The organism is Corynebacterium tuberculostearicum (assembly GCF_022347235.1).
Classification (GTDB): domain Bacteria; phylum Actinomycetota; class Actinomycetes; order Mycobacteriales; family Mycobacteriaceae; genus Corynebacterium; species Corynebacterium tuberculostearicum_F.
Genome location: NZ_JAKRDX010000012.1, coordinates 1 through 55,445, shown reverse-complemented (window position 1 = coordinate 55,445; position 55,445 = coordinate 1). Strand labels below are relative to the sequence as shown.

At 62.6% G+C, this 55,445-nt stretch carries 55 protein-coding genes, 5 tRNA genes, 1 other RNA gene and 1 pseudogene (1 of these 62 running past the window's edge); 36 read left to right on the top strand and 26 right to left on the bottom strand.

The genetic code is table 11. The annotated features are described in order from the left end of the window. The 5 genes from MHK09_RS07915 to MHK09_RS07895 form a co-directional block, all read right to left on the bottom strand. A protein-coding gene (locus tag MHK09_RS07915; protein WP_250413172.1) for an arabinosyltransferase domain-containing protein crosses the window boundary here: on the bottom strand, positions 1-1,527 show its 5' portion. Its footprint begins 1,932 nt before the window's first position; the window shows 1,527 of its 3,459 coding nt (coding positions 1-1,527); it begins with the start codon at positions 1,525-1,527; its stop codon lies beyond the left edge, outside the window. Positions 1,528-1,601: 74 nt separating this feature from the next. Next, positions 1,602-3,578 (bottom strand): galactan 5-O-arabinofuranosyltransferase, encoded by a 1,977-nt coding sequence (locus MHK09_RS07910; protein WP_250413171.1) that lies wholly within the window; start codon positions 3,576-3,578, stop codon positions 1,602-1,604. A gap of 183 nt (positions 3,579-3,761) precedes the next feature. Beyond that, a complete protein-coding gene (dprE2, locus tag MHK09_RS07905) occupies positions 3,762-4,520 on the bottom strand; it encodes a decaprenylphospho-beta-D-erythro-pentofuranosid-2-ulose 2-reductase (RefSeq protein WP_250413170.1) in 759 nt (252 codons plus the stop codon). Between the two features lie 37 nt (positions 4,521-4,557). Then, a complete protein-coding gene (dprE1, locus tag MHK09_RS07900) occupies positions 4,558-5,973 on the bottom strand; it encodes a decaprenylphosphoryl-beta-D-ribose oxidase (RefSeq protein ID WP_250413169.1) in 1,416 nt (471 codons plus the stop codon). Positions 5,974-6,099: 126 nt separating this feature from the next. Further along, on the bottom strand, positions 6,100-6,375 hold the full coding sequence (locus MHK09_RS07895) for a hypothetical protein (RefSeq protein ID WP_150850297.1): 276 nt from the start codon (positions 6,373-6,375) through the stop codon (positions 6,100-6,102). 34 nt (positions 6,376-6,409) lie between these two features. Between MHK09_RS07895 and MHK09_RS07890 the strand changes: the two genes are divergently transcribed. The 4 genes from MHK09_RS07890 to MHK09_RS07875 are packed head-to-tail and all read left to right on the top strand — an operon-like array spanning position 6,410 to position 8,739. Further along, positions 6,410-6,874 (top strand): hypothetical protein, encoded by a 465-nt coding sequence (locus MHK09_RS07890; RefSeq protein WP_005329751.1) that lies wholly within the window; start codon positions 6,410-6,412, stop codon positions 6,872-6,874. Positions 6,875-6,883: 9 nt separating this feature from the next. Next, positions 6,884-7,792, top strand: a complete 909-nt coding sequence (locus MHK09_RS07885; RefSeq protein ID WP_366511713.1) for a plasmid pRiA4b ORF-3 family protein — start codon at positions 6,884-6,886, stop codon at positions 7,790-7,792. Positions 7,793-7,803: 11 nt separating this feature from the next. Beyond that, positions 7,804-8,244 carry a GtrA family protein gene (locus MHK09_RS07880; protein WP_005323207.1) on the top strand — a complete coding sequence of 147 codons (441 nt, stop codon included), beginning with the start codon at positions 7,804-7,806 and terminating at the stop codon, positions 8,242-8,244. Next, complete coding sequence (locus tag MHK09_RS07875) at positions 8,245-8,739, top strand: GtrA family protein (RefSeq protein WP_250413167.1); 495 nt, start codon at positions 8,245-8,247, stop codon at positions 8,737-8,739. Here the strand turns inward: MHK09_RS07875 and glfT1 are convergent. Further along, entirely contained in the window at positions 8,736-9,659 is a 924-nt protein-coding gene (gene glfT1, locus MHK09_RS07870) for a galactofuranosyltransferase GlfT1 (RefSeq protein ID WP_250413166.1), read from the bottom strand. The two genes, MHK09_RS07875 and glfT1, sit on opposite strands and share 4 nt — an antisense overlap. A gap of 95 nt (positions 9,660-9,754) precedes the next feature. Here glfT1 and MHK09_RS07865 point away from each other — a divergent pair, with 95 nt between their 5' ends. Continuing rightward, complete coding sequence (locus MHK09_RS07865) at positions 9,755-10,423, top strand: GNAT family N-acetyltransferase (protein WP_179387259.1); 669 nt, start codon at positions 9,755-9,757, stop codon at positions 10,421-10,423. Here the strand turns inward: MHK09_RS07865 and wzt are convergent. Together wzt and wzm are read right to left on the bottom strand one after the other, a co-directional pair. Further along, on the bottom strand, positions 10,420-11,223 hold the full coding sequence (gene wzt, locus MHK09_RS07860) for a galactan export ABC transporter ATP-binding subunit Wzt/RfbE (protein WP_005323203.1): 804 nt from the start codon (positions 11,221-11,223) through the stop codon (positions 10,420-10,422). The genes MHK09_RS07865 and wzt overlap by 4 nt on opposite strands. A 46-nt stretch (positions 11,224-11,269) precedes the next feature. Next, a complete protein-coding gene (gene wzm / locus MHK09_RS07855) occupies positions 11,270-12,121 on the bottom strand; it encodes a galactan export ABC transporter permease subunit Wzm/RfbD (protein WP_050776609.1) in 852 nt (283 codons plus the stop codon). A gap of 213 nt (positions 12,122-12,334) precedes the next feature. Between wzm and MHK09_RS07850 the strand changes: the two genes are divergently transcribed. Further along, positions 12,335-13,591, top strand: coding sequence for an aminotransferase class V-fold PLP-dependent enzyme (locus MHK09_RS07850; protein ID WP_250413165.1), 1,257 nt, complete (start codon positions 12,335-12,337; stop codon positions 13,589-13,591). Here the strand turns inward: MHK09_RS07850 and MHK09_RS07845 are convergent. Next, the gene (locus MHK09_RS07845) at positions 13,588-14,544 is read right to left on the bottom strand and encodes an NAD(P)H-quinone oxidoreductase (protein ID WP_179387610.1); all 957 of its coding nucleotides are present in this window, start codon (positions 14,542-14,544) and stop codon (positions 13,588-13,590) included. The two genes, MHK09_RS07850 and MHK09_RS07845, sit on opposite strands and share 4 nt — an antisense overlap. Before the next feature lie 177 nt (positions 14,545-14,721). On the opposite strand from MHK09_RS07845, the gene MHK09_RS07840 reads away from it, so the two are divergent. Then, a tRNA-Ser gene (locus MHK09_RS07840) sits at positions 14,722-14,805 on the top strand. Between the two features lie 258 nt (positions 14,806-15,063). Beyond that, a complete protein-coding gene (locus tag MHK09_RS07835) occupies positions 15,064-16,146 on the top strand; it encodes a type I restriction enzyme HsdR N-terminal domain-containing protein (RefSeq protein WP_005323199.1) in 1,083 nt (360 codons plus the stop codon). A 157-nt stretch (positions 16,147-16,303) separates the two neighbouring features. On the opposite strand, the gene MHK09_RS07830 is transcribed toward MHK09_RS07835, so the two are convergent. Genes MHK09_RS07830 through MHK09_RS07815 form a run of 4 tightly spaced genes read right to left on the bottom strand, consistent with a single transcriptional unit; the run spans position 16,304 to position 19,362 of the window. After that, the gene (locus tag MHK09_RS07830) at positions 16,304-17,302 is read right to left on the bottom strand and encodes a ThiF family adenylyltransferase (protein ID WP_005323198.1); all 999 of its coding nucleotides are present in this window, start codon (positions 17,300-17,302) and stop codon (positions 16,304-16,306) included. After that, complete coding sequence (locus tag MHK09_RS07825; protein WP_005323197.1) at positions 17,299-17,760, bottom strand: molybdenum cofactor biosynthesis protein MoaE; 462 nt, start codon at positions 17,758-17,760, stop codon at positions 17,299-17,301. Before MHK09_RS07825 ends, MHK09_RS07830 begins: the two co-directional genes overlap by 4 nt. Beyond that, positions 17,750-18,229, bottom strand: a complete 480-nt coding sequence (locus MHK09_RS07820; protein ID WP_005323196.1) for a MogA/MoaB family molybdenum cofactor biosynthesis protein — start codon at positions 18,227-18,229, stop codon at positions 17,750-17,752. Before MHK09_RS07820 ends, MHK09_RS07825 begins: the two co-directional genes overlap by 11 nt. After that, the gene (locus tag MHK09_RS07815) at positions 18,226-19,362 is read right to left on the bottom strand and encodes a molybdopterin molybdotransferase MoeA (protein WP_250413164.1); all 1,137 of its coding nucleotides are present in this window, start codon (positions 19,360-19,362) and stop codon (positions 18,226-18,228) included. The genes MHK09_RS07820 and MHK09_RS07815 overlap by 4 nt, the downstream gene beginning before the upstream one ends. Positions 19,363-19,421: 59 nt before the next feature. Here MHK09_RS07815 and MHK09_RS07810 point away from each other — a divergent pair, with 59 nt between their 5' ends. Beyond that, positions 19,422-19,682 (top strand): MoaD/ThiS family protein, encoded by a 261-nt coding sequence (locus MHK09_RS07810; protein WP_250413163.1) that lies wholly within the window; start codon positions 19,422-19,424, stop codon positions 19,680-19,682. On the opposite strand, the gene MHK09_RS07805 is transcribed toward MHK09_RS07810, so the two are convergent. Both MHK09_RS07805 and hisC read right to left on the bottom strand, forming a co-directional pair. Then, positions 19,679-20,071, bottom strand: coding sequence for a phage holin family protein (locus tag MHK09_RS07805; protein WP_250413162.1), 393 nt, complete (start codon positions 20,069-20,071; stop codon positions 19,679-19,681). The two genes, MHK09_RS07810 and MHK09_RS07805, sit on opposite strands and share 4 nt — an antisense overlap. Beyond that, positions 20,072-21,124, bottom strand: a complete 1,053-nt coding sequence (gene hisC / locus MHK09_RS07800; RefSeq protein WP_005329730.1) for a histidinol-phosphate transaminase — start codon at positions 21,122-21,124, stop codon at positions 20,072-20,074. It lies immediately after the preceding gene. A 108-nt stretch (positions 21,125-21,232) separates the two neighbouring features. On the opposite strand from hisC, the gene MHK09_RS07795 reads away from it, so the two are divergent. After that, positions 21,233-21,321 (top strand) — tRNA-Ser (locus tag MHK09_RS07795). An 80-nt stretch (positions 21,322-21,401) separates the two neighbouring features. Here the strand turns inward: MHK09_RS07795 and MHK09_RS07790 are convergent. The 3 genes from MHK09_RS07790 to MHK09_RS07780 form a co-directional block, all read right to left on the bottom strand. Beyond that, complete coding sequence (locus MHK09_RS07790; RefSeq protein WP_034668758.1) at positions 21,402-21,626, bottom strand: hypothetical protein; 225 nt, start codon at positions 21,624-21,626, stop codon at positions 21,402-21,404. 80 nt (positions 21,627-21,706) lie between these two features. Further along, on the bottom strand, positions 21,707-22,090 hold the full coding sequence (locus tag MHK09_RS07785) for an NUDIX hydrolase (RefSeq protein ID WP_250413161.1): 384 nt from the start codon (positions 22,088-22,090) through the stop codon (positions 21,707-21,709). A gap of 64 nt (positions 22,091-22,154) precedes the next feature. Beyond that, complete coding sequence (locus tag MHK09_RS07780; RefSeq protein ID WP_250413160.1) at positions 22,155-22,892, bottom strand: hypothetical protein; 738 nt, start codon at positions 22,890-22,892, stop codon at positions 22,155-22,157. 113 nt (positions 22,893-23,005) lie between these two features. On the opposite strand from MHK09_RS07780, the gene MHK09_RS07775 reads away from it, so the two are divergent. The 10 genes from MHK09_RS07775 to MHK09_RS07730 all read left to right on the top strand — a co-directional run bounded on the left by MHK09_RS07775 (position 23,006) and on the right by MHK09_RS07730 (position 31,495). Further along, positions 23,006-23,368 (top strand): YidH family protein, encoded by a 363-nt coding sequence (locus tag MHK09_RS07775; protein WP_236882844.1) that lies wholly within the window; start codon positions 23,006-23,008, stop codon positions 23,366-23,368. Next, positions 23,361-23,669 (top strand): DUF202 domain-containing protein, encoded by a 309-nt coding sequence (locus MHK09_RS07770; protein WP_150851118.1) that lies wholly within the window; start codon positions 23,361-23,363, stop codon positions 23,667-23,669. The genes MHK09_RS07775 and MHK09_RS07770 overlap by 8 nt, the downstream gene beginning before the upstream one ends. 44 nt (positions 23,670-23,713) lie before the next feature. Continuing rightward, complete coding sequence (locus MHK09_RS07765) at positions 23,714-24,493, top strand: LppP/LprE family lipoprotein (RefSeq protein WP_250413159.1); 780 nt, start codon at positions 23,714-23,716, stop codon at positions 24,491-24,493. A 92-nt stretch (positions 24,494-24,585) separates the two neighbouring features. After that, positions 24,586-25,950, top strand: a complete 1,365-nt coding sequence (gene mgtE, locus MHK09_RS07760; RefSeq protein ID WP_250413158.1) for a magnesium transporter — start codon at positions 24,586-24,588, stop codon at positions 25,948-25,950. Positions 25,951-26,210: 260 nt separating this feature from the next. After that, complete coding sequence (locus tag MHK09_RS07755) at positions 26,211-27,785, top strand: SLC13 family permease (protein ID WP_250413157.1); 1,575 nt, start codon at positions 26,211-26,213, stop codon at positions 27,783-27,785. Positions 27,786-27,835: 50 nt separating this feature from the next. Then, complete coding sequence (locus MHK09_RS07750) at positions 27,836-28,909, top strand: GTP-binding protein (RefSeq protein ID WP_250413156.1); 1,074 nt, start codon at positions 27,836-27,838, stop codon at positions 28,907-28,909. A gap of 119 nt (positions 28,910-29,028) precedes the next feature. Continuing rightward, positions 29,029-29,101: transfer RNA gene (locus MHK09_RS07745), tRNA-Arg, on the top strand. A 64-nt stretch (positions 29,102-29,165) separates the two neighbouring features. After that, positions 29,166-29,357, top strand: a complete 192-nt coding sequence (locus MHK09_RS07740) for a hypothetical protein (protein WP_250413155.1) — start codon at positions 29,166-29,168, stop codon at positions 29,355-29,357. Positions 29,358-29,594: 237 nt separating this feature from the next. Then, a complete protein-coding gene (locus tag MHK09_RS07735; RefSeq protein WP_251068720.1) occupies positions 29,595-30,458 on the top strand; it encodes a DUF418 domain-containing protein in 864 nt (287 codons plus the stop codon). Between the two features lie 2 nt (positions 30,459-30,460). Then, positions 30,461-31,495 (top strand): trypsin-like serine protease, encoded by a 1,035-nt coding sequence (locus MHK09_RS07730; protein ID WP_250413153.1) that lies wholly within the window; start codon positions 30,461-30,463, stop codon positions 31,493-31,495. On the opposite strand, the gene MHK09_RS07725 is transcribed toward MHK09_RS07730, so the two are convergent. Next, positions 31,492-32,520, bottom strand: a complete 1,029-nt coding sequence (locus MHK09_RS07725) for a prephenate dehydrogenase (RefSeq protein ID WP_250413152.1) — start codon at positions 32,518-32,520, stop codon at positions 31,492-31,494. The genes MHK09_RS07730 and MHK09_RS07725 overlap by 4 nt on opposite strands. Positions 32,521-32,559: 39 nt before the next feature. On the opposite strand from MHK09_RS07725, the gene MHK09_RS07720 reads away from it, so the two are divergent. The 6 genes from MHK09_RS07720 (at position 32,560) to tgt (ending at position 37,978) form a co-directional block, all read left to right on the top strand. After that, the gene (locus MHK09_RS07720; RefSeq protein WP_005323176.1) at positions 32,560-33,039 is read left to right on the top strand and encodes a tRNA adenosine deaminase-associated protein; all 480 of its coding nucleotides are present in this window, start codon (positions 32,560-32,562) and stop codon (positions 33,037-33,039) included. A gap of 25 nt (positions 33,040-33,064) precedes the next feature. Then, on the top strand, positions 33,065-33,496 hold the full coding sequence (locus MHK09_RS07715; protein WP_250413151.1) for a nucleoside deaminase: 432 nt from the start codon (positions 33,065-33,067) through the stop codon (positions 33,494-33,496). 51 nt (positions 33,497-33,547) lie between these two features. Beyond that, positions 33,548-33,748 (top strand): CsbD family protein, encoded by a 201-nt coding sequence (locus MHK09_RS07710; protein ID WP_250413150.1) that lies wholly within the window; start codon positions 33,548-33,550, stop codon positions 33,746-33,748. An 89-nt stretch (positions 33,749-33,837) separates the two neighbouring features. Then, positions 33,838-33,925: transfer RNA gene (locus MHK09_RS07705), tRNA-Ser, on the top strand. 202 nt (positions 33,926-34,127) lie between these two features. Then, positions 34,128-36,731 (top strand): MMPL family transporter, encoded by a 2,604-nt coding sequence (locus tag MHK09_RS07700; RefSeq protein WP_250413149.1) that lies wholly within the window; start codon positions 34,128-34,130, stop codon positions 36,729-36,731. 2 nt (positions 36,732-36,733) lie between these two features. Beyond that, a complete protein-coding gene (tgt, locus tag MHK09_RS07695) occupies positions 36,734-37,978 on the top strand; it encodes a tRNA guanosine(34) transglycosylase Tgt (RefSeq protein ID WP_250413148.1) in 1,245 nt (414 codons plus the stop codon). On the opposite strand, the gene MHK09_RS07690 is transcribed toward tgt, so the two are convergent. Beyond that, entirely contained in the window at positions 37,963-38,637 is a 675-nt protein-coding gene (locus tag MHK09_RS07690) for a queuosine precursor transporter (protein WP_436232107.1), read from the bottom strand. The two genes, tgt and MHK09_RS07690, sit on opposite strands and share 16 nt — an antisense overlap. Before the next feature lie 33 nt (positions 38,638-38,670). On the opposite strand from MHK09_RS07690, the gene gluQRS reads away from it, so the two are divergent. Genes gluQRS through MHK09_RS07675 form a run of 3 tightly spaced genes read left to right on the top strand, consistent with a single transcriptional unit; the run spans position 38,671 to position 41,502 of the window. Next, positions 38,671-39,564 carry a tRNA glutamyl-Q(34) synthetase GluQRS gene (gene gluQRS, locus MHK09_RS07685; RefSeq protein ID WP_250413146.1) on the top strand — a complete coding sequence of 298 codons (894 nt, stop codon included), beginning with the start codon at positions 38,671-38,673 and terminating at the stop codon, positions 39,562-39,564. Positions 39,565-39,575: 11 nt separating this feature from the next. Next, on the top strand, positions 39,576-41,156 hold the full coding sequence (locus tag MHK09_RS07680; RefSeq protein WP_250413145.1) for a cation:proton antiporter: 1,581 nt from the start codon (positions 39,576-39,578) through the stop codon (positions 41,154-41,156). Positions 41,157-41,166: 10 nt separating this feature from the next. Continuing rightward, positions 41,167-41,502 carry a hypothetical protein gene (locus MHK09_RS07675; protein ID WP_250413144.1) on the top strand — a complete coding sequence of 112 codons (336 nt, stop codon included), beginning with the start codon at positions 41,167-41,169 and terminating at the stop codon, positions 41,500-41,502. Between the two features lie 332 nt (positions 41,503-41,834). On the opposite strand, the gene MHK09_RS07670 is transcribed toward MHK09_RS07675, so the two are convergent. Then, positions 41,835-43,814: an acyltransferase family protein gene (locus MHK09_RS07670; protein ID WP_005327383.1), complete on the bottom strand. Its 1,980-nt coding sequence runs from the start codon at positions 43,812-43,814 to the stop codon at positions 41,835-41,837. A 207-nt stretch (positions 43,815-44,021) separates the two neighbouring features. Further along, a tRNA-Ser gene (locus MHK09_RS07665) sits at positions 44,022-44,110 on the bottom strand. A 179-nt stretch (positions 44,111-44,289) separates the two neighbouring features. Between MHK09_RS07665 and ffs the strand changes: the two genes are divergently transcribed. The 6 genes from ffs (at position 44,290) to recR (ending at position 49,800) form a co-directional block, all read left to right on the top strand. Next, an RNA gene (gene ffs / locus MHK09_RS07660) (signal recognition particle sRNA small type) lies at positions 44,290-44,388 on the top strand. Between the two features lie 60 nt (positions 44,389-44,448). Continuing rightward, on the top strand, positions 44,449-45,720 hold the full coding sequence (locus MHK09_RS07655) for an aspartate aminotransferase type Ic (protein ID WP_250413143.1): 1,272 nt from the start codon (positions 44,449-44,451) through the stop codon (positions 45,718-45,720). After that, entirely contained in the window at positions 45,674-46,264 is a 591-nt protein-coding gene (locus MHK09_RS07650) for a suppressor of fused domain protein (protein WP_250413142.1), read from the top strand. Before MHK09_RS07655 ends, MHK09_RS07650 begins: the two co-directional genes overlap by 47 nt. An 18-nt stretch (positions 46,265-46,282) precedes the next feature. Further along, positions 46,283-48,640: a DNA polymerase III subunit gamma and tau gene (locus MHK09_RS07645; RefSeq protein ID WP_250413141.1), complete on the top strand. Its 2,358-nt coding sequence runs from the start codon at positions 46,283-46,285 to the stop codon at positions 48,638-48,640. A gap of 62 nt (positions 48,641-48,702) precedes the next feature. Then, positions 48,703-49,071 (top strand): YbaB/EbfC family nucleoid-associated protein, encoded by a 369-nt coding sequence (locus MHK09_RS07640; RefSeq protein WP_005327377.1) that lies wholly within the window; start codon positions 48,703-48,705, stop codon positions 49,069-49,071. 72 nt (positions 49,072-49,143) lie between these two features. Beyond that, entirely contained in the window at positions 49,144-49,800 is a 657-nt protein-coding gene (gene recR, locus MHK09_RS07635) for a recombination mediator RecR (protein ID WP_005323161.1), read from the top strand. Between the two features lie 24 nt (positions 49,801-49,824). On the opposite strand, the gene MHK09_RS07630 is transcribed toward recR, so the two are convergent. The 4 genes from MHK09_RS07630 to MHK09_RS07615 form a co-directional block, all read right to left on the bottom strand. Then, positions 49,825-50,916, bottom strand: a complete 1,092-nt coding sequence (locus MHK09_RS07630; RefSeq protein WP_250413140.1) for an HNH endonuclease signature motif containing protein — start codon at positions 50,914-50,916, stop codon at positions 49,825-49,827. Between the two features lie 109 nt (positions 50,917-51,025). Further along, positions 51,026-51,799, bottom strand: coding sequence for a type 1 glutamine amidotransferase (locus MHK09_RS07625; protein ID WP_250409768.1), 774 nt, complete (start codon positions 51,797-51,799; stop codon positions 51,026-51,028). Beyond that, a complete protein-coding gene (locus tag MHK09_RS07620; RefSeq protein ID WP_005323158.1) occupies positions 51,792-53,069 on the bottom strand; it encodes a Mur ligase family protein in 1,278 nt (425 codons plus the stop codon). Before MHK09_RS07620 ends, MHK09_RS07625 begins: the two co-directional genes overlap by 8 nt. A gap of 27 nt (positions 53,070-53,096) precedes the next feature. Further along, positions 53,097-54,389 carry a DNA polymerase III subunit epsilon gene (locus MHK09_RS07615; protein WP_366511714.1) on the bottom strand — a complete coding sequence of 431 codons (1,293 nt, stop codon included), beginning with the start codon at positions 54,387-54,389 and terminating at the stop codon, positions 53,097-53,099. 214 nt (positions 54,390-54,603) lie between these two features. On the opposite strand from MHK09_RS07615, the pseudogene MHK09_RS07610 reads away from it, so the two are divergent. Further along, positions 54,604-55,445: pseudogene (locus MHK09_RS07610) on the top strand (hypothetical protein); the annotation flags it as partial.

The window sequence follows — 55,445 nt, the reverse complement described above, 5'->3', positions numbered from 1 at the left end:
GTACTCGGCGTGCCACGGCAGGGAGGGGCCGACCTCGGAGCGCACGCGGGTGGATTCCAGCACGGTGGAGAGCGTTTGGTCACCAAAGGCGGCGACCATGATGGCGGTGCCAGCGCTCAGGAACGGAGCAATGAGCGAAAGCCAGCCGAGGGCGCCACCACCCATGGATGGCACGCGCTCGGCCATGGCGCGGAAAAGGTGCGGCAGGCTGACCAGGAAGACGCCCACGGCAAAAAGGCCGGTGGGGCCGGCGGCTAGAGTGATGGTTGCGGCGATGGTGCCCACGGCCGCCGGAAGCAGGCGGCGGGTGGCAATGGCGCGCTCGAAGGAGGCCCAGGTAAACATCACTCCGAGCGCCACGATGGGCTCCGGGCGGGTGCCGTTGTTATACGGCAGCCAGAAGGCCAGGAACATCAGCGCGGCGGTCCAGTGGGCGACCCGGCGGCCGTCGACAAGCTGGCCAAAGCGCGGCAGCATCTCGCGGGAGAGGATAAACCAGATAATGAGCCCGGAAATCAGGCCCGGCAGGCGCACGAAGACCGAGGCGGTAGAAATCTGGGAGAGTACGGCAACCAAGTCATAGTAAGGAGCGCCAAAGGGCGCCTCCGGCACGCCGTACCAGCGGTAGTAATTGGCCATGTAGGTCGCGTGATCGAAGACGCGGCTCATGGAGAAGATGAAGCCATCATCGGAGGTATTGGCGCCGAGGATGTACCAGAATCCCAAAATGGCGGCGACCACGCCATCGAGCGGGCGTACCTTCTTCCACGTCTCGGGCATGAAGCCGAAGCGGCGGCCATCGAGGCGGTCGATACGCCATAGGCAGAACAGGGACACGACCACCATGGCGATGCCCAGCCACATGGCAATGGTCTTGAGCAACGTCGGGGACGAGGTAAAGCGGGAGTTGATATCGACGTGGACATTGAGGCCGTCGTCAAGCAAGGCTTGCACGTCAGCCTTCTCGTCGATTTCGGTATAAACGCCGGTGACCTGCGGGCGCAGATCCTCCTCGGTGGTCTTTTCATGCTCGCCCACGCTCACGGAGGTGCCATCGCCCGTAGCGGAAATTTCAATCTTGGCGTCCTTGGGGAGCTTGGCTACCTCTTTGGCGTTGAGGGTAAGCAGCACCTCATCCAAGGACACAACGGACAGGCCCTCGTCATTCACGCGGACGAAAAGGCCGCGGTTGGAGGCCTTCTTGGACTCCGGTGGGACGGTGCCGTAAACCATGGACTGGCCTTCGCGCAGTTCATCGACTGCGGAGATGGGGATGGTGGCCTTCAGGTCCTCTGGGGCGACGGAAATGAGCGGCGCGTTGATGGACTGCACGGAATCATGCTGCGGCCAATCATAAGAGGACTGGGTTTGGGTCACCGGCAGTAGCGGGGTCGCTACAAAACACAGGAAACCAATCAGCCCGGCAATGATTGCGGTCCACCGCAGGCCCGCGGGGGCGGCGGTGAAGCGGGAGCCGGCAGCGGCAGGTCGCGCTTGGGTGGTATTCGTAGTGAGGCTATCTGACACGGCGATTAGTCTACGTCAGATAACCCCCTCGGCCCGCGGGCACACCCTGCCGCGGGCGGGAAGTGTGGGTGAACTTACTTGGTGCGAACTGCTGTTACAAAGGGGCCGGTTTGCTGCAACTTCCAGCCCTTATCAAAAACGTCGGCATTGAAGAAGACCGCGCGGTAGCGAATATTCGGCTGGTTGGGATAGATATCTTCTGCTAGGTGGAGCTTGAAGCCATCGTCCTTATTTTCCAGGTCGCCGCGGAACATCATGACATCCGGGCTGCGCCAGGGAGCAGAATCCAAGGCCTTGCGGAACTCCTCCGGCTGCATGTCCCAGGAGTCATTGGCCCAAGTTTCAATCTGCTCGTTGCGGGTGCTGAACTCGCCCAAGGGATTGGCGTAGTGGCTGGTAAAGGCGTTAAAGCCCCAGTAGGGGTAATAAGACATGAAGGTCTTTTCATCCGTGAGCACCACCGTCTCATCCGGCGTATAGCCCTGGTCCTGAATGAAGTTGTGGATATCTAGGTAGTAGTGGGCGGAATCGCTGGTGAAGCGGTCCGCGCGTTCGCCGTAGCCATCGGTATCGCTATAGGCGTGATCGATGGCGTCCTCGTTAGCCTCTGGGATCTGCTGCGCATAGAAGACGCCGGCCAAGGCCAAGATGATGCCAAAGACCGCGGTGATCTGCTTATTGGTGGTGTGGGAGAAACGCGCCGGGTAGAGGCGGTGCACGCCGAGTAGGCGAATCTCTGCCAGGGCCAGGATGCCGGCGGTGGCAAAGAGGAGCACCACGATGACCTCGAGGCGGAAGCTGAGCAGCGTGGTGCCGGCCAGCGTTGCCACCATAGACACCACGGTCCACAGGTAGGTGCCAAGGAGGGAGATGCCCAGCGCACGCACCTCTGCGTCATTGAGGCGGATGACGATGTAAATAAGCCCCATGAGGCAGAGGAAGCCCACAATGCTCAAGGACAAGAAAGGCACTGGAATTTGCGTGCCTTCCTCCGGCAGATAGTGCTGCGCGGTGGTTTGCAGCGGCACCGGTGAGTGCATGACCGACCATACGTAGGGTCCCCAGGCGATGAGCGCGATGGCAATGGAGCCTACCGCTATGATCACCAGGCGCAGGATGGGGCGCCACGTATGCTCATAGAGCGCGGTAAACAGCGCGATGAGGCTGACCACGGTGAGCGCAGCCGCACCGGTGAAAAGGGTATAGAACGTAGCGGAAATGCCAAGGTAAAGCGTCACTCCAAGGGTGGCCAGCCAGGAGCCGCGGAACGCGCGGGCGCTGAGCACCGCAACGGTGGGCAGCCCCATGGCGATGACCGCGGAATAGGGCTCCTCGGCCGCGATGGTGAGCGTAATTGCGGTGGTCACCAGGGCGATGGCGGTGGCGACCGGCAGGGAACTGGTCAGGCGCTGCCAGATGGGCACCAAAATACAGCCGGCCACGGCAATGGAGATGAGCGCCCAGGGCTGGTAGACCTCCCAGCCCGGAATTCCCATGAGCGCACCCAAGCGGCCGCCCAACCAGAACCAGCCAATCGGATAGAAGGACGGCATGTCCTGGTAGTTCATGTCCGCATAGCCCATCTCATCCACTGAACGGGTGAGGAACTGGGTGCGGAAGGCCTGGTCCACCTGCACGCCATCGAGCCACAAGCGGGAGGCGGATAGCGGCAGGCCCACGGCGGCCAGGGTCAACAGGGCCGGGGAGAGGTAGGTGACCGCGTAGGTCAGCCAGGCCCGCCAGCGCGGCCGGGTAAAGGAATCCTTGTAGTGGTCATAGAGCCACCACACGCACAGCCCGCCGGCCAGGGCCAGCGTGAGCACCACCCCCACCGTGGTCAGCGCGCGGGTGACCATGGAGGTATTAAAGGACGGCAGCGAGACCGTCTTGAAGGCAAACCAGCCCAGCAGCGTTACCACGCCACCGGCCAGGGCGGCCAGCACAAAACCCAGTAGGGTCGCGCGAGGAGTCAGCGCATCGGCGCGGTAGGCCTCGGTGCGGTTATCCTCGCTCACGGGCGTTGACTGGGCGGGTACAGCGGTGCTTGTCATGCCTTTTAGTTTCGCATACCCAAGCTCCACAGCCCAGATTTGGCGCGGGCAGGTGAGCACTTGCTTGGCGGCATCCCCCTGATACACCACTGCCCCCGTCACCTCCCTCGCCGCGGGCGTGCGGCGAAGTGGAAGAGCGGGGGCGGGGCAGCCAGCAGGCGGCTGCGCGGATAGCCGCGGCGTTTAGAACGGCAGCTTGCGGAAGATGGCCTGCGGGATGAACTTGAATGCCAAAGAAACGTACTCAAAAAGTGGGTGTACGAAGATGGACTGCTTGCCCTCGAGCACGGCCTTGACGGTGGCCTCGGCAACGTCGGAAACGTTGACGGTCAGTGGGGCGTCGCCAGCCTCGGCGGACATCTTGGTGCGCACCTGGCCCGGGCGCACAACCAGCACGTTGGCTCCGGTGCCGCGCAGGGCCTCGCCCAAGTTGATGTAGAAGCCGTCCACGCCGGCCTTGGAGGCGCCATAGACAAAGTTGGAACGGCGCACGCGCATGCCTGCCACGGAGGACATAGCGATGATGGTGCCGTGGCCCTGGTGCTTGAACTTCTCGCCCAAGAGCACGCCTACGGACACCGGTGCGGTGTAGTTGGTCTGCGCGGAGGCGACGGCCTTGTCATGGTTTTGCCACAGCTCTTCCTGGTCACCCAGGGTGCCGAAGGCAACGATGGCTACGTCGACGTCGCCGCGGGCCCAGGCCTTATTAATAACGTCCGGGTGGGAATCGAAGTCGGTGGCATCGAAGTCCAGGACCTCTACGTCAGCGCCACGGGATTCCAGGTCATCCTTGGCCTGGGCGATGCGTGGGGACTCCGGGCGGGCGGCCAGGGTGACCTTGGCCGGGCCGCGCTGCAGGAACTCGGAGACGACGCCGAGGCCGATCTCGGAGGTGCCGCCCAGAAGCAGGATGTGTTGTGCTTGGCCTACTGCATTAAGCATGGTCAGTAAATCTCCTTCAAGGTGTTATTTCCAGTGATTAGTGCAGCTCGAGGCGGCGGGACATATCGGAGGCAAAGACGCCGGTCGGGTCGATCTCGTTGCGGGTCTTCAGCCAGCCTTCCATGCCCGGGTACATCTTGTGGAAGTTCTCCGCGGAGGTGCGGGATTCCTTGGCCAGGTAGAGGCGGCCGCCGAATTCCATCACGCGGCGGTCCAGGTCATCCAGGAACTTGCCCAGGCCCGGACGGATGGGGAAGTCCACGCAGACGTTCCAGCCCGGCATCGGGTAGGACAGCGGCGCGCGGTTGCCTTCACCGAAGAGCTTGAACACGTTGAGGGCGGAGTAGTGGCCGGAGCGCTGCATATCGCGGATGATCTCCTTGAACGGCTCCACGGCCTCGGTCGGTACCACGAACTGGTACTGCAGGAAGCCCTTGGAACCGTAGCCGCGGTTCCACTCGCCGATGAGATCCAGCGGCTGGTAGAACTGCGTCAGGTTCTTGACCTGGTTCTTCGCCGGTGCGCCCATGGTGTAGTACGCCAAGCCCACGGCGGAGAGGGAGAGCTTATTCATGGTCCAGGACGGGAAGATATCCGGTACCGTCATCAGCTGCGGCGCATTGAACTTCAGTGGGTCCTTGGCCAGCTTCGGGGCGAGTTCTTCCAGCTGTGCCAGGGTGGCCAGCGAGCCGCGAGAAATGGTGGAGCGGCCCAGCTTTGGTTCGGGCGAAATGACATCGAACCAGGCGGAAGAATAGGTGTAGTTGTGCTCGGAGCCATCGGAGTGGAAAGCGATGGTCTCATCCAAGTTATCGGTGCGGTCCGTATCCGCGATGAAGTAGGCGGTTTCCGTCTTGGTCATGCGGATGGTGGCGCGCAAGATGATGCCGGTCAGGCCCATGCCGCCAACGGTGGCCCAGAAGAGGTCGCCGCTCGGGTCATCCTCGGAGCCTTCCGGGGTCAGGTGCAGCACGTGGCCATCGGCCACGAGCAGCTCCATGGAGACCACGTGGTCACCAAAGGAACCGGCGGAGTGGTGGTTCTTGCCGTGAATATCCGGGCCGATTGCGCCGCCGATGGTGACCTGGCGGGTACCCGGCAGAACCGGAACCCACAGGCCATACGGCAGGGCGGCCTTCATCAGCTGGTCCAAGGTGACGCCGCCATCGACGTCCACCAGAGCGGACTCTGGGTCGATGGAGTGGATTTTATTGAGTTTTTGCATGTCGATGACCAAGCCGCCGCCATTTTGGGCGGGGTCACCGTAGGAGCGGCCCATACCGCGGGCGATGACGCCGCGGCGCAGGTGGGCGGGCTTATCCGAGTTATCTTCTGCAACCTGGGCCACGGCCTTCTTGATGACGTCCACGTCTTCGGTGGCGAGCACGTGGGCGGTCGTCGGGGCGGTGCGGCCCCAGCCGTGCAGGGACTTTTCAGTAGTATGTAATTCCATCTCTTACTCTTTGCTCGACGGATTTATGTCGCTTCTCTAGCCTACCTAGCTCACAGGAGGGTGGCTGGAGTGGCGCGAGTGATATTCGGAACAAAACGGACGCTTGTACTGCCCGAATGTGACCGTTTACAGATCCATGAGCGCGCGGATCTCCTCCGGCAGTTCCTCCTGGGATTCAATAATCGGGCCGTCGTACTCCCGCAAAAGCTCATAGACGCGAGCCCGTGAAGAGGAATCCAGCATGGGCAATTCCTCTGCCATAAGCCGCGTCATGAAAGGGCTCAACGGCACATCGGTATGCTCCGTGGCCTCGAAGTGGCCGTTGCGCTTATCATCCTCTGCGCGCCCGTCCTGCGCCGCCTGCTGCGCCGGCGTCATATGCTCTGTCTTTTCCGAGTACATGCGCATTAGCTTACCGCCGCTTAAAGTAGTCGCTATGACCAACAACCGTGAGACGCACGATCAGCGCCAAGACAACTACGCCCTCGATGACACGCTGGCTGGCCGCATCACCCAGGCCGCCGCCGTGGGCATTGCGACCTCCTATCCGGATTGGATTAAATCCAAAGGCGGTTTGATTACTGCCTATACCTTGTCTTTCTTTGGCTTTAGCGCCCTAGTGGCCTATACCAACGCGCACGCCGAGCAAGACGGCGATGAGCCGCGCTCCCCGCAGGATAGTGACGACCAAGGCCTCAAGCCGTGGGCTATTTTTGCCGCAGTGGTGCTGCTGCTCATCCTGGGCGGCTGGATGAACGTTGCCCTTTCCCGCAGAATGGTAAAGTTCCTGCGCAAGCGCGGTGCCAAGCGGCCGTGGACCCTGCTGGGCGCCATTGGCGCGGCACTGACGTTCCTGATTAGTGAGCTGGAAGCGCGCGATATTGCAAAACTAGCTTCCTAAAACTTGCGTATGGTGGGGCTCATGAATGCAGGGGTCACCGATATCGCACAGGCGCGGGCCAAACGCGCCGATGGCGTGGTATCCCTCAAGCGCGAGCCCCTCACCATCATTTGCCAAGCCGCGAATATTCGCGCCGATGGCGAGGTGCACCGCCAGATTGGTTTTAGCGATGCCCTGACCTTCACCGAGCTGCACCGCGTACTGCGCATCTGCTTTGGCCTGCCGGAGGAGGAATCTCCCTGGCACTGTTATGAACACACCGAGGCCCGTGGCCCGCGCATCGATCCGGAGCGCCAGGCCTCCGAATTCCTGTGGCGCGAAGGCGATCAAGTCGACTTCGCTTGGGGGCTGTGGGACTTCGAGCTGGTAGTAGCCGAGATTTATCCCCGCGATAATGGCACCCCAGAGGCATTGTGCGTGGGCGGCTCGGGCTCGCTCTTCCAGCCCTTTGAGCTGACCAGCGTGAACCGTGAATTGACCGGCCAAAAGGTTACCGATGAAGTCTTTTCCGCGGTATCGTCCCCCGTGTGCGATTTGATTGAGCGCACCAAACTCTATGACTTCGTCCCGCTGCTGCAAGCGATGGACCTAGGCAGGGAAACCGACCTCACACCGCATGCTTCCCGCGTGCTCGCCAGCCTGCCGCGCGAGGTGACCCATGAAGGAAAAGACGCCTTTTGGTCCATGGCGCTCGCCCTATCCTGCATGGGTGGCGCGGAGCTCACCGATTCCGTCGTGGAAACCACCATGGATGCGCTTGGCTGGGTCAATGATGATGGCACGGCGCTCTCCGGCGCCGACGTGCGCGAGCTGTGTGCGGCGTCGTTGCAGCAATTGGCCGGGATAGGCGCCTATGGCGCCGAATCCGCCGCGCCGGTGGATCGGTTGGACATGTACCGAGCGCTCTTGCGCGGGTAGGCTACTCACTCGTGACTAATTCCGCTGACGACGCCGTAGAAGTAAAGCCCTCGTCCACCTCGCTGCACACCCAGCTAGTGCGTTTTATTTCCGTGGGCGTATTTACCGCCGCCATTGACTATGGTCTCACGCTTTTATTGACCTACCTGGGGCTGCACCGTTCCGCAGCCAAGGCCATCGGTTGGGTCTTTGGCACCATCGCCGCCTACCTGGCCAATGCGCGGTGGACCTTTGGGGCCAAGGTGTCTGGCCGCACAGCCGCGACCGTGGGCATTTTGTACGCCTCTACCTTTGCGGTCCAAAACTTCCTGTACTGGGTGCTCAATGAGCCGCTTATGGCTCTCGGCTTTGAGGGCGCGGTAAAAGACACCATCGCCTTCGTCATCGCTCAAGGCGTGGCCACGGTGACCAACTTTGCCATTCAAAGGGCCTTTATCTTTAAGGAAAAATAGATGGCAGCAGCCTCCTCACGGACGTGGCGCGGCGCGGCCCAGCGGGCTTCGCGCTCGACCAGCCTGCGCGCGCAAAGCGCCAAGTTCGCGGTGACGGGGGCGCTTGCCGCGCTTATCGACGTCTCCTTAACCTGGCTCCTGCAGATCGGCTTCGGCCTGCTTAGCGCCGACCCCGCCCGTGCGGTGGGCTTTATCGTCGGTACCTGGGCGGCCTATCTACTCAATCGCCGCTGGACCTTCCAGGCCGAAGCCACCGCGGTGCGCTTCGCCGGCGTCCTTGCCACCTACGGCGTGACCTTCGTGGTCAATATGGTGGCCTATAAGTTCCTTTTTGAGCTTTTCGACGTCCACTGGGAGTGGAACCCGACCCTTTCCCTCGTCGTGGCCTTTGCTATCTCGCAGGGCACCGCGACCGTGGTGAACTTTGCGGTGCAACGCTGGATTATTTTTAGGAAGGCGGGGGTCAGGGTCGTCGCCAAGCAGGATCCGTCCTAGCCCTGGTTAGGGCGGCGGAAATCTTCTTGGCGCCCGCGGTTGTGGAGCCTTAGCCATTCGATAAAGCCGGCCGGGTCGTGGCGCTGGACCAAGAAGAACCAGCCAAAGCGGGCAAATTCCTGCGGCAGTAGCTTGCGCATGCCGCGCTGCCACAGCAGGTAACCGCGATTGCGGTAGGTGAAAAAGCGCTTGAACTCACCTTCTGGGTACTGGGTATGCATCTTGCCGCCCAGGATGGGTTTGAACTCATCCGATCCGTCCGGATGCAGATAGCTGGTGGTCAGCGCCGTGCCGAAGGAGAGTCCGGAGTTGGCCAGCCGACGGTGGTATTCCACCTCATCGCCACGGATAAACAAGCGGTAGTCCGGCACGCCAATGATCTCCATGGCCGCGGCGGAAATCAGCGCACCGTTAAAAAGCGAGGCGATGCCGGGCAGGAAATCGCCCTCCAGCTCGTCCATCCGGCGGCGCCATACCAGCCCCTGGCGCAGGGGGAAGGCGAGGCGGCCGGGATCGTCAATATTGCATACCGCCGGGGAGACCTCATGCAGGCGGTTGGCCTCTGCCACCCGATATAGCTCCGCTAGTACCGCGTGATCGGCAGGGCGGCCGTCATCATCGGCGCACCACACGGCATCGGCGCCCAAAGACAGCGCGGTGAGAAAGCCCAGCGCAAAGCCACCGGCGCCGCCCAAGTTGGTTTCCGAAGGCACGTAGACGCCCCGGTCACCCGCCATGGATTCGACGAGTTCGCGCACCGCATCTTCCGCGCCATTATCCACCACGACTACCCACTGCACGGGGTGGGTTTGGTGGACTACCTGTTCAAGCGAGGCCCGCAGTAGTTCGGCGCGCTGATGGGTAACAATGACGGCGGCGGTGGAACCGGTGGAAGTCAGGGTGGCAGTCATGGGTTCCATCTTGCCACCGGGGTAGGGGGACCAGCGCAGAAACACTCCGCGTGGGTGAAACGAAAAGTAGATATGTCAGCAGCTTTGTGGATACTGTAAAGCGCATGGAAAATATCTGGCCGCCTTTTGCGGTGACCATACGGGCCAGCGATGATACTGGCCGTGGAGTCGACCTGCGCGTCATGCGCGATGAAGACATCGCGTGCGTGGCCACGGTAGGTGCGGCAGATATCTATGGCACCGACATTCCCGAGCACGCCTTTCCCTGGCTCTTTGATGAAAAGCGGAATACTCCCGCTGCCATGGCGCAGCACCGGTGGGAGCACCGAGCGCAGCTGCGCGCCAATAATTGGACCCTGGATTTCATTGCCCGCGACGCAAAGACCCAAGAATTGGTGGGGGTGGTGGACCTATCGGCCGAAAACTTTGCGGCCGCGCGGGAAGTGCAGACCGCATCATGGGTACTGCGCCGCTTCCAAGGCCAAGGCTATGGCACGCTTATCCGCCAAGCGGTGGTCGAGTTTTCCTTTACCCACCTCGATGCGCATTCGCTGCGTACTTGTTGGATAGAGACCAATCTTGCCTCGGCCCGGGTGAGTGAGAAGATGGGCTACCGCATAAGCACCGAGAAAAAGGAAGAGCCTGCCGGCCCAGAAAAAATTAACCGGCCGGTGGTCAGCGCGCGCCTTAGCGCCGCGGAGTATCACCGGCCGGATGGCTTGCAGCTGGAGGTAACCGGAGTGGGCGAGCAGCTGCTGCATATGCTCAGCTAGTTGCCGCTGGTGTCCTCATTTTCAAAACGCTCGCGCAGGTCGCGCACATACTCGCCCACCTCAGGGCCTTCGTATTCGCCGACGACCTCGGAAACCTCGCCCACCGAGCGGATCTCGCCATGGTCGATCCATAGCGCGGTATTACACAGCTGCGCCAAAAAGTCATTGGAGTGGGAAGCAAAGACCAGGATGCCGGAGCGCTTCACCAGCTCTTGTAGGCGTACACGGGCCTTGGCCATGAAAGCGGCGTCGACGGCGCCGATGCCCTCATCCAACAGCAGGATTTCCGGCTCAATGGACGTCACTACGCCGAGCGCCAAGCGCACGCGCATACCGGTGGAATAGGTGCGCAGCGGCATGGAGAGATAATCGCCGAGTTCAGAAAACTCCGCAATCTCATCCATCTTTTTCTTCATCTGCTTGATGGACTGGCCCAAAAAGAGGCCACGGATAATGATGTTGTCGTAGCCAGAGACCTCCGGGTCCATGCCTACGCCCAAATCAAAGACGGGGGCCACGCGGCCGCGCACATCGGCAGAACCACGGGTGGGTTCATAAATGCCAGACAAAAGGCGCAGCAAGGTGGACTTGCCGGCGCCGTTATGGCCCACCAAACCCACGCGGTCGCCCTCGCGCAGGTGCAGGTTAATATCCTTCAGCGCCTCCACCACGACGGTGTTCTGGGCATTTTTGCCAATGGCGCCGCCGGCGGAAGAAAGCATGGCCTTCTTGAGCGAGCGGGATTTGGCATCAAAGATGGGAAAGTCCACGCACGCGTTATACGTATCAATCGAGACCATCAGTCTGTATCCTTTCGAGGAATCTCAGGAAGTGCAGGGCGTGGGCTTAAACCCAGTAGCTGACGCGGAAGCGCCACTTGCGCATGACCAAGCCGGCGATGAGCAGGCCAAGAACGGTGCAGCCAATAACGATCCACCAGTGGTAGGCGGCCACCGGCTCACCGATCATGGGCGCACGGACGATTTCCAGGTAGTGGTAGAGCGGGTTGATTTCCGCAATGCGGGCGCGGCCGGCCACCGCACCGCCCTGGTCCTTCAAGGTATTGGTCATCCACACAATCGGGGTGACGTAGAACAGCAGCTGGGTCAGTGCTTCAAGCAGCGGAGCGACGTCACGGAAGCGGGTAGCGATGATGCCAAAGAACATCGTGACCCACACGCCGTTGACCAACAACAACGCCAGACCTGGGAGGAAGAGGAAGAACTCCCATCCCAAGTTGCGCGGGAAGATAAGGATGAGCAGCAACCAGATGATGAGGTTATGGCCCAAAAACAACGTCTGGCGCCACACCAAGCGGTAAACGTGCACCGACAGCGGGGCGGGGAGCTGTTTAATCAAGCCCTCGTTGTCAATGAAGACCGTGGAGCCTTCTTTGATGCAGCCCGAAATGAAGGTCCACATAATAAGGCCCACGGTGACGTGGGGGAGGAACTCCGCGACGGGAATCTGGAAGAGCATGGAATACAACAGGCCCAAGGCGAGGGCCATCACGCCGGTGGCGATGGTGATCCAAAACGGGCCCAGGACAGAGCGGCGGTAGCGCTGCTTAATATCTTGAATGCCCAGTTTGAACCACAGCTCGCGCTGCTGTGCACCCTGCACCAGGTCCGCGAAGGCGGCCTTGAGGGTCTCGGACTGGGACGCTGGGGTGGCCTCGCCGTCTGGCTGGGAGGTCATGCGGGCGATATCAGCGCGCAGTTGATTGTTATCTTGCACGCTCAACACCCTAGCGCGCGGGCTGGGCAAACGGGAACTACACGCCGCCAGCCTGCGAAAACAGCGATATCCAGCGAAAATTCAAATTTGGGAAACTTGGGCCAAACGCGTATACAGTAGGGAACCGACCGCCACTGTGTGGCGATGCCTAGCGCGATAAAGAAGGGGACCGTAATGCCAGCAGGAGCTTCGGCACACTACGACGTATTCAGTGTGCGCGGTTTATACACCGGGCTATCTGATGGTTGGACCTACCTCAACGCGCACGCGGTGCCCCAAATTTCTGAGCGCGTCGCCTCCGGCGTGGCGCGCTCCTTCCGGATGTCCACTGCGGTGGCCACCCAGGAGGGGCCAGGCGGTGCCCACTCTGCCACGCCCGCGCCGGGCCGTTTGGAAGGCGATGGTAATTACACCGCCGCACGCATGGCTGTAGCGGATCTGACCGGGTCCAAGGCAGACCGCGTGGTGCTTGGCCCGTCCTTGCCCGTGTTGTACCAGTCCTTGGCGCACGCGGCCCGTCCGCTGTTGGGCAGCAATTCCTCGGTGGTGCTTTCCAAGCTGGATCCGCCGTCTTTGTACTCGGCATTCTCTGAAGTCAAGGCCGAGACCCGCTGGGCCCAGCCAGACTTGGGCACGGGTGAGCTGCCAGGTTTCCAATTTGCCGAGCTTGTCGACGGCTCCACGCGCCTCGTCGCCTTTTCCGCCGCGCACGAGCTTTTGGGCACGGTCTCCCCAGCCGCCGAGATCATTGACACCGTCCATGAGCGCTCCCGCGCTTGGACGCTTCTCGACGTCTCTGCGATCGCCCCCTACCGTCCCATCAACTTTGATGATCTCGGCGCCGATATCTTGGGCCTCGATCTGGGACTGCTGGGCGGACCGCAGCTAGCAGCTTTGGTCTTCCGCGATACCCGCATGTTCCGCCGCCTCGACGCCCTCGACCCGGTGCATACCGGCAAGGGCGCCCGCAAGCTGGAAACACCCATTTCCTCTGGCTTGGCCGGCGGTGTCGGACCGCTTGTGGACCATCTTGCCGGCCTAGCCGGTGGGGAGAGCGGCTCGCGCCGCAAGCGCCTGCGCACCTCCATGGATGCGCTCAGCGTCTACTTGGAGGATCTGCGCGCTGACCTCTATTCCTTCTTGAGCACCCTGCCCGCCGTGCATATTCTTGGCGTGACCGGGGAGGCTGCCGCAGGCGCCTCCGACGATCGCCTGCCGCGCCTCACCTTCGCAGTAAAGGGTGTTCCGGCCGAGACCGTGCACAAGCGCCTCTTTGATAACGGCCTTGTTACCACGCTTGCCCCGCAGACCCCGTTGCTCACGGAGATGGGCGTGGAAGAAATTGGCGGTGCCGTTACTGTTGCGCTCGGCCCCTTCAACACCTATCACGACGTTGAGCATCTCATCCGCGTCGTAGCCTCGCTGGCTTAAACGGTAAGAACCAAGGTGCCGGTGACCTCGCCGCTGTCTAGGGCGGTGTGGGCCTGGGCGGCGTCGGCAAGCGGGTAAGTGGCGTGCAGCGCGTGCTTTACGCGGCCGTCTTCCAACATGGGCCACACATTTTCTACCGTGCCCGCCACAATCTGTGCCTTGTCTTCTAAGTCGCGGGCGCGCAGCGTCGTGCCCTGGACGGTCAGGCGCTTGGGCAGCATGGCGCCCAAGTTGATTTCCGCCTTGGTGCCACCCTGCATGCCAATGATGATGAGCTTGCCGTCCTTGGCCAGGCACTTCATATTCTTTTCCAGATATTTCGCGCCGATGATGTCCAAAATGACATCGCAGCTTCCCTTCAACTCTTCTACGAAGTCGTGCTCCTTATAGTTGATGAGAATATCGGCGCCTAGCTCGCGGCAACGCTCCAACTTTTCCTTCGAGCCAGCCGTCACCGCCACCTCTGCGCCGAGGGCCTTGGCTACCTGGATGGCAAAAGTGCCAATGCCGCCGCCTCCGCCATGGATGAGGACGCGCTGGCCCTCGTGAAGGCCTGCCTCAATGCCTAGGTTGGACCACACGGTGCATCCGACCTCAACCACCGCTGCAGTTTCCTCGACGCTCAACCCCTTGGGCACGGGAAGCAGCTGGCCCTGCGGAACCGCGACGTATTCGGCGTAGCCACCACCGGCAAGCAGGCAGCCCACCTCGGTGCCTACCTCCCAGTTCGTATCTCCGGCATCGGCAATGGTGCCTGCTGCTTCTAAGCCCAAGATTTCCGACGCCCCCGGTGGCGGCGGATAGGCACCCATCGTCTGCAGGATATCGCCGCGGTTAACGCCGGCCGCCTGCACCTTCACAAGCACTTCGCCTGGACGCAGCTGTGGGAGAGCGACTTCGCGGAGCTCTAAGGACCGACGATCCTGTGGATCGGTCTGAACGATGGCCTTCATGTGTGTTGTAGTCATGGGCCCAATTTAACGAACCTGGTGTGTCCTGTGCCACGAAATTCGGAGTATCCAGCGACGACATCTAGTGCTGCAGGTGGCTTTTTGGGAAACCGGGCTATCTATTTAGTACACTGACCAAGTTGCTTCGTAGGCACGATGGGTGTTTTCGAAGAACATCATGGAGACGTGGCAGAGCGGCCGAATGCACCGGTCTTGAAAACCGGCGAGGTAATACCTCCGCGGGTTCAAATCCCGCCGTCTCCGCAATATATGAAGTCGTGTGGCATCGTTGCTTTCGGTGTCGCGCGACTTTTTGCTTTCGAGGTTACATTCTGATGACTTTAGTCTGCGCGTTTTGTAAATTTGGCGCCAAAATAGGGGATAGCGCACCGTTTGCATTGTGTTCTACTACGGTAAAAAGAGAACAGAGCTGGAATCGTGGAAACTAATCCACTTATGGATTCCCTGCTTACTTAGAGTGATTGTCTATGTCCGCGAATTTTCCTAGAAGGGGACCTAAGAATGAGTATCAATCAAGCAGTGCAGAGCCTCTCGGCGCGAGTTCAAGAGCTGAAGCCCATAATTGAAACTGAAGAGGCAACGAAAACTGCATTCATCATTCCTTTTATCAGCACTGTTCTAGGCTATGACGTCACAGATCCACGCGAAGTAATACCGGAATATACGGCCGACGTAGGCGTGAAAAAGGGTGAGAAAGTCGACTTTGCGATCAAATCGGGAGATGATTTTCGGTTTCTTATTGAGTGCAAGAAAATCGGTGAGCCTCTAAACATAAGTCACGCAAATCAGCTCGTTCGCTACTTTAACGTCACGGATACTGAATTTGCGATTTTGACTAATGGCGAGGTCTATGAGTTTTATGCGCAACTCGATGCTGCCAACCGAATGGATGAGAAGCCATTCATGACTTTAGATTTGAGTAACGTAGATGCACGTATCTTTCCCCATCTTGAAATGTGCACGAAATCAAAATTTGATTTTGAAACAATTGTAGCAAGTGCGGAACAGCTGAAATACATTTCGGAAATCCGTAAAGTTTTATCCACGCAATTTAAAGAACCTGATGCGGAATGGGTAAAACTTATAGCAGCTCGCGTTACTACACGGCGAATGACTGCACAGAACCTAGAGACTTTCACCAAGTTGGTGGAAACCGCACAATCGCAATTCTTGAAAGATGAGGCTAATCGAAGGTTGCGTTCTGCTCAGGACTTTGACGATGTCTCCACGGCCGTAGAAAAGTCTCCTGTAGAGGAGAAACAGGTTGAAGAGAATGTTGTGAGTGATGGAGTTGTAACAACTGAAGAAGAGCTTCAAGCATATTCCATTATTAAGGCGATCTGCTGTGCTGACGTTCCGGTAGCGGACATTGCATTGCGCGATGCTAAGAGTTACTGCGCGATTTTATTCCAAGACAACAATCGAAAGCCTATCGCGCGCCTGTATTTTGATCGTCGAGTACCCCGAATTGGCATTTTTGGAGAGGAAAAAAGCGAACAATATTTCGATCTTGAAACAGTTGAAGATATTTATCAACACGCCGATCTTCTGAGAAAGCGCTGCCAGATTTTGAAAGCAGAGTAGTCAGGCTCGACTACTTTAATCACAGACTTACGACTTTTGGGCCGACGCTGGCAAAGACAAACTACGCAATTCTTCCTAAATCATTCGCCTTTTGTTGTTTCTGAGACACTCTCAGTTGAGCGTTAGTTACTCAGAACAACTATCCTCCTGCCGCGGATTAAGTTTGCTCGAGCCAGCCATTAATACCGCCGCGCAGGGAGACGACGTTGGTGAAGCCGCGCTTGCGGAGTACGTCTACGGCCTGGGCGGAACGAATGCCGCTGGCGCAATAGATAATGGCCGCAGCATCTGCTTCGATGTTGGGATTTTCACCGGCGAGGATGCGGTCGAGCTCAAAGTGCGTGGAATTGGGGATCGCGGATTGGGCACGCTCGGGGGAGGTGCGGACGTCGATAAGCGGGGCGTGTGGGGGAATCTCGCGGACCTCGGGGGCGTCGGCAGGCTGGGTGGGTTGTGCGCCGGTGGGCTGGAGCGGGATATATTCCCAGGTACCGGAAAGGGCATCGAAGTAGCCGAGCGTGCCGATGAGTGGAGTGCCTACGCCGGTGATGAGTTTGAGCGCTTCGAGCGCCATGGCTGAGCCGACAACGCCGACCACCGGGCCTAAGACTCCGGCCTGCGAGCAGGAAGGAACCTCGCCGGGTGCGGGAGCGGTGGGAAAGACATCCTCGTAGACGGGGCCGTGGCCGGACCAGAAAACGCTGAGCTGGGCATCGAAGCCGAGGATGGAGGCCCATACGTGCGGGATGCCGAGCTCGTGGGCGGCCCAGGAGCTGAGGTAGCGGGCGTCGAAATTATCGGTGCCATCGAGGATGAGATCGCAGCCGCGCAATTGTTTCATCGCCGTCGCCGATTCGAGGCGGCCGTGGCAGGTGATGTCCACCTCTGGATTGAGTGCGCGGACGGCGGCCGCGGCGGAATCGGTCTTCGGTGTGCCGATGGCGGCGGTGGTGTGGATGACTTGGCGGTGCAGGTTGGAGGGGGAGACCACGTCGTCGTCGAAAAGCGAAATGCGGCCCACCCCCGCGCCGGCGAGGTAAAGCAGGGCCGGGGATCCCAGGCCGCCGGCACCAATGACCGCTACGTGCGCGTCGCTGAGCTTGCGCTGGCCTTCCTCGCCCCAGAGCGCTTCCTGGCGGGCATAGCGGATGCTCATTCCAGACCCACCCAGTTGGTGGAGCCATCGCCGTGGCTTTGTTCCTTCCAGATGGGGACTTCCGCCTTGACCCGATCGGCGCATTCCTCGGCGGCCCGGAAGGCATCGCCGCGGTGCGCGGCGGCCGCTACTACGGCAAAGGCGAGGTCGCCGACCTTGAGATCCCCCGTGCGGTGGGCGGCCCACAGGCGCACTGGGTGGTTGGCAGCGACGGAATCGGTGACTTCTTGTAGCTTCTCCGGCGCGGATGGGTGGGCGCTATAGGAAAGAAGGGTGACATTCGGCCGGCCGCCATCGTGATCGCGGACGATGCCCTCAAAAGTGACGACGGCACCCATGGCGGCAGTGGCGGCCTCTTCCTTGGCAGCGGCAAGGAGGGATTCAAGGGGTTGATCGCTCAGAAGCGTGCCAATGGTGCAACCGGTTTGCTCGGCCACATAGGAGGGATCAGTGCTCATGTTTTCCTTCTAACATATCGACGATCGGAACGATTAATTCTTCCAAAACCGCGCAGCCGTCTTTTACCCCGCCGGTGGAACCGGGAAGCGTCATGGCAAAGGTGGAGTCATTGACGCCGGCGATGGCGCGGGAGGCTACCGCGGTGGGTACGCTTTCCAATCCCTTCTGCCAGAAGGCCACCGCTATGCCGGGCAGCTCGCGGGTGATATGTGGGGCGACGGCCTCTACCGTGCGGTCATCGTGCGTCAGCCCGGTGCCGCCGGAGGTCAGGATGACCGCGGGCTTTTCGGCGAAGGCGGCGGCAACGGCGGCGGCGATTTCGGCATCGGGGACGATGCGTGCGTCGGGACAGTCAAAGCCCTTGCGGCGCAAGAAATCCACCGCGATGGGGCCGGAGCGATCGTCGTAGATGCCCGCGGCGGCGCGAGTAGAGGCGACGATGACGATGGCGGTGCGCTGTGCGCTCATAGTGGGTAAACCTCCACTTCCTGGCCTTCTTCAAGGCGTTGACCGGCAGGGATGCGGATGAGATGGGTGGCGTCTGCCGCTTGGGCGAGCAGGTGGGAGCTGGCACCACCGAGGATATGGGCGTGGGAATCGACGCGCCCGCGGCGAAATTGGTCCTTGTGCGGGAGGCCCTCGATGCCCGCGGCCAGGGGGACGTGGAAAGGCTCTGGTGCCCAGCCGAGCGCAGGCGCGACGAAGAGGCGGAAACTTACCAACGTGGAAATGGGGTTTCCGGGCAAGCAGATCACTGGGGTGTTGTGGAAAGTGGCGATGCCCTGCGGGCCACCGGGTTGCTGGTCCACATGGCCGAACCAGCCATCGAGCACCTGGCGGACTACTTCAAATTTCCCGGCGGAGATTCCGCCTGAGGTAATGATGGCGTCCGGGCGGTGCTGCGCGATGGCTTCTGTGAAGGCTAGTTCTAGGGCCTGCGGGTCATCGTCGGTAGTGATATAGCCCGCGACGTCGATGCCGGCGCGGTGGGCCATTGCCGTTAAGAGTGGCGCATTGGCATCCGGAATGGCGGCGCTGCCGTGGCCGATTTCCGCGCCGCCGGTGCAGATGAGGATGCGGGCGGGGCGGTAGACCTCTACCTCGTCGATTCCTTGGGAAGCGAGGGCGGCCAAGCGCACCGGCGTGAGCTTATCGCCGCGGGCGGCGAGGAGGGCGCTTTCTTCCAGGTCCGAGCCGGTGCGGCGGATGAATTGGCCTGGCGACGTCTTTGGCACGGTGATGCGGCCGCCCGGGGAGAGGAATTCTTGTGGTTCGCAGCGCTCGATGGGCACGATTGCTGCAGTTCCATCCGGCACCTTGGCGCCGGTCATGATGGGGCAGGCGCTGGCAAGCGGGCCGTCGAGTACCTGGGCGGGCTCCGTGCCGGCCGCGATGGTGGGGCCCACCGGGTAGGTCCCGGCCGCGCACTGCGGGAGGGCGTAGCCATCCATCTGGGAGTTATCAAAGCGAGGGGAGGGGAAGCCGGCGTGTATGTCTGCAGCTAGAACCATATCCTGCGCCTGGGTGAGGGGCACGGTGGTGGCTTGGCGTGCGGGCAGGGCCGCTGCGACCTCGCGCGCGTGAGTCTCGGGTGTGCGCATGGTGGCTAGTTTACCCGCGGTCTCGACATGGCATGGGCGTGCGGGGCATAGTAGAGGGCATGTTGACCGTTCACTATTTCGCCGCCGCCCGCGCCGCTGCGGGCGTGGCTTCTGAGCAGGTAGAAGCCCCCGCCACCTTGGGTGATCTGGTGGCGCAGCTGGGCAGGGAGCATACCGGCACCACCGAGGCCGGCATGAGCCTGAAAGAGGTCTTGGGGCGCTGTAGCTTTCTTATCGACGGCGCCGGGAACACCGCCATGGATTCCCCTCTGGTTGGCGTGACCCGAGTGGACGTCCTGCCGCCTTTTGCGGGCGGCTAATCGCGCTGGCGCAGCGGACTGGTAAAGAAGTTAATGACGCTGCTGACGATGGACAGCACGATGGCGCCGATGATCGCGGCACCCCAGGAGTCGATGACGAGGTGGCCGATTCCCAGGTCCAGGGAATTGAGCGCCCACTCCACGATGATGAGCGCGGCGCCGTTGATGACGAGGGAGAAAAGCCCGAGCGTCAGGCAGGTCAGCGGCGCGCCGAGGACGCGCAGGACCGGCATGACCACGGCATTAATAATGATGAAGACGATGGCGATGGCGATGAAGTTGCCGGTCTTTGCTGGGGTGATGGTGATGCCGGGAATGACAGTAACCACCGCCCACAGCGCCACCGCGATGGCAAAGACATTCAGGGCAAAGTTGATGAGTGAGCGCATTTAGCCTCCTATGGTTGCGTTCCACGCCTGCAGCAGGGTGTCGGTTTCTTCTTCGGTGGTCACGGTAATGCGTATGCCTTCGCTAAACGCGCGCACGAGCACGCCGCGTTCGGCCAGGCGAGCGGCCACTTCCTGCGGGGTACCAAGGCGGGCCAGATTCGCGGCCGGCAGCCAGACATGGTTTGCCTCGGAATGCGGCACTCCCCAGTCCTGCAAGGCTTCTTCTAGGCGCTCGCGCTGGGCGACGGCCTCATCAGTGCGCTCCCGCAGCGAATCCTGCGCTGCCAGGGCTGCGCGGGCGCCAACCTGCGCCACGGTGCTGGCGGAAAAGGGGATGGCCACCTTATTGAGGGCCTCAATAATATTTTCCGGGCCAAAGGCATAACCGATGCGCACCCCGGCCAGGCCATAAGCCTTTGAGAAGGTGCGCAGGCACACCAGGTTGGGATAGGTGCCCACTAGCTCCGTACCCAGCGGAATGTTGGTGGCGCGGTTGTATTCGATATAGGCCTCGTCGAGGGCAACGAGGACGTCGGCAGGCACGGCATCCATGAAAGCGGCGAACTCGTCCTTGGTCACCGTGGTGCCGGACGGGTTATTGGGGTTGCACACGAAGATAAGCCGGGTCTTGTCCGTAATCTTCTGCGCCATGGCCGGCAGATCCACGCGCTGGTCTGCACCTAGCGGAACCGGGATGGGGTGGGCGCCGACTACCTGGGCGAAGATGGGGTAGGCCTCGAAGGAGCGCCACGGGAAGAGGACTTCTTCACCAGGGGTAGCGGCAATTTCTACCAACTGTTGGCACAGCGCCGACGATCCGGTGCCCACCGCTACCTGCTCGGGATCCACACCTAGGTGCGCGGCGAGGTCCTCGCGCAGCGCGGTGGCCGCAATATCCGGGTAACGGTTAGCCTTCGTCACGGCCTCCGCCATGGCCGCGGCCGCCTCCGGCAGCGGCGGGTGCGCGGCCTCGTTGGAGGAGAGCTTGAGCGCGTCATCGTTGCGCGCGCCGGCGGCGTAGGCGGGGATGGCTTTCAGGTCTGGGCGAATCATGCCTCCCACTTTAGGGCCTGCGTCTTTGCTGCGGGCGTGAAAGCAGGGGGCTAGTTTGGCAGCAGCGGGGCAGGCAGGTATTCTCAAACGAGGTTCCTTGAGAACCGTGGAGATGTGCCAGAGCGGCCGAATGGGGCTCCCTGCTAAGGAGTTGACCCTTCTGGGGTCCGGAGGTTCGAATCCTCTCATCTCCGCCATTTAATCCCGAGCGAGCGCGCTCGGGATTTTTTAATTCGCGTTTTCTATTCTCGTCGGCTCCGTGCAGCGGAGAAATCTGCTATTTGCGCTGGTACTTGGCGCAGCGGCGGAAGAGCGTGAGCATGCCAACGCCGAAGATGAAGCTTCCGGTAAAAGCCGCAGCGCGTAGGGAAGTGACCTCGTGGAAGAGGGCAGGCACCATGAGAATGGCGATAACAGAGCTAATGACTCCTAGGGCGAGGAAAGTAATCGTCACGATAGGTCCCGGTGTGGATTGCTGCGGCATGGGGGTCAGTCCTTTCATCACTCAATTCTGATGAAAATAACTCTAGGTTGCCCTCTTAAGAGCCGCAATAGGAAATTCCCAAGAGACTAAGCGGGGCCTTAGGATTCTAGGGCAGGAAAGACCTCGTCACGCAAGAGATGGGCGAGCTCGCGATCCGGGTTGGTCGGGTCTACCCACGCGATTTCGGCAATTTCTGCGGCAGCGCGGGCAAGGACGGGGCGCGGATAGGTAAAGATGCGTCCGCGCACGGTTTCTCCGGGTTCGTTGGCGGCCGGCGCGTCGAAGGTTCCGAGCGGGGAAAGCTCCGGGAGACGGACCTCCACACCGATTTCCTCTGCGACCTCGCGGGCCGCGGCCTGTACTGGGGTTTCGCCGGCCTCAAGCTTGCCGCCGGGCAGCTGGAACTTGGTGGAAGACTCCTTGCGCACGGTGAGGACATGTCCAAAGGAATTACGGAAAACTACGGCGGCAACTTCAATCATGGGCTCGACTATAACCTCGCGGCGTGCAGGCGGTGAACTTAGATGTGGTGCCTGGTGGTGCTCCTTAATTCATGAAGCGGGGCACCCAGTCGCGTTCAGCTACGGTAAGGGCGGCGGCAATCTGTTCGTGGGTTAAGCCATGGCCGATGGTGCCGGAATCGATCGGGGCGCCGTCTATCACCGCGTAGAGGGTCCAGCCATTATTATGTTCAAAATCCACGCGTAGCTCCTCCGAGCAGCCAGCTAGGCAGGCGCCGGAGCTTTCTAATTGAGCGGGACTCGGCAGGCCCGTGGCGCTCAGGCCTTCTACTATGTCGGTGCCGCCATCGGGGCGCAGCACCATGAGGCAGGTGCTGTACATATAGGTGGTCTTGCCGTTGCTGGTTTGGGAACCGCGTTTGACCAGGCTTCCTACTAGGGCCGGGTAGAAGACTAGCCAGTTATTATCCCAGGCCTGCTGGATTCGCTTGCGGTACGACAATGCGCGGCGGATACCCCAGATAGCTGCACAAAGGATTATCCCGAGCAAGGAGAATCCAATAAGGGGCGCACGGGCAGCCAGCAGCACCAGAGGAAAAGCGGAGGTGAGGATGCCAGTTAGCCCGAAGACCATCCCTACGACCATAAAGAGGGATAGGGAGGCATTGCGTCCGGGCGCCGGACCGGCGGCGGCAATGGCCTCACGCAGGGCCGAGCGCTTGGGGTGTGGGTGTGGTTTGTGTACGCCCGCGGTGCGGGCGGCACGCGCGAAGCGCAGGCCCGGCGAGGTATCGAATTGCAGGGGGCTTTGGGGCAGGTACATAGCGAGGTGCTCCTTCGCGTAGGGGCTGGCCTGCACTGTTGAGAATACGGGAGGATGCTGCGCAGTGCGCCTTTATTGGGACTCAAACCGAAAATGAATATAAGGTGGTGGACATGAGTGACTCGAGGTTTCCCCGCTCGGTGTTTGCGGTTGGCACCGACCCTGATCCGCGTTTCACGCTCGCTAATGAGCGCACGTTCTTGGCTTGGATCCGCACCTCCTTGGCGTTGATTGCTGGCGGCGTGGCGCTCGAGGCCTTTGACGTTCCCCTGCCGGCCGAATTGCGCTCTGCGGTGTCGGTATTCATGCTGGTCGTCGCTATTATTCTGCCGCTGGTGGCATGGGTGCACTGGAAGCAGTCCGAACGCGCGATGCGCGAGGAACGCCCGTTGCCCTTTAGCTTTGCCATCCCGGTGCTCGTCGTGGCGATCGTGGTGGTCGCGGGTGCGCTCGTAGTAGGCGAATTCCTTGGCTAGCCCACTTTTTGATCCCGGCCTGCAGCCCGAACGCACCCGCCTATCGTGGCAGCGCACCCTTTTGGCGTTGTCTTTGGTGGTGCTGGGGGTTATGCGGGCGGTAAGCGTGCACGTCTTCTTGCCGTTGGTCTTTATCGCTGCGGGCGTATTGGCATTGGCCTTGGCGGTGTGGCAGCGTGCCTCGCTTGTCGACGCCGCCTTGTCCACCCACCGTTCCCTCCCTCACGCCATCATCCTTGCGAGCACCGCGGGGCTCGTGTCCCTGCTGGCTGCCTTCGCGCTCTGGGGGCTTTTCTCCTAGGTTTTCGCCCAGCTCGGGAAGCCGCAGCGCTGTATATTATGCCTATGTCTAAACCCCTATCTCTCCCTCTTGCCGTCCTCGCGGTGACCGCCGTTGCCGCCTTGAGCGGCTGTTCCAATTCCACTGACTCCACCGAGGCCGCGGATAAGCCGAATTTCACCGGCACTGCCCCGAGCTCCTCTGCGGCGGCCGCGTCTGAAACAGAGGCCGAGTCTCAGTCCTCGGCCACGGACTCCCCGGCAGAAGAAACCACCACCAAAGCCGCAGCGGATAAAGATGAAAACGATGCAGACAAGGACGCCGAGGGCGGCGGGGAAAATAAAATCATCCCGGTAGAGGCCCTCGATTCCCTGTGGGTTCCGGCGTTGTGCAATAACCAAGCGGGCAACTTGGAAGGCGGCCAGCTGCCACAGCATCTTAAGACCGGGATGCTCTTTGACGTCGCCGCGGCGGGCCTGAAGCTGAATCAGGACGATACGCCAAAGGGCGCCTACGCGGATATCAACGGCGATGGCAGGGACGAAGCCGTCATTACCTACGTCTGTAATCAGGGCGGTACGGGATGGCCGGATAACCTGCTTATCTATGACAACGATCTGAACTACATCACCAAGGTGGATGATTGGGAGCGCGAGGGAATGCCACCAGCGCGCGGGCATATCCAGCAGCTGCAGTGGACCAAAGACACGGTCACCGTTACCTGGCGTGCCTATGCTGACGATGACCCAGCCTGCTGCGCTACCCAAGAATTCACCGGAAACCTCACGCTGGACGGGGATACGCCGCACCTTGAGGTAACCGGTCACCGGCAGGTTGCCAGCTAGCGGCATTCCCTGCAGTATGGCGTAGTCTAAATGGGCTGTAATTAATACTCAGGGAGCTCAATCCCAGAGGAAAGAAAGGCAGGGGCAGCGCGATGGCGGAGACCACCGAGCAGGCTAGCGATATCGTCGAAGCGTGGCTGAAGCAAGAAGACGCCATCGATCCACAGAAGGCCCCGCGCCTGCAAGAACTTTTGGGTAGGGTGCCGCTGCAGGATCTTATCGCCGTCGTCGAGCGGCAAAATGCCATCCGCGCGGCGCTGGCCCTGCGCCTGTTGCCGCGCCAAAAGTCGATCGCCGTCTTTGATGCCCTCGATGCCAAGCACCAGGCGGATATCATCGATGAACTGGGCAATGCCGATGTTTATGAGTTCTTTGATGAGCTCGACCCGGAAGATCGCGTGGCCTTGTTGGACGAGCTGCCTGCGGAAATTGCGGACCGCCTGCTGCGCTCGCTGACCCAATCAAAGCGCGATGTCACGGGCGTGGTGCTGGGCTATGACAAGGGCTCGGTGGGCCGCCGCATGTCGCCCGAGGTTCCCGTCATCCACCCAGAGATGAGCGTGCGGGATGCCCTGTACAAGCTGCGGGAAACCGCACACGAGCTAGAGACCATCTATACCGTGCCCATTACGCGCGAGGACCGGCGCTTGGTGGGCGTGGTAAGCCTGCGCGAGATTTTTACTGCCGATGCCGCTCTCACCATGGCCGATATTATGCAGGAACCCGTCTTTGCCCAGGCCGGCGATGATGCGGAGGAAACCGCGCGCTGGTTCCTGCCGCTGGATATGCTGGCGCTGCCCGTTGTGGATGACTCGCACCGCCTTGTCGGCCTGCTGACGTGGGATGATGCTACCGATATCGTGGAGGAAGAAGATAGCGAGGACTCCGCTCGCGCCGGCGGTACCGAGGCCCTCCAGCAGCCGTACCTGTCCACGCCGCTGCTCAAGCTGGTGCGTTCGCGCATCGTGTGGCTGCTCGTGCTGGCCGTCTCTGCGCTGCTGACGGTGCAGGTACTCGATTCCTTTGAAGACACATTGGCCAAGGCCGTGGTCCTGTCCCTCTTTATTCCGCTGCTGACCGGCACCGGTGGAAATACCGGCAACCAGGCGGCTACCACGGTGACGCGTGCCTTGGCGCTGGGCGACGTCCGCACGCGCGATCTCCTCGCCGTCATGTGGCGCGAGCTGCGCGTCGGCATGCTACTCGGCGCCGTGCTGGGACTCGCTGGCCTGGCGCTGGCCACCCTGGTTTATGGCCTAAGCATCGGCCTCGTCATCGGCTCGACGCTGTTTTTGATCTGCTCCATTTCCGCGACCGTCGGCGGGCTTATGCCCATCGTGGCTAAGACCATCGGCGCCGATCCGGCGGTCTTTTCCAACCCCTTCATCTCTACCTTCTGTGATGCCACGGGCCTGATTATCTACTTCCTGATTGCCAAGACCGTGCTGGGTATCTAGCGCGCCTCCCTACGGTTCGGGGGTAGGGAAGTGGTGGGGTCATTTCCGGTTTCGGGCAGGTGCAGTGTGTGCTCTACGGGGGTGCGGGGGTGGCTGCGTGTGGCGGGATATGGTTTCTGCGTCACATGTTTTGTATGGTCAGTGCATGCTTCGCAGTGAACTGGATAACTTTCGGTCTGCTGCCTCGGCCTAGCTAATAAACTGGGAAATACGGAGCATATCCCACAGCACAATCCTCTCTAAGTGAAGGAGCGCGCGGTATGACCACCCCGCATACTCACGAATCTACCGCCCACACCGAAGGTGACGAGGCCCCCGGGGCGCCGCGCAGCGAGTGGCGCCGCCAGTTCATCGGCCTCTTCATTGGCTTGGGTTTGGCCGTACTGGTCTTCTTTATCTTCCCCTCGAATGCGATCGAGACCGTACAGGGCTCCGCGGGTGCAGATCCGGAAGCCGAGTACACTCTCAGTGCCATCCGCACCGTCGCTGCCGTAACCATCTTGATGGGCGTGTGGTGGATGACCGAGGCCATTCCGCTCGCCGCCACCGCGCTGCTGCCGCTGGTCATCTTCCCGCTCGCCGGTGTGGGCACGATTAAGGAAGTGGGCGCCCCATATGCGTCCGCGACCATTTTCTTGTTCATGGGTGGCTTCCTTATCGCGCTTGCTCTGCAGCGCTGGAACCTGCACCGCCGCCTAGCGCTGTACGTGGTGAAGATCATCGGCACCTCGCCCAAGCGCCTGATCTTGGGATTCATGCTGGCCACCGGCTTTTTGTCCATGTGGGTATCTAATACCGCCACGGCAGTGGTGATGCTGCCTATCGGTACCTCGGTGCTCGCGCTGACCGCGGAAACCGTAGGTGGTTGGGATAAGCAAAAGAAGTTTGCCACGGCGCTAATGCTGGGTATTGCCTACTCCGCCTCCATCGGTTCGCTGGGTACGCTCATCGGCACCCCGCCGAATGCCTTCCTCAATGCATATATGGCCGATACCTGGGGCGTTACCCTCGGCTTCGGCCGGTGGATGGCGGTCGGTGTGCCGCTTGCGACTATCTTCTTGCTGATTGCCTGGGCCCTGCTCATCACCATTTTCAAGCCGGAAATGAAGGATATTCCTGGCGGGCGCGAGCTCATCAATGACGAAATTGAGGCCCTCGGCCCCTGGACCCGCCCCCAGATCATGACCGGCATCATTTTCGTCCTCGCCGCCGCAGCCTGGGTTACCCTGCCGCTGGTCCTCAAGGAATTCGAGAACTATGACGATGCCATCGTGGGCATCGCCGCCGGCATCTTGCTCTTTATCCTGCCCGCGGACAACCAGCGCCGTATCCGCTTGCTGGACTGGAAGACGGCCAATGAAATGCCGTGGGACGTCCTCCTGCTCTTCGGCGGCGGCCTGTCGCTGTCCTCGGTCTTTAATTCCTCCGGCCTGTCCCTGTGGATTGGTGAGATGGCCAAGGGGCTTAGCGTCCTGCCGGTTGTCCTCATCGTCTCTGCCGTGGCTGCGCTGGTGCTCTTCCTGACGGAGATCACCTCCAATACCGCGACGGCGGCTACGTTTATCCCGATTATGGGTGGTGTTGCCGTGGGTGTGGGGCTTACTGCCGATGGCGATATCAACGTCCTTCTCCTCACCATCCCGGTGGCCCTCGCGGCAACCTGCGCATTCATGCTTCCTGTCGCCACCCCGCCGAACGCCATTGCCTATGGCTCTGGCTACGTCAAGATTGGCGAGATGATCAAGGGCGGCCTCGGCCTCAATATCATCGGTATCTTCCTCATCACCCTGACGGTGTACGTGCTGGCAGTGCCAATCTTCGGCCTGTCCATTTAAAGGTAGGAGCTTCGTAGCCATTCCCTAATGAAAAACGTTACCATTAGGGAATGGCTACACCCGTTACTGTGCTGTCCGGATTTTTGGGCAGCGGAAAAACCACGCTCCTGAACCACCTGCTTGCCAACCGCGAAGGGCGCAAGCTTGCCGTCATCGTCAACGACTTCTCCGAGGTAAATATCGATGCCGCCCTCGTTGCTGGCGAGGGGCACCTCGAGCGCGGCGAAGACCGCTTTGTTGAGCTATCCAATGGCTGTATCTGCTGCACCCTGCGCGAGGATCTCATCGAATCCGTAGGTAAGCTGGCCCGCTCCGGCCGCTTCGATCAGATCGTCATCGAGTCCACTGGCATTTCCGAGCCTATGCCCGTGGCCGCCACCTTTGAATGGGAGTTTGCGGACGGCACCACGCTTGCCGACGTCGCCCCTATCGACACCATGGTCTCTCTCGTGGATGCTTCCACTTTTCTTGATTACCTGCGTCGCGGTAAGAGCCTAGCGTCCGAGAATATTGAGGCCACACCCAGCGATGATCGCACCGTGGCAGACCTACTCGTGGACCAAGTCGAGTTTGCTGACCTCATCCTTGTTACCAAGACCGATCTGGTTGATGCTGCCGAAACCGAGCGCGTCATCGCGACCGTTCGCGCTATGAACCCCCGTGCCCGGGTCGTAATGGTCACCGATGGTGCCATTGACCCACGGCTGGTCCTTGATGCCCACCTGTACGACGCCGCCACTGCCGCGACTTACCATGGCTACGCCGAGGAGCTGGCTAAGCCGCACACGCCCGAAACCGAGGAATATGGCATTTCCTCCGTCGTTTTCCGCGCCGACCGCCCCTTTAACCGCGATCGTCTGCTCGCCGCCCTTCGTGCCAGTACCGGCCTGGTGCGCTCTAAGGGGTATTGCTGGCTCGATACCGATCTTCAACTCGCCCACGCTTGGCAGCAGGCTGGGCCTAACCTTCAAATCGTGCCCGCTTCGCTCTGGGCTGCAAATGACGTGACGCCCGGTACCGAAATTGTCCTTATCGGTATCGACTTCGATCACCAGTCCACCCTCAGGGCGCTTCGGGGTGCCCTGCTTTCCGACGCCGAAGTTGCCACCCTCATTGCTCCCTAATCACTGCCATTTCCGTCAGGTGAACGCCGGGTGAACAGGCGATTTGTTAGTTTTCCGGACCGTGGGTATAGTAAATTCTCGTTGCACAGCAGAGCACACGCACTGCTTACCAACGGTCTGCGCCCGTAGCTCAACGGATAGAGCATCTGACTACGGATCAGAAGGTTGGGGGTTCGAATCCCTCCGGGCGCACAAAATCAGCCGCCTTCGGGCGGCTTTTCTTGTATCTTAGCCCGCCTCACCTAGGTTCCGCTCTATGAAGTCTTCCTCGCTTGTTCCCGGCCTCATCGCCGGCGCCATCCTTGGCTTAATGCTGTGGCTGGGCTCTGGCATGTTCTGGCTCTTTGTGGCCGGCTTGGCCATCGGTATCGCCGCAGCCCCACTTCTAAAGCTGGCCGCCGATCCTTCTCGTTCGCGCAAGCGCCGCGATAGTTCCTTCCGCGACTAGTCCCGCACCGCTGTACACCGTGCTCCGCACAAGTCTCACGCAATCCACTTATAAAATGCAGGACACCTATAAAATATTCGCAGCAACCTTCCAGACAGACTTAGTAGAAAAAGAAAGTCTTTATTAACAAGGGGAGCGCGGCGACGCGTTCCCCTCCGTCTTGAAGGAGAACGCTAGGTGTTAGCACCCTCGCGCATTGTGGGGCTCGATATAGCCCGCTCACTTGCGATTATCGGCATGATAGTTCTGCATATGGCCTCCTTGGTGTGGCATACCAAGGTCATTTTGAATGGCCTGCCCGCCGCACTATTCGCCATCCTGGCCGGCGTCACGTTGATGCTTATGTCCCGCGATTTCACGGCGACGACGTTCCTGCGCATCATCGCTCGCGGCTGCATAATTACGCTTATCGGCCTCGCCCTGCTGCCCGTGGGCGGCGAGATTCAGATCGTCCTCGTGGTCATCGGCATCACGATGATCCTGGTGTCCTGGGTCCCGCCGCTGCGCTGGTGGTGGAAGCTCCTGCTACTCGCCGCTGCCACCGCCGCCGCGACCATAAAATATGCGCCGCTGACCCTTCCGCAGGTCTATCCGCTGCTGGCCTATTGCGCCTATTTCCTCGCTGGCATGCTGCTCTATGAGGTCTATATCCGCAGCTCCCGTGCCGCTGCCCAGTGGGTGTCCACCGGCATCGCCGCCGTGGTTGCCGCTGCCGGCTTTTACTTCCGCTTTGCCCCGGACATGCCTGGCTGGCTGCGCTTTACCGGCCACACCGGCGTGCTGGGAGAGATTGTCCTATCCATCGCCGTCGCCGCCATCGTCCTGCACTTATGCCTGCTTATCGGTCGAGTGGTGCCTAAGCTGGCGTATCCCTTTGCTGCGCTGGGGGCAATGTCGCTGAGCATCTACATCCTGCATGTGCTCACCGCTTACTACTGGCAGGGCCACGTCTCCCTCCACAATACCGGCTGGGCCTGCGCGTTCATCGCCCTCTTCCTCGTCCTCGCGAGCCTATGGCGCCGCCTGATAGGGAAGGGGCCGGCCGAATGGGCCGTCGCTAAAACCATCGCCATCGCCGTTCCTGCCGGAAAGAAGGACTAATCATGCAGCACAAAATCTTCCCCGCCCTGCTTACCGCCGGCATCGTGGCATTGACCGCCACCCCTGCCAGCGCCCTCGAGTACGGCAAGCCAGCCCCAGACTCGGCGGAGTCTCGCACCGTGGCGCAGTTGAAAATCGGGCGCGTGGGCAGCTTCGGCGATTGCACCGGCACCCTCGTGGCCGCCCAGTGGGTGCTCACCGCCCGCCACTGCCTCGAGTCCGTCAATAACGAGGGCACGCAGGCCCGCATCAATGACACCACCTACGACGCCGATTCGTGGGCGCTATCCCCGCTTTCCGACGCCGCCCTTCTCCACCTCACCACCCCCGTCGCCGACACCACCCCGGCCGAGATTTCCGCTCACGTGCCAGAACCTGGCCAGCGCGGCACGCTTTACGGCTGGAGCAGCAGTTCCTCCATGGCGCGCCGCGGCCAGCTGCCGCAGGCGGAGATGGAAGTGGCTGAGCTCCTCGGCGCCGGCCCTGCTGGCCCCGCTAACTCCGCCGAACCAGCTGGCGCGGACGCTGGCGCGGGCGCCGCCACGGACGCTGGTGAGGATGCCGCTGGCGGTGAAAGTGTTCCCGCGGCCGAGGCCATGCCGGGGCTCAGCGCACCAGAGGGGGCAGAAAGCGTACCGGCCGGCGAAGCGATGCCGCTGATCGAAAGCGCGATCCTCGATGTGCACTCCACCGGCCGCGCCGGCATGCAGGGCGGCGACTCCGGCGGTCCCTTCTTCGTCGACGGAAAGCTTGCCGGCTTGGCCACCGCGGGAACGGCGAATGGGGATCCGGACTTGCCCTCGCCAAGCGCGGCAATCACCACGCTGGCCGGTACCAAGGACTGGATAGAAGGCGTGGTGAGCGGCCGCGATAAAGACGCCATCCTCTCCGCTAAGACCACCCCTGAACCGCCGAAAACCCCGCAGACCAGTGCAGATCGTGCGGGGCTCTATGCGGGCATAGCCGCCATCGGCCTGATCGCCGCCGCGGTGCTGGCGCGGATTCCCCGCCTGCGCAACCGCAGCCGCAAGGGCTAGAAAATCTCGATGCGTCCGCCCAGGGACTCGGACTGGCGTAGCTGCGCCACCCACTTCGGGCCGCCTGGATGCAGGCGCAGCACCGGGCGGGAAGAAATCTTGATCGGGGAGACCGATTCCTTGCGCGCGCCGGAGCGGGCATCGATGCGGGTGCGGGCGCGGTAGCCGGCGTCGGTAAGCTCAGCGATGGAAGGCTCGGGGGAGTCGAGCTTCTCGCGGGCATCGCGCAGCAAGTCCAGGGCCTCGTCCAAAGCCTCCACCAACGCCGGCGCATTGGTCTCGCACATCTGCTGCACCAGCTCCGGGTGCGTACCGGCCACGCGGGTGGCGTCCTTGAAGGAGCCAGCAGACAGGGACTGTGCCAGGATTCCGCCATTATCGCCGACCACGGCGAGGATCTCCGCAAAGACGTGTGGCAGGTGGGAAATGCGCGCCACCGCGGCATCGTGATTAGCCACGCGGATAGGCACCGCCTCTGCGTGCACCATCTGGGTCATGCGCACGACCTCGGTGAAGGTCTCAATCCACTCCTTCGGAATCTTTTCCCCGCGCGCCTCACACTCGGCGGCGTAGTCATAGGTAATGCCCCACGCCGCGCGGCGGAATAGGTCCTTCTGCGAGTTATCCCAGCCGGACTGGGACGTGCCCGCCATCGGGTGGCCGCCCACATAGCGCGACTCCATTCCGCGCTCCAGCACCTGTTGGCGCACGGCCGTCTTAACGGAAACGACGTCCGTAATACCGCAGCTCGGCGCGTGCTCCTGAATGGCGTCGAGCACCTCGCCCACCGCGCCCATAGGCACGGCTATGACAATGAGGGCGTTCTCCGTCTCCGCGCGGGTCAAAATGGCGGGAAGATCATCGGTGACGTCAAAACCCTGCTTTACTGCAGTGCGGGCGCCAGACGTGGAGTGGTTGTAGCCAAAAACGTGGTGATTGTATCCGGCGAGATCGCGCAGCAAAGAGCCGCCGATGAGGCCGAGGCCAATAATGCAGATGGGGCGTTGAACATCTTGAGAACTCACGATGACAATTGTGGCACAACACGACTAATCTCACGAGGTATGAGCAACGAAAATTACTCCTTCGCGGTAACCGTCGCCCGCAACGCGGGCCAATGGCTGGTGCGCAGCTTCAACGATGACTTTGAGGATCCGCAGACCTCCATCAATGCGGTGCGCAGCCTGCGTTCCGAGGGCGCTGCGTTCGCGCTGCTGTGCGTGGAGGATGCCTATTTTATTGCCGTGCGCCCGGTGCCGGGCGGGGTGAAGATGCTCATCTCGGATGCCACCTACGGCGTGGACGATGACTTCGCCGCCGATTTCATGGATATCAACGACCATGAAATCCCGGATGTGGACCCCGAAGAGGCCGATCCTTATGGCGAGGGCGATTTCGATATCTTCGCCGACCTTGGCCTATCCGAGGACCAGGTGGGCTACATCATTGACAATGATGAGGACTGGCCTTCCGATATGTTGCTGCGCATCGCCGGCGAGCTCGGCTTTGGCGATGAGTTGGAAGACGTCATTGATAACGCCTGAGCCCGTGCTGCGCGCTGAGGCTAGGATGCGCCGCGCCCTCGACGTCGCCAAGCGCACGCCGGCCGGCGACGTCCCCGTGGGTGCGGTACTGTACAACGCCGCCGGAACCGAACTTGCCACCGGCGTCAACCGCCGCGAAGAGCTGGCCGATCCCACCGCCCACGCCGAGGTCGAGGCCATTCGCCAGGCTGTCCGCGTGCACGGCGATGGCTGGCGGCTTTCCGGCTGCGAACTCGTTGTCACCCTGGAACCATGCGCTATGTGTGCCGGTGCGCTGCAGGCTGCCCGGGTGTCCTCCGTGGTCTTTGGCGCCTTTGAGCCCAAGACGGGCGCGTGCGGCTCGCTTATCGATGTCCTGCGTGCCCCCACCGCCCCCTTTACCCCGCAGGTCCGCGGCGGCGTCCTCGAAGACGAATGCGCTGGGTTGCTCCGAAACTTCTTCGACGGCCTGCGCTAAACGTGCGTACACTGGTGGTCATACAACAACTGTCTACTCAAAGGAGTGATTATGGGCGATTTGGAAAACAAGAAGGATGGCCTCGTAGGCAAGGCAAAGGAAGCCTACGGCGAAGCTACCGGCAACGAGGACGTAGCTAACGAGGGCAAGGCCGACCAGGTCACCTCCGAGGCTAAGGACAAGCTGTCTGACGCTGCCGATGGCATCAAGGACAAGGCCAACGAGGTTATCGGCGGCCTGAAGGACGACTAATCCTCGTCCCCTTTTCTCACATCGCTGCGCTGGCACCCCGCCGGCGCAGCGATTTTGTCGCTCGGGCCCACTCCCGTAGTCTGGAACGCGGTGGCGTGTCCGAGCGGCCGAAGGTGATCGCCTCGAAAGCGATTGTTGGGTAACCCCCAACCGCGGGTTCAAATCCCGCCGCCACCGCACCGGAATCCCGGCCTGTTTGCGCAGGTCGGGATTTTCTTTTGCCCAATTTCCCAGCAGGCGCGCGGAATCCGGCTGGCTGGCCGCCAGCTGTGAAAACTGGGACGCAGGTGGCTTCGTGATAGGGGATTGTGGGGTATGGCCACTACACTAGGGCAAAGTTCAACCCGTCCCCCACGCGAATGCAAAGGTACATCTACCCGTGGCTAAACTGCTTTATCGTCTTGGGCGCTGGTCTTTCCTCCATAAGTGGAAGGTCATCGTGGCATGGCTGCTGCTGCTCGCCGCCGTCGGCGGTGCCGCCGCCTTGCTGATGAAACCGATGACGAGCGAGTTCTCCATCAAGGGAACCCCGTCCATCGACGCCACCTACAAGACTATGGACCTCTTCCCAGAGGGCGGCAACCCTGCCAACTCGCCCTCGGTCAACGTGGTCTTCAAGGCTCCAGACGGCCAGAAGCTTTCTGATCCCGCCAACCGCGAGGCTATCGACGCCACCATCTCCTATCTCGAGGACAACCTGGAGATGGGCGATACCACGCGCTTTGGCAACCCGCTTGAGGTCTCTCCTCGCCTGCAGGACCAGGTGATCCACCAGTTCACGGATATGGGGCTGCCGGAAGCATCCGCCCGCGCGGATGCGGACAACCTCGCCATGGTCAATGATGATGAGACCATTGCCTACACCACCTTCAATTTCGACGCCGAGTCGCCCTATAGCGTGGAGCAGGCCGACAAAGACACCGTTACCGACGCAATGAACATCGCCCGCGACCGTGGCCTCACGGTAGAAGGCAATGGTGCCGGCTTTGGCGATGAAATCGCGGTCAATTCCACCTCTGAGATCATCGGCCTCGGCGTTGCCTTTATCGTGCTCATCTTTACCTTTGGCTCCCTGGTGGCCTCGGGTATGCCTTTGGTGTCCGCCGTCATCGGCGTGGGACTAGGCGCGCTGGGCATGCTCATCGCCACCCACTGGATTGAGCTCAATAATATGACCCCGGTCCTGGCCATCATGATTGGCCTTGCCGTGGGCATTGACTACGCGCTGTTTATCCTGTCGCGCTACCGCGCCGAGCGCCGCCGCATGGACGGGCCTGACGCCGCAGGCATGGCGGTGGGCACGGCTGGTTCCTCCGTGGTCTTTGCCGGCGCGACGGTCTTTACCGCACTTTTTGCGCTCCTCATTGCGCGCATCGGCTTCCTGACGGCCATGGGCCTGGCCGCCGCAGGCACCGTTGCCATCGCCGTGTTGGTCTCGCTTACGCTCATCCCCGCGATGCTTGGTCTGCTGGGTGATAAGGCCTTCAACGGCCGCATCCCCGGCGTGGCCGGCAACCCGACCCGCAAGGACAAGCGCCGCCGTGGTCCCACCATGGGCAACCGCTGGGTGCGCTTGGTCCAGAAGGTCCCCGGCCTGGCCATGGCGCTGGTTGTGCTCTCCCTAGGCGCGATGACCGCGCCGGTGCTCCACATGGAACTCGCCCTTCCAGCCGATACCACCTCCAATCCCGATACCACCCAGCGCAAGGCCGCCGACATCATGTCCGAGGGCTTCGGCCCCGGCGTCAACGGCCCCTTCCTCGCCGTGGTCGATGCCCACACGGTCAACGCGGATGCCGGCGCCCTCGCCCCGCTTGTCGACGCCCAATCCCAGCCCGAACCAGCCCCCGCGCCCACCCCCGCACCAGACGCGGAGGCCGCGCCCGAGGGCGCTGCACCAGAGGACGTTGCGCCGGAGAACGCAGACCCTGAGCAGCCGCAGCCGGACCAGCCCGCGGCCGAGGCCGAGCCGGAGATTGCCCCAGCCGCCGAGGTAGTAGACACCTCCGCAGACGCTGCGGACAATTCCTCGCCGGAGGATAAGGCCGCGCTCGCGTCCTTCCTGTACACCGCGGACCAGCTCAAGGGGCTGGGCGGTGTGAAGCACGCGCAGATCGTCGGCCTGAGTAAGGACCAGCGCGCCGCGCAGATCATGGTCACCCCAGAAACCGCGCCGACGGACGCCGCGACGGTTAACGTTGCGCACGCGCTGCGCTCGGCGACCAGCGAGATTGAAGACGCCACCGGTACTGACATCGGTCTGACCGGCCTGACCGCCGTGCAGCTCGATATCACCGAGCGCCTCGAGGAAGCCATGGCGCCGTACCTGGCCATCGTCGTGGGCCTGGCCATCGTGCTACTGCTGTTGGTCTTCCGCTCCATCCTGGTGCCGCTGGTTGCGGGCCTGGGCTTCCTGCTGTCCGTCGGCGGCGCCTTTGGCCTGACCGTGCTGGTTTGGCAGGAAGGCCTGTGGAACCTGGTTCCCGCGCCGGGCCCGCTGATTTCCTTCATGCCCATCTTCCTCATTGGCGTGACCTTCGGCCTGGCGATGGACTACCAGGTCTTCCTGGTCACCCGCATGCGCGAGCATATCTCGCGACATCCGGAGGGCACCGGCGGGCGATATAGCGCCGTCGACGAGGCCACTATCACCGGCTTTACCCAAGGCGCCCGCGTGGTCACGGCCGCGGCCATTATCATGATTTCGGTCTTCGTGGCGTTTATTAACCAGCCCCTGCCCTTCATCCAGATTTTCGGCTTTGCCTTGGCCGCCGGCGTGCTTTTCGACGCCTTCTTTATCCGCATGACCCTTGTCCCCGCCACCATGTTCCTCATGGGCCGCGCGACGTGGTGGATGCCGAAGTGGTTGGCGAAGATTCTGCCCACCCTGGATATCGAAGGCACCGCCCTGGAAGAAGAATGGGAAGCTAAACACGCCACCCCGGCCCCAACCCCTAGCCCTGCACACAAGGAAGAAGAATAATCATGGACTTGAGTTTCGACGTCGGCAAGCGCCTGCCCGAAGGCCCCGGCAAGCACGGCCGCAGCGGTGTCATCCACACCCCGCACGGTGATATCCAGACCCCGGCCTTCATCCCGGTGGCCACCAAAGCCACGGTCAAGACGCTTACCCCGGAGCAGATTCGTTCCACTGGTGCGCAGGCCATCTTGTCGAATGCGTACCACCTCTACCTGCAGCCGGGCCACGACATCGTGGATGAGGCCGGCGGCGTGGCCAAGTTCGAAAACTGGCACGGACCGACCTACACCGACTCCGGCGGCTTCCAAGTCATGTCCCTCGGCGTAGGCTTCAAAAAGGTCCTTGCGATGGACATTGCGGATCTCAGCGATAAGGACATCCGCGCCGCCAAAAAGGAACGCATGGCGCAGGTGGACGAGGACGGCGTGGATTTTAAATCCGTCATCGACGGCTCCAAGCACCGCTTTACCCCCGAGAAGTCCATGCAGATCCAGCACGGGCTGGGCGCAGACATCATGTTTGCCTTCGACGAGCTGACCACGCTCGTTGATACGCGCACTTACCAGGAAGAATCCGTCGCGCGCACGCATCGCTGGGCCAAGCGCTGCCTGGATGAGCACGATCGCCTCACCCGCGAGCGCACCCACCGCCCGAAGCAGTCGCTGTGGGGCGTTGTTCAAGGCGCGCAGTACGAGGACCTGCGCCGCCAGGCCACTCGCGGCCTGCTCGACCTCGACCGCGCCGCCCGCGAAGACGGCAAGCGCGGCTTCGGCGGCTTCGGCATCGGCGGCGCGCTGGAGAAGGAAAACCTGGGCACCATCGTCGGCTGGGTCTGCGATGAGCTACCCGAGGACAAGCCGCGCCACCTGCTCGGCATCTCCGAGCCGGACGATATCTTCACCGCCGTCGAGGCCGGCGCCGATACCTTCGACTGCGTGGCGCCCACCCGCTTGGCGCGCCGCGGCGGCGTCTACACCCTTGACGGCCGCATGAACCTTACCAATGCGCGCTTCAAGCGGGATTTTGCTGGCGTCGACGAGGAATTCGGCGGCTACGTATCCGAGAATTACTCCCGCGCCTACCTGCACCACCTGCTCAAGGCGAAGGAATTCCTCGCCGGCACGCTGTGCACAATCCACAATGTGGAGTTCATGATTCGCCTGGTGGATAATATCCGCGCCGCCATCGACGGCGGCTACTACGAGGCCTACCGCGATGAATTCCTCGGCCGCTACTACGCCGGCAAGTAATCCTCGCGCTTCTTCACCCATTTGATGACCGCGGCCGTCACCGGCAGCATGATGGCCTCCATCAGGGTCTTCCACACGAAGCCCACGATGACGTAGTTGATGAAACCACCCACCGAATCCACGCCGATTACCGGCGCGGCGATGGCGCAAAACAGCAACGTATCGCCGAACTCGCCCACCACGGTAGAGGCGATAAGGCGCGCGAAAAGCCCCTTTTCGCCCGAGCGCTTCTTCATCGCAGTCAGCGTCCAGGCATTGAGTAGCTGGCCCACGAGATAGCCGGCTAGCGAAGCGGCCAGAATCTGCGGCATCAGGCCGAGCGTGGCTGCGAAGGCCTCCTGGCCCTCGTAGAAATCGGCCGCCGGCAGCCAAATGGCGATATAGAAGCACACGGCCGCCAAGATGGCCATCGCGAAGCCGATGTAGACCGCGCGCCGGGTGGATTTAAAGCCATAGCACTCGGAGAGCACGTCGCCGACGATATAGGCCAGCGGGAATAGAAAGAAGGCACCGTCGGTCACCAGCGGGCCGAGCTGCACGCCCTTAGTGGCGTTGATATTAGAAATCAGGAAGGTCACCACAAACACGGTGACCAGCCAAGGGTAGAGAGTAGAGCGGACGGGAATGAAGCGCACTTCAGCGCCGGTTGATTTTTCCATGCCCGCCATTGTGCCAGCCCGTAGACTGTGGGCATGAATTCCGCGACCACCGGCGCCGGCCGCTACGCGCCAAGCCCCTCGGGCGATCTGCACTTTGGCAACCTCCGCACGGCGCTTCTGGCGTGGCTTTTCGCCCGGTCGACGGGCAGGCGCTTTGTGGTGCGCGTGGAGGACATCGATAAGCAGCGCTCCTCCCAGGAGTCGGCCGAGCGCCAGCTTGCGGACCTGCGCGCGCTCGGGCTGGACTGGGACGGCGAGGTCATCTACCAGCACGATCGCGACGCCGCCTATGAGCAGGCCCTGGCCCAGCTGCCCACCTACGAGTGCTATTGCTCCCGCAAGGATATCCGTGAGGCCTCCCGCGCCCCGCACGCCATTCCCGGCCAGTACCCGGGCACCTGCCGCAACCTCACCGAGGACCAGCGTGCGGCCAAGCGCGCCGAGCTTGCGGCCCAGAATCGCCAGCCCGCCCTTCGCCTGCTTGCCGACGTCCCCACATTCACCATCCACGACGCCCTCCACGGCACCTATACGGGCGACGTCGATGACTTCATCCTGCGCCGCGGCGGCCAAGACACCGGCTGGGCCTATAACTTGGCCGTCGTCGTCGATGATGCCTACCAAGGCATCGACCAAGTGGTCCGCGGTGATGATCTGCTCTCCTCCGCGCCGCGCCAGGCCTACCTCGCCTCGCTGCTCGGCATCGAACCGCCGGAGTTTATCCACGTCCCGCTCGTGCTCAATGCATCCGGCGAGCGCCTAGCCAAGCGCGATGGCGCGGTGACCATGCGGGAGATGGGAGAGGAGGGGGACGTCGTCAAGCAGCTGGCGGCCTCGCTGGGGTACGAGGCTCACAGTGCCGCGGAGTTGCTCGCGCAATTCGCGCCCGATCGACTCAGCCCTGAGCCTTATATCTGGCGGGGGTAAAATCTGGGCCCATGGAAGTTCTACTGGTGCTCATTGGGCTCATGCTGCTGACCGTGTTCGTCGTCGCCATCGGTGACAAGATTGGGCTGCCGTGGCCGGCCCTGCTGACGATTATTACCGCCTGCGCGGTCTTCGTGCCCGGCCTGCCCCAGTTCGAGCCGCCCACCGAACTCATCCTGCCCATCTTCCTGCCGCCGCTGCTGTGGGCGCTGGCCCGGCGCACCTCGTGGGGTGTTATTCGCGAGCAATGGGTGACCATCTTGAGCCTGTCCGTGCTGCTGGTGGTCGCCACCACGCTGGCCGTTGGCTTCACGGCCTATGCCTTCCTGCCGGGTATCAGCCTGGCCGCGGCCATTCTCATCGGTGCGGCCATCGCCCCACCGGATCCCGTCGCCGTCGATGCCGTGGCCGAGCCCGCCGGCATTCCGCGCCGCATCATCACCACCCTGCAGACCGAGGGCTTGTTTAACGACGCCGCCTCCATCGTCGCCTTCAATCTCGCGCTGACGGCCGTGACCCAAGGCGATGAGCTTTCCTTCGGCGGCGGCGTGCTCAACTTCTTCTACTCCGCATTCGTTGCGTGTGGCCTGGGGTGGGTCGTCGGCCGGCTGGTGGCGCTGTTTATCACCCACGTCCACGACGTCACTGCGCGCAACGCGCTGACCTGGGTGACGCCGTTTGCGGTCTACCTCATCTCGGAGGAACTCGGCGCCTCCGGTGTTATCGCCGTGGTCATCGCGGCCGTGGAGCTTAATTCCCGCGCCGATATCCAGGCCGAGGACCGCCTGTCCGGCCAGTCCTTCTGGGAGACCATCGAGCTGCTCTTTACCGGCGTCGCCTTCGGGCTCATTGGCCTGACGGTCAATACCGCCATCGGCGAAGTGGGATCGGACCTGTGGCATTCCGTGGTGGTGGGCGTCATCTTGTCCCTCGTGGCCTTTATCGTCCGCTTGGTGTGGATGTACATCTATTACCGCATCAACGTCTCCCGCGGCCGCCCGCGCGTGGCGCCGCTGCGCCTGCAGGAGGTGCTGCTGATGACGTGGTCCGGCATGCGCGGCCTCGTCACCCTGGCGCTGGTTTTGTCCATCCCGGCCGGCGTGTTCAGCTTCCACCACGAGCTCGCGGTCATTGCGCTGACCGTCTTGTTGGTCACGATGGTGGTGCCCGGCCTGCTGCTGCCGTGGTTGATGGAGCGCCTCGATCTCACGGAGGCCTCCCAGATCGCCAGCGATAAGATGCGCGCCGCCGTGGTGAGCCGCGCGCGTGCGGCCAGCATCGAGGCCCTGTCGCACTTCCGGCCGGACGGCCACATTACTGCCGACGCCGAGAAGGTCGACCCCGAAATTTCCGCCAACGTGATTCAGTGGTTCGAGGACCGGCTCGGCGATGGCGAGGATGTTTCCGATGACTCCCGCAAGCAGCGCGCCTGGCAGGCCCGCCACGTGGCTCTGGAGGCCCGCCGGACCGCTTTGGCGGCGGCGCAGGAGGAGCTGCTACGCATGCGCGGCGATCGGGCTTATAACCCGGCCATTGTGGACGAGGTGCTCGAGGAAATCGACCGCATGGTCTTGGGCACCAAGCGTCACTAGGCTAGGCGGCATGGATGCCTTCGATTATGCGCAGCTTGAGGACGCGCTGGATTACCTCTACGACTTCCTTGACCAGGACTTAGCGGACCGCGTGCGCACCGAGCGCGAGTTTGTGCCGGCTGGGCTAGAAGGCCTGCTTGCCGACGACTCCCTCGACGACTACGTCTGGCTCTGGATCAAAGACCCAGGCCCGAATGGCTTCCGGCAATACCTGCGCGATGGGGGATATTCCGAGGCCGAGGTCTCCCAGGCTTTCCTCTGGGCGCGCACCGAATGGGGGATGAATACGCCGCCGCACGTCGCGTGGCTGAAGGCGGATGGCTACGAGCCACCGGTCATCGATTAGTGGCTAGCGCGGCGTCGGCTAGCGCGGCCGAGCGCCTGCCTGCGCCGAGCAGATATAACAAAATCCCGGCTCCGTTGCTATGCAGCAGGAGCCGGGATTTCCTGTGGTGGAGGATGTGGTGGCGGAGTTGATGACATATTTGACACTATGAACAGCCCCAACTGCACTATGGCCATCGTCAAAGCTGTACGCCATCCAGGTCGCAGGCCGTGCCAGATAAGTTGCGGGCAGAAATTGTTACTATCCGTCGTCAACTGACGTGGCCCACGCCGCACGTGGAGCGGCTCAAAGAGGACGGCGTGGAGCCGCCCGTCTTTAACTAGTGTTCACGCCTACTTATCTACCGTGACTATCTGATCGTCCGGTGCGGAGCCATCCGTGGGGAAGGCCAACGTGAGCGCCTTGGCGAAGTACTCCGCGCGCTTTTCATTACCTTCAGTCTGGTAATGCACGTCATCGCCTGGGAGGAACCATTCGGGGCGAACGTCGGAAGCCCAGTCATAGACAACAAGGTTTGGGTAGCGATCCCGGGCGGCAAGGAGTGCCTCGTTGAAGGGCGCCATGTTGGCATTATCGTAGGAGCCGGAATTGAGGTTGGTCGCGGCAGTCGGCCACAGGACGGGGGCATCCCCCAGCAGTTCCATGATCTGGTCCACGCGCCAGTCCTCCTCGCCGGATCCACCCACGGCGCGGTTGGCGGCGTCGTTCACGCCGGCACCGATGATCCAACAGGCATCCTCACCGTAGCCCTGATCCAGAAGACGCTGGACAGAATCACGGATAGAGGGATCGCCCTCCAAAGACTCCACAGTGGAGCGTGCACCGGTGACATCGGCTACCACGTCCTGTGCGCCAACATTCTTGTAGGTTACCTGCGCGTTGCGCTGGGGATCGGACAGGTAGGCATCATCAAACATGCCGATGGATGTGGAATCGCCCACGTGAATGACGGTGGTGCAGCGGGTCTTGCCCTTCTCTGGCGTCGCATTCTCCGTGGAAGGAGAAGCTTCTCCGGAAGCCTCAGCGGAGGAATCTTTCTCCTTTGAGCCGGACGGGGCCGGGCCGTCGCCGCCAATCTGGACGCCCATCTGCTGTGCGCCGGGCTGCTCGGCCTGGTTGAGGGAATTATTCCACGCAGCGGGAATGCCCATGGATACCACCGCGGCAAGCAGCGTAGCCGGAATGGCGAGGGCCATGCGCGGCAGCGTATGGCGCTTGGCCCACCATTGCTTCAAGGGTGCGACTACGCCGTGGCGGCGGACCGGATCCTCCACCAGCGTCCACGAAATGTGTGCCAGCGCAATGGCCACCACGGTGACCAACACAGGATGAGCCCACGGCAGGTTCTCCCACTGGGGGATGAAGACAATTGCCGGCAGGTGCCACAGGTAGATGCCGTAGGAACGCTCACCAATCCAGCGCAGCGGCGTGAGGCCAAAGAACTTGGACGTCAGTGTCCGCTTGTCTAGGGCAGCGGTAATCACTGCGACGCTGGCCGCTGAGAGGGCCAGAAGGCCCCAGTTGTACAGGTGTGGTGAGTAATCTGGCAGCAGCCAGAAGAGGACGGCGATGCCCAGCACGCCGAGCAGCGCGGCGGGGATGGTGAGCAGGCGCGGCGGAATGCGGTAACCCTGCGCGTTAGTCAGCGCGATGGCCAACGTGGCGCCCAAGAGGATCCCGCCAGCGCGGGAATCGGTGCCCTCATAGACGCGGGTGGCATCGGATCCGGTGTTGAAGAGGAAAGCCATCCAACCAAAGGACACGGCAGCCAGTACCAGCGTGCTGACGACCAGTGGGGCGCGCTTGCCGCCGGTGAGCTTAAGAAGCACGAACAACACGAGCGGCCAGAACAGGTAGAACTGTTCCTCCACGGACAGCGACCACATGTGGTCCAGCGGCGCGTGTCCAGCAAAGCGGTCGAAATAGGATTGGCCTTCTGCGATGACATGCCAGTTATTGACATAAAACAGTGAACTTAAGGAGAACCTGGCATTTTCGCCCAGTTTGGGCAGGTCGAAGAAGATGGTGAGTAGCAAAACCGTCACCAGCATGAGCGCAACCGCCGGAACGAGTCGGCGGAAGCGGCGCAACCAGAACGTGGGCAAGCCCAAGCCTTTGCCACGGCGGTAGCTTCGCATCAAGTTTGCGGTGATGAGGTAGCCCGACAACGTAAAAAACATGCCGACACCCAAGTAGCCACCTGGCAACCATGCAGGGTTGAGGTGGTAAATCAAAACGCCGAGCACGGCGACGGTCCGAAGGCCGTCGATGGCGGGGACATAAGAGGTGTGTGAATCAACCGGTCTTGGCATGCTCGGGCAGCTCCTCGAATGAAGGTATACGTAGGGAATGGCGCTCGCGCCTTAGGGGACTCACATACTCTAAACCGTGAAGCGAAAGGCGTTACAACTTCTACACCCTAGGCAGGGGTTCTTTTGACCCTTGACCCGAAAACGAACCCCCAAAACGAAGAAAGTCTCGAGACATCGAAATAGAAACGATGTCTCGAGACTTCACAATGGCGGAGGATGTGGGATTTGAACCCACGAGGGGCGTGAACCCCGCACGCGTTCCAGGCGTGTGACATAGGCCGCTAGTCGAATCCTCCGAGAAGAAACATTAGCAGCCGTGGCAATTATTTTACCAATCGCCAGGTCAGGACGTATTTTCGTGGAATTTAAGCCGTTGGGTGGTGGCTAGGCCTCGAGTATCTTGCCCGTGAGCGACAGGTGGCTGTGCGGCCGGAGGCCCATTTGGCTAAACCGGCGCGCGGGCGTTAAAGTATGGGACAGGATTCCGCGTGGCGTCCATCCTCTGAACTCCCCCAGGGCAGGAATGCAGCAAGGGTCAGGAGGCTCTGGCGGGTGCGCGGGGTCCCCTTTTTGTATGGCGTGCGTTACTATTGGGGGCTAAAAGTCGCCCTATACATGGAAGGTAGACATACGCATGTCGCTTCTTACTTTGGAATCGTCCGAACTCGCGGAGCTCGCCGCCCAGGTCCGTAAGGACTACGAGGACCTTAAGGCTAAGGGCCTGAAATTGGATCTGACCCGCGGAAAGCCGGCCAAGGCACAGCTGGACCTCTCCAATGATTTGCTGGCGCTGCCCGGCCTAGGACATTACACCGACGCGGCCGGAAACGACCTGCGTAACTACGGCAACCAAAAGGGCATCAAAGAACTGCGCGATATCTGGGGCAAGCTGACCAACATGGACCCAGAGCTGCTGGTTGCCGCAGACTCTTCCTCGCTGAATATCATGTTCGACCTGATTTCTTGGGCCTTTCTCTTCGGCACCAATGACTCCGCGCAGCCGTGGAGCAAGGAAGAAAAACTCAAGTGGATCTGCCCAGTGCCGGGCTATGACCGTCACTTTGCCATCACGGAGCAATTCGGCTTCGAGCTGGTCACGGTGCCGATGGAGGAGGACGGGCCGGATGTAGAGGCCGTCGAAAAGCTGGTGGCGGACCCGGCAGTCAAGGGCATGTGGGTAGTGCCGATGTTCGCCAACCCCACCGGCGCTGTGATTTCTGAGGACAAGGCCCGCCGCCTCGCCCGCATGCAGGCCGGCGCACCGGATTTCCGCATCGTGTGGGATAACGCCTACGCCGTGCATACTCTGACCGAGGACTTTCCGGAAATCCTGCCGATCCTGGATATCGCCGCAGAAGAAGGCAACCCGAACCGCTTCTGGGCCATGTCTTCGACTTCGAAGATCACCTTCGCGGGCGCGGGCGTGGGTTTCTTCGGCACCTCGGAAGACAACCTCGAGTGGTACCTGGAGCACGCGGGCATCCGCGGCATCGGCCCCAATAAGATTAACCAGCTGGCGCACCACGAGTTCTTCGGCTCTGCCGAGGGCGTGCGCGCGGTGATGCGCCGCCATGCCGCGCTGATCAAGCCCAAGTTCGATGCCGTGTTGCGCATCCTAGAAAAGCGCCTCGGCGAGTACGAGGTGGCGCAGTGGACCAACCCGAAGGGCGGCTACTTCATCTCCCTCGACGTCGTCGACGGCACCGCCAACCGCGTCTGGGAGCTGGCGCGCGATGCTGGCATCCTGCTCACCCAGGCCGGATCCGCCTTCCCTTATGGACAGGACGACAATGACCGCAATATCCGCCTCGCCCCAACCCTGCCGCCGCAGGAAGAGGTCGAGGCCGCGATGGACGGCGTTGCCACCTGCGTGCTGCTCGCCGCCGTGGAGAAGTTGGGGGCCTAAAATCAACGCCGACGAGTCTGCCCTGTGGCTGAGCGAGATTATCCCGGCGCCGCTGGAGTTCCGCTACGTCGATAAGCGCCGGCTGGGCCTTGCCTCGCTTGCCGACGCCCAATCGCTCGCCCTCACCACCACCTTCAACACCACCGACACCGGCCTGCAAAGCCAGGACGACGGCACCGATGTGCGCTGCGAGCTGCTCACGGTGGCGCGCACCGGGCAGCCCGAGGTGGCCGCCGCCATCAACGCCGCGGCTGACACCTTCGAAAAGGCCGGCGGCCTGCTGCCGGCGCAGCCGGGCGTGATGCTGCCGTCCATCCTCGATGTCCCTGACGTCACCGTGCACCATGGGCTCTTCATCGCGCCGTACCTGTGGGGCGGGCAGACCCCGCAGTTTCGCGAGGAGGGCCGCCTGACCCTCATCCTGCAGCTGGTCATGCTGACGGATTCGGAATATGCGTTTGGGGTAGAAGAGGGCGTCGGCAAGCTGCAGGCGGCGGTGGCCGAGCAGGACATTGACCTGCTGGACTGGTCGCGCGAGGGTTAGCCGGTAAACTGGCTAACCGTGGCTTTATACCGGAAATATCGTCCAGCAACGTTCGCGGAGGTCGTGGGCCAAGAGCAGGTCACCACGCCGCTATCCGCCGCCCTCGATGCGGGGCGCATCAACCACGCCTATCTCTTTTCCGGCCCGCGCGGCTGCGGCAAGACCTCCTCGGCGCGAATTATGGCCCGTTCGCTCAATTGCGAGCACGGGCCGACCTCGACGCCGTGTGGCAAGTGTGATTCCTGCGTCTCCCTCGCCCCCGGCGGCCCCGGAAACTTGGACGTGACGGAGCTCGACGCCGCCTCGCATAATGGCGTGGAAGACATGCGCGAGCTGCGCGATCGCGCCTACTATGCACCGGCCGAATCGCGCTACCGCATCTTCATCATTGACGAGGCGCATATGATTTCGCCCTCCGGTGCGAACGCGCTGCTCAAGGTGGTGGAGGAGCCGCCCGAGCACGTCATTTTCATCTTCGCGACCACGGAGCCGGAGAAAATCATTGGCACCATTCGCTCGCGTACCCACCACTATCCCTTCCGCCTGCTGACCCCGCCGGCCATGAAGGGCCTGCTGCAGCGCACCGTTGCGGCTGAGGGCGTGCAGGTCGAGGACGCCGTGTACCCCATGGTTATTGAGGCGGGCGGCGGTTCCCCGCGCGATACTTTGTCTCTGCTGGACCAGCTACTGGCCGGCGCCGGGCCCGATGGTCTGACCTACGACCTTGCCCGGCCGCTTTTGGGTGTCACCGATGTCTCGCTGCTTGACGACGCCATCGACACCCTCGCCAACCAAGACAAACCCGGCCTCTTTGCGATGGTGGACCATGTCATCGAGGCCGGCCACGACCCGCGTCGCTTCGCTATCGATTTGCTCGACCGCCTGCGCGATCTGATGATTCTGCAGGCCGTGCCCGGCGCCATCGAAGCCGGCCTCGTCTCCGCGCCCACCGACCGCGCTTCCGTGCTCACCGCCCAGGCGCAGCGCTTTTCCGGCCCGCAGCTGACTTACCTGGCCTCCACGGTCAATGACCGCATCAGCGACCTCACCGGTGCTACTTCACCGCGCCTGCTGCTAGAAATCATGTGCGCGCACCTGCTTATCGGGTCCACCGGCCCCGCTGCTGCCGCGCCTGCACCCGCAGCGGCTTCCGCTTCCGCCCCCGCTGCCAATGCTGCCGCGGTCTCGCCCGCGCCGGCTGGCCCTGCGACCCCGGGCGGTGCTCCCGCGGCCAACTCTGCCGTCGCCGGTGCCCAAGACCCCCAGTCCGCCGCTGCTGCCATCATCGCTCGCCGCCGCGCCAAGTCCCAGGAGCAGCAGGCTTCTGCCCCGTCTTCTGCTCCAACCTCTGCACCGGCCGCTCAGCCGCAGGCCCCGTCCCAACCGGAATCGCTGCCGGACGCGCAGCCGAAGGCGCAACCCGAGCAGCCGGCGGCCGCTGAGCCGCAACGCACGCAGAAGCCTCAGGACCAAGAGCCGCAACCGCAACGGGACGAAGTGGCTGTGGCAAAACAGCCGGCAAAGCAGGAACAGCAGCAAGAGGCTGGGGACCCGTGGCAGCGTGAGCGGCAAATCCCGCAAGCAGAAGCGCCCGCGCAGCAAACGCCGCAGCCGGCACCGGACCAGCAGGAGCGTCGCGAGCCACTGGAGAAGCCTGTGCCGGCCCGCGCGGAGGAATCCGCCACGGAAACTGCGCCGGAACCTGCCGCGCAATCGCAGGCGGCGGAGGAGCCGGCGGGTGACTTCGCAGAGGCCGTGAGGGAGAAATGGGTGGCGTTGAGGGGGAGCGTCGGAAAGCGGAATAAGGTGGCCGAAATCATGCTGGCCGAAGCCCGCGTGCTTGGCTTCCGCGATGGCACCCTGACGCTGGGACACACCACCGGTGCGCTGGCCGAGCGCATCAATGCGCCCGCGAACAACGCCGTCATAGTGGAGGTGCTCAAGGAGGAGTTCCAGCGCGATGTGGCCGTGAACTGCGTGGTGGGCACCGACCCGAAGACCGCCGGTTTCGATGCCCCGCGGCCGCCACAGCGCAAGGAAGCGTGGACGCCGAATCAGCCGGCGCGCGAGCCGGCCGACGACCAGGAGGCGGAGAGTAAGCCGGAAAGTGCGCCCGGGTGGCGCTCGCGCATCGCACGGGCGACGCAGGCGGCCAAGCAACGCGATGAATCGCAGTTCAGCAATGGCGTGCCGCTTCCGCCCGAGCCTGAGCCGGACTTTGGCGCTCCGCCCGAGGAGCCCCCGGCCTATACCCGCGACGACGAAGAGCGGGACATGATGGAGGCTGCGCAGTCTACCGGCGAGATGGATCATCGCAGCGCTACCGAGGTAGCTATGGAGCTGCTGGAGCGCGAGCTGGGCGCACGGCGTGCCTAACCGGCAAGCACGGTACACTCGGGCGGTAGCGAAATTTACAGTTGAATTAGAAAGGAAACGACATGGCTGACCAAGACCCAATGCAGCAGGCAAATGACATGAACGACCTCATCGCGCAGGCCGCGCAGGTGCAGGCGGACCTGCAGAAGGCGCAGGAAGAAATCCTCGCCACCAACGTCGAGGGCCAGGCAGGCAACGGCCTGGTTAAGGTGACCATGACCGGCGGCGCCGAGCTCGTGGACCTGCAGATCGATAAGTCCGTCGTGGACCCAGAGGACGTCGACACCCTGCAGGACCTGGTCATGGGCGCGTTCAAGGAGGCCCACGCTGCGGCCGGCCGCCTGGCACAGGAGAAGATTGGCCCGCTGTCCCAGGGCATGGGCGGCCAGGGTGGCCCGTCTTTTGAGGATGTCTTCGGCGGCAACCAGTAGCCCGCACGATACGATAAAAGGCCGTTGCCCCGCGTTGGGGCCGCGGCCTTTTGCTGATTTTGGGAGTAATTGATGTTTGAAGGACCTCTGCAAGACCTCATCGACGAGTTTTCGCGCCTGCCGGGCATCGGCCCGAAGTCGGCGCAGCGCATCGCGTTTCACGTTTTGCACATGGAGCCTGAGGACATCGAGCGGCTGCAGAACGCATTGGGCGCGGTGCGCGACGGCGTGACCTTCTGCCGCATCTGCTGCAATATTTCCCGCGAGGATGTCTGCCGCATCTGCATTAATTCGCAGCGCGACGCCTCGACCATTTGCGTGGTGGAAGAGCCGAAGGATATCCAGGTCATCGAGCGCACCGGAGAGTATGAGGGCCGCTACCACGTCTTGGGTGGAGCGCTAGACCCGCTGGCGAATGTGGGCCCGCGCGATTTGAATATTTCCACGCTGCTGCAGCGCCTCGGTGGCGTGCTGCCAGACCGCGAGCTGGCGGATTCCACCCCTGAAGCCCCGCTTTACGACGCCACCCCCACCATCCACGAAGTCATCCTCGCCACCGACCCCAATACGGAGGGCGAGGCCACCGCCGCATACCTGGTGCGGTTGCTGCGCGACTTCCCTGATTTGAAGATCACCAGATTGGCCTCCGGCATGCCGCTCGGAGGCGATCTGGAGTTCGTGGACGAACTCACCTTGTCCCGCGCGCTCTCTGGCCGCCTGACCATTTAGCGCGGGTGAGCGCGCGAGCGCGGACTAGGGGACGGCGGCCGAGGGCCCGGTTCGCCCGCGGCCGGTGAACACTGGCGGCCCGTGTGCTTTGCTTGCCGTCCCGTTATCTGCGCTGCTGTGTACACCGCTGTGGCCGCTATGCATGCTGCTAGGCGTAGCGTTGTGCCGGCTGGCGGGCGGAAGCCAGGCGACTCGGCCGTTGACGCGGGCCATGCGGCCGCGGCCCGGCAGGCCGTTGATGGAGTTGTGATATGGGCACAGCAGCGTCATGTTTTCGGGGTGGGTGAGGCCGCCGCGGGAGTATTCGAAGAGGTGGTGGGCTTGGCATTCGGAGGCGGGGCGTCGGCAAGCGGGCCAGGCGCAGTGGGCGCCTTCGGCCTCGAGCATGCGGCGCTGCTTCGCGGAGGCCTGCCGGGTGCGGTAGAGATTGACGGGGCCGCGCTCGGGGTGGATGAGCGTGAAGAGGCCGGCGCCGGCTAGGGTGCGGCGGACGAGTTCGGCGCCGGTGATGGTCGCGCCATTGGTCATGGCGAGGCGGATGTCGTCGCCGTCGCCGGCCAGGATTTTCAGATAATCCGGCAGCTCGATGATGACATTGGTGGTCACGGTCGCGGGCGCGGCGGCGCGGGAACCGGTGAGCCAGGCCAGCGGGTCGGATTTGGCGGCGGCCCAGATATCGGCCATCTGCGCGGCGGGGCCGGTGAAACTCAGGGTGGTTTTCTCGCCGTGCATGATGCGGCGGCCGCCGTCTTCGCGCTCGGGCGGCGGGTTGATTTCGCGCAGCAGCCGAGTGGCCGCGCGCGAGACCTGCGCGGTGGTGCCGGCGGTGGCGCATAGCTTCTCGCGGAATTGCCAGCGCTTGGTGGGGTCAGAAATACCGCGCGAGCGGCGGGCGATGAGCGCGAGGGTTTCCAGGCTGTGTTGGTTGCGGCGCGCGGCGGCCAGGGCGCGGGATTGATAGCGCGAGTGGCTGGTGGGCGAGAGGAAGGCCGCGGCGGTGCGGCGCACGGTGCGCGCTTGGTCCGCGGGCAGGGGCAGGCTGGAGGCGGCGTGGGCCTCTTCGAGAAGTTCCACGCCGCGCTTAGCGATGTCGCCCAGCTGCTCCAATAACGTCATGCCCCGCAGCCTATGAGCGGGAGCAAGCGGCTACAAGGGGAAGCGGCCGAGCCTGTGGATAACTCGGGGGTTGTGGGACCGCCGGGCGAAGTTATCCACAGGCGCGGGCCTATCTTTGGGAGCGTGGGGGCTCGGAGGCGTTGAAACGTTCGACGCGCAGGCGGTCGACGGCCGGGATCTCAATCGGTTCGAGGTCCGCGAGGGCCACGCCCATGGCCTGGGCGAGGAGGAGATCCGCCAGCTGCGGGTTTCGAGCCAGTGCCGGGCCGTGCATATAGGTGGCGATGACGCTGTCTTGGACGGCGCCTTCGTAGGTGCGCTGGGCGGAGCCGTCGCTCAGATCGGCGGTGGCGGCCTGGTCGGCATTGCCATTGCCGCGGGTGAGCGTGCCGAGCGGCTGCGCGGAGGGGCCGAGGATGGTGGCGCCTAGGTGGTTTTCAAAACCGGTCAGCGGCTCGGTGAGGTCAGCGGTCACACCGGCGCGGGTGGGCTCGGAGGCTACCTCGCCGATGGCGCGGTCCTGCATGCCGGCCGTGGTGGCGTCGAGCAGCCCGACGCCGTCGACGATGCGGCCGGAGGCGCGGAAGGATTCGCCCAGGACCTGCAGGCCGGCGCAAATGGCAAAAATCGGGCGGCCGGCGTTAGCGGCGCGGGTAAGGCCGCCATCGGAAATCAGGTGGTCCGCGGCCAGGATCTGCGCGGTATCTTCGCCGCCGCCGAGGGTGTAGATATCCAGTGTCTCGGGCACGGGTTCGCCCAAGCGGATGGGGTGAATCTCCGCCTCGAAGCCGCGCATGCGGGCGCGCTGGCGCAGGACGAGGGCGTTGCCGTCGTCGCCGTAGGTACCGAGGACGTCGGGAAGCACTAGGCCGATATTAAGCATTGGTGGCCTCCTTGGAAAGCGCCTTCTTCAAATCGCGGAAGGCGGTGTAGTTGGCGAGGACCTCGATGCGGCCCTCCGGGCAGGCGGCGAGCGCGTCCATCGGGTCCGGGATGAGCTCGTGGGAAATATCGGCGTAGACCAAGCGCACGGCCAGGTCGGTGCCGCGCTCGCCGGCGGCCTTGACGCTTAAGCCGTTGAAGCCTTCGAATTTCACGTCCCACAGCCAGGACATGTCGATGCCATCGGCCACCTGGCCGTTGGTGGCGATGACCAGGCCATCGGCGCTGCGGTCCACCATGGACAGGGCTTCTTGCCAGCCGGCCGGGTTCTTGGCCAGCAGCAGGCGAATTTCGCGGCCCTTCCAGTGGATGGTGGAGTAGCGGCCGGCGACGTCGTCGATGCCTTCGGCGGCCGCAATGGCCTTATCGAGGTCCACACCGAAGCCCTGCACGGCCGCGGCGATGGCTTGGGCGGCGTTGCCCCGGTTTGCGCGGCCGGGCAGCGCCAGGTTCAGCGGGCGCTTGGCGGTCGGGGTGATGATGCCATGCTTATCGACGCCCCAGGTAGGCTGCGGCCGGCGGAATTCGCGGCCGTCGGCAAGCGGCTTAACGGCGTACCAGTCATCCTCGGTGCGCACGACGTGCCCGCCGGTGCGCGGGCAGGTGACGGAATCGCCGAGCCAGCCGGCACCGGCCGAGACCCAAATGACATTCTTGGCGTCATAGGCCACGGAGGTCATGAGCACGTCGTCGCAATTGGCGATGACGAGCATGTCTGGGTGAGCCTCCACGGCGCCGCGCAGGGCGCGCTCAATCTTGTTGATTTCGCCCACGCGGTCCAGCTGATCGCGGGTGAGGTTGAGCAGGACTAGGGCCTGCGGGTTGAGGTTATCGGCTACGTGGGGCACGTGGAGCTCGTCTACCTCGAGGACCAGGTGGGAGGCATCTTTGCCGGCCATGAGCGCGGAGATGATGCCGGCGTCCATGTTGTCGCCGCCGTCGTTGGTGGCTACGGTGTGCTCGGCGCGGACAGCGGCGGCCAACATGCGGGTGGTGGTGGACTTGCCGTTGGTGCCGGTAACCAGCACGGCCGGACGCCCACCGCCCAGGTTGGTCATGATGGAAGGGTCAATGGCATTGGCGATTAGACCACCGATCATTCCGCCGGCGCCACGGCCGGTGGCGCGGGAAGCGGTGGTGGCCAGCTTCGCGGCGGTAGTGGCGGTGGTGGTGCGCAACTTCTTCAGCGCACCCGGGACTCTAAAACTCATGTCCCCTAGGGTAGTCGCGCGGGCGGCTTAGTCGTTCTTTTTCGCCGCCGAGCCGCCAGAATTTCGGCGGCCCCTGCCACGACCACCGCGGCCGCCGCGGCGCCGACGGCGCTTCTGGTTCTTGCCGCCGCCCTTTTTGTTGTGCTGCGGCGAGCGTTGGGCCCGCGGCGCTGGCTTAGTAGGTTCGGGTTCGGGCTCGGCGTCTTCGATGCGCGTGAGGGCGTCAAGAAACGCGGCGTCCGACATCAGCGGGATGCCCTTGCGGTGGGCATGCATGGGTTTTCCCACCAGATCCGTGGTGACATTGCAGACGACCAGCGAGGACTCGCGGGTAAGTTTCTCGGAATAGTTGAGCTCTTCGCGCATGAGCGCGGCGATGATGGTGTCTGGGTCCTCGAGGATTTCCGGTGCGACCACGATTTCCATGCCGCGGCGCAGCTCCTTGCCCGGCTCATATTTGCCGGGGTTGTGGTGCTGCATGGGGGCCTCGGCGGCGTCGACGCGCACGTGGGAGCGTTGCAGGCCGAAGCGATCGGCGCGCACGTCCTCCGGCGTATAGCTGCGCACCGTGCCGCCTTCTTGCTTGCGGTAGAGCGCGATGAGCAGCTCGGTGTCCTCGCGCGAAGTCTCCGGCTCGGGCCGGCCGGCGCGCTCCACCGAGGCCTGCGGCGTGGCGTCTAGGCCGCTCTGCTTGGCGACGCCCCCCAGCCGCACATCATTCGCCCGCACCTGCTGCGCGTAGGAGGTGGCCAAGGTATCGATAATGCGAACCGGCGTGGGGACGTGCCCGACCTTTTGGCGGCGCCGGCGTCCCTTATTGCGGCCGCGATTGCGCGCTCGGTTTTGGCGCGCGGCGGCCATCATGGCGCGGCGGGCCTCGGCGACGAGAAAGCCCCAGGTATAGGGGAGATCGTGGACGATGAGCGTGCGGCCGTCGATAAGCTTGTCCAGCGATTTAAGGATCTTGCCAAAAGCCGGTGCCTGCTCAATATCGGTGGTGCTCAGCCCGTGGAGGTGGCGCGGCCCGGCGTCGATATCGGGCTTGAGGACGGCGTGGAAGAGCTGGCCTTGTTCGCCGGCGTCGTTGAAAGCAACGGCGTCGATAGTCACGATGCGCCCGGTGCTGGGGTGGATGCCGGTGGTCTGTAGGGTCAGCGCCACGTAGGGGTAGTCGGCCGCATCGGTGGATGAGTCGGCTTGCTGCTGCTGTGGCTTTTGGTGAGCCGCCTCCGGCGCGGCAGGTCGCTCGTGACGGGCAGGTGGGTGCGGCTTCGGTTTTGGCTTGGGTTTTGCAGCGTCCGGTTCGCCGGACGGCCGCACTGCGCGGCGCGGCCTAGCGCGTCGCTGTTCTGCGCCCGGTTTGGGCGCTGTGGACCTGGCCGCGTGGCGCGAAGCCACGGTCGCGGGCGACGGCGCTGGGGCCGGCGCCGACGTGTGCTGCGGGGAGGGGCCAGGTGTGTTGTTCATTAAACTCAGTGTAGTATCCCGCATTTCGCGCAGGGGGACAGGGCGCGCTGCTTATTTTTCCAAGTCGATGACAATGACCTTCGGCGGGGTCGTTGGCTCCTCGGACTCCTCAGGGCGCCCCGGTGCTTCCGGCTCTGCGGGCTCTGCTGGCTCTGCCGGTTTCTCCGGTTCTTCCGGCTCTTCCGGCTCGGACGGTACCAGCGGCACCTCCGGTTCGAGCTCTACAGGGATCTCTGGTTCGGGGGTGGGGTCGATTTCTGAGCCAGGGATCGTCGTCGTAGGAGCAGTAGTCTCCGGCTCTGGCGTCGGCTCGAGCTCGGAACCTGCGATAGTGGTGCTTGGCGCGGTGGTAACCGGCGCCGGCTTAGGCTCAGGCTCGGACTCCGAGGTCAGCAACGGAGACGTCGTGGTAGGTGCGGTCGACTCCGAGGGCTTTGAATCCGAGGACGCAGGCTCTGAAGATTCGGGCTCGGGCTGTGCCGAAGTGGACGTAGAGGACGCAGAGGTAGAGGTAGACGTAGACGAGTCTGCAGCCTGGGTCGGCTCAGACGTTGGCTCGCTCGTGGCAGAACTGGTGGCGGAGCTGGAAGGCTCTGCGGTCTGCTTTTCCGTCGAGGCTGCGGTGGTAGTTTCAGCCGTCGTTTTCTTGGAAGTTGTCTTTTCCGAGGTAGACGTGCTTGAGGTCGGCAGGTCGGACGGCTCGGCAGGCGAGGATGCCTCAGAGGAGGGCTCCGCAGATGTCGTGTTCTTCGTGGACTCGGTGGTCTGGGAAGGCTTTGCGGTCTGCTTTTCCGTCGAGGCTGCGGTGGTAGTTTCAGCCGTCGTTTTCTTGGAAGTTGTCTTTTCCGAGGTAGACGTGCTTGAGGTCGGCAGGTCGGACGGCTCGGCAGGCGAGGATGCCTCAGAGGA

Coding starts and splice junctions, on each gene's coding strand:
- MHK09_RS07885 (WP_366511713.1), top strand. CDS start 6,884: ATGGTGGGGCTCATGAATGCAGGGGTCACCGATATCGCACAGGCGCGG.
- MHK09_RS07895 (WP_150850297.1), bottom strand. CDS start 6,375: ATGTACTCGGAAAAGACAGAGCATATGACGCCGGCGCAGCAGGCGGCG.
- wzt (WP_005323203.1), bottom strand. CDS start 11,223: ATGGTCTCGATTGATACGTATAACGCGTGCGTGGACTTTCCCATCTTT.
- MHK09_RS07775 (WP_236882844.1), top strand. CDS start 23,006: ATGAGTGACTCGAGGTTTCCCCGCTCGGTGTTTGCGGTTGGCACCGAC.
- MHK09_RS07740 (WP_250413155.1), top strand. CDS start 29,166: ATGAAGTCTTCCTCGCTTGTTCCCGGCCTCATCGCCGGCGCCATCCTT.
- MHK09_RS07810 (WP_250413163.1), top strand. CDS start 19,422: ATGTTGACCGTTCACTATTTCGCCGCCGCCCGCGCCGCTGCGGGCGTG.
- MHK09_RS07750 (WP_250413156.1), top strand. CDS start 27,836: ATGGCTACACCCGTTACTGTGCTGTCCGGATTTTTGGGCAGCGGAAAA.
- MHK09_RS07835 (WP_005323199.1), top strand. CDS start 15,064: ATGAGTATCAATCAAGCAGTGCAGAGCCTCTCGGCGCGAGTTCAAGAG.
- dprE2 (WP_250413170.1), bottom strand. CDS start 4,520: ATGCTTAATGCAGTAGGCCAAGCACAACACATCCTGCTTCTGGGCGGC.
- MHK09_RS07630 (WP_250413140.1), bottom strand. CDS start 50,916: ATGACGTTATTGGAGCAGCTGGGCGACATCGCTAAGCGCGGCGTGGAA.
- MHK09_RS07820 (WP_005323196.1), bottom strand. CDS start 18,229: ATGAGCGCACAGCGCACCGCCATCGTCATCGTCGCCTCTACTCGCGCC.
- MHK09_RS07845 (WP_179387610.1), bottom strand. CDS start 14,544: ATGAAGGCCATCGTTCAGACCGATCCACAGGATCGTCGGTCCTTAGAG.
- MHK09_RS07825 (WP_005323197.1), bottom strand. CDS start 17,760: ATGAGCACTGATCCCTCCTATGTGGCCGAGCAAACCGGTTGCACCATT.
- MHK09_RS07805 (WP_250413162.1), bottom strand. CDS start 20,071: ATGCGCTCACTCATCAACTTTGCCCTGAATGTCTTTGCCATCGCGGTG.
- MHK09_RS07625 (WP_250409768.1), bottom strand. CDS start 51,799: ATGCTTAATATCGGCCTAGTGCTTCCCGACGTCCTCGGTACCTACGGC.
- MHK09_RS07690 (WP_436232107.1), bottom strand. CDS start 38,637: ATGGAAAAATCAACCGGCGCTGAAGTGCGCTTCATTCCCGTCCGCTCT.
- MHK09_RS07790 (WP_034668758.1), bottom strand. CDS start 21,626: ATGAAAGGACTGACCCCCATGCCGCAGCAATCCACACCGGGACCTATC.
- gluQRS (WP_250413146.1), top strand. CDS start 38,671: ATGAATTCCGCGACCACCGGCGCCGGCCGCTACGCGCCAAGCCCCTCG.
- MHK09_RS07910 (WP_250413171.1), bottom strand. CDS start 3,578: ATGACAAGCACCGCTGTACCCGCCCAGTCAACGCCCGTGAGCGAGGAT.
- mgtE (WP_250413158.1), top strand. CDS start 24,586: ATGGCGGAGACCACCGAGCAGGCTAGCGATATCGTCGAAGCGTGGCTG.
- MHK09_RS07850 (WP_250413165.1), top strand. CDS start 12,335: ATGCCAGCAGGAGCTTCGGCACACTACGACGTATTCAGTGTGCGCGGT.
- MHK09_RS07865 (WP_179387259.1), top strand. CDS start 9,755: ATGGAAAATATCTGGCCGCCTTTTGCGGTGACCATACGGGCCAGCGAT.
- MHK09_RS07830 (WP_005323198.1), bottom strand. CDS start 17,302: ATGAGCATCCGCTATGCCCGCCAGGAAGCGCTCTGGGGCGAGGAAGGC.
- hisC (WP_005329730.1), bottom strand. CDS start 21,124: ATGATTCGCCCAGACCTGAAAGCCATCCCCGCCTACGCCGCCGGCGCG.
- MHK09_RS07755 (WP_250413157.1), top strand. CDS start 26,211: ATGACCACCCCGCATACTCACGAATCTACCGCCCACACCGAAGGTGAC.
- MHK09_RS07785 (WP_250413161.1), bottom strand. CDS start 22,090: ATGATTGAAGTTGCCGCCGTAGTTTTCCGTAATTCCTTTGGACATGTC.
- MHK09_RS07640 (WP_005327377.1), top strand. CDS start 48,703: ATGGCTGACCAAGACCCAATGCAGCAGGCAAATGACATGAACGACCTC.
- MHK09_RS07890 (WP_005329751.1), top strand. CDS start 6,410: ATGACCAACAACCGTGAGACGCACGATCAGCGCCAAGACAACTACGCC.
- MHK09_RS07675 (WP_250413144.1), top strand. CDS start 41,167: ATGGATGCCTTCGATTATGCGCAGCTTGAGGACGCGCTGGATTACCTC.
- MHK09_RS07875 (WP_250413167.1), top strand. CDS start 8,245: ATGGCAGCAGCCTCCTCACGGACGTGGCGCGGCGCGGCCCAGCGGGCT.
- MHK09_RS07730 (WP_250413153.1), top strand. CDS start 30,461: ATGCAGCACAAAATCTTCCCCGCCCTGCTTACCGCCGGCATCGTGGCA.
- wzm (WP_050776609.1), bottom strand. CDS start 12,121: ATGACCTCCCAGCCAGACGGCGAGGCCACCCCAGCGTCCCAGTCCGAG.
- glfT1 (WP_250413166.1), bottom strand. CDS start 9,659: ATGGAACCCATGACTGCCACCCTGACTTCCACCGGTTCCACCGCCGCC.
- recR (WP_005323161.1), top strand. CDS start 49,144: ATGTTTGAAGGACCTCTGCAAGACCTCATCGACGAGTTTTCGCGCCTG.
- MHK09_RS07815 (WP_250413164.1), bottom strand. CDS start 19,362: ATGCGCACACCCGAGACTCACGCGCGCGAGGTCGCAGCGGCCCTGCCC.
- MHK09_RS07720 (WP_005323176.1), top strand. CDS start 32,560: ATGAGCAACGAAAATTACTCCTTCGCGGTAACCGTCGCCCGCAACGCG.
- dprE1 (WP_250413169.1), bottom strand. CDS start 5,973: ATGGAATTACATACTACTGAAAAGTCCCTGCACGGCTGGGGCCGCACC.
- MHK09_RS07670 (WP_005327383.1), bottom strand. CDS start 43,814: ATGCCAAGACCGGTTGATTCACACACCTCTTATGTCCCCGCCATCGAC.
- MHK09_RS07780 (WP_250413160.1), bottom strand. CDS start 22,892: ATGTACCTGCCCCAAAGCCCCCTGCAATTCGATACCTCGCCGGGCCTG.
- MHK09_RS07765 (WP_250413159.1), top strand. CDS start 23,714: ATGTCTAAACCCCTATCTCTCCCTCTTGCCGTCCTCGCGGTGACCGCC.
- MHK09_RS07655 (WP_250413143.1), top strand. CDS start 44,449: ATGTCGCTTCTTACTTTGGAATCGTCCGAACTCGCGGAGCTCGCCGCC.
- MHK09_RS07620 (WP_005323158.1), bottom strand. CDS start 53,069: ATGAGTTTTAGAGTCCCGGGTGCGCTGAAGAAGTTGCGCACCACCACC.
- MHK09_RS07715 (WP_250413151.1), top strand. CDS start 33,065: ATGCGCCGCGCCCTCGACGTCGCCAAGCGCACGCCGGCCGGCGACGTC.
- MHK09_RS07735 (WP_251068720.1), top strand. CDS start 29,595: ATGATAGTTCTGCATATGGCCTCCTTGGTGTGGCATACCAAGGTCATT.
- MHK09_RS07710 (WP_250413150.1), top strand. CDS start 33,548: ATGGGCGATTTGGAAAACAAGAAGGATGGCCTCGTAGGCAAGGCAAAG.
- tgt (WP_250413148.1), top strand. CDS start 36,734: ATGGACTTGAGTTTCGACGTCGGCAAGCGCCTGCCCGAAGGCCCCGGC.
- MHK09_RS07680 (WP_250413145.1), top strand. CDS start 39,576: ATGGAAGTTCTACTGGTGCTCATTGGGCTCATGCTGCTGACCGTGTTC.